48 protein-coding genes, 2 tRNA genes, 1 other RNA gene, 1 pseudogene and 1 riboswitch (1 of these 53 only partly in view) are annotated in these 56,683 nt (G+C 71.9%); of the genes and pseudogenes, 24 read left to right on the forward strand and 28 right to left on the reverse strand.

Translation table 11 applies throughout. The features are described 5' to 3' along the window. Positions 1-155 precede the first annotated feature (155 nt). Both grpE and dnaK read right to left on the reverse strand, forming a co-directional pair. The gene (gene grpE, locus ACFVS9_RS03035) at positions 156-806 is read right to left on the reverse strand and encodes a nucleotide exchange factor GrpE (protein WP_383116948.1); all 651 of its coding nucleotides are present in this window, start codon (positions 804-806) and stop codon (positions 156-158) included. Then, positions 803-2,656, reverse strand: a complete 1,854-nt coding sequence (gene dnaK, locus ACFVS9_RS03040) for a molecular chaperone DnaK (protein ID WP_277333103.1) — start codon at positions 2,654-2,656, stop codon at positions 803-805. Before dnaK ends, grpE begins: the two co-directional genes overlap by 4 nt. Before the next feature lie 296 nt (positions 2,657-2,952). On the opposite strand from dnaK, the gene ACFVS9_RS03045 reads away from it, so the two are divergent. The 4 genes from ACFVS9_RS03045 to ACFVS9_RS03060 all read left to right on the forward strand — a co-directional run bounded on the left by ACFVS9_RS03045 (position 2,953) and on the right by ACFVS9_RS03060 (position 8,725). Further along, a complete protein-coding gene (locus ACFVS9_RS03045; RefSeq protein ID WP_389929691.1) occupies positions 2,953-3,744 on the forward strand; it encodes a sugar transferase in 792 nt (263 codons plus the stop codon). A gap of 91 nt (positions 3,745-3,835) precedes the next feature. Next, positions 3,836-6,118, forward strand: a complete 2,283-nt coding sequence (locus ACFVS9_RS03050) for a heterodisulfide reductase-related iron-sulfur binding cluster (RefSeq protein ID WP_389929693.1) — start codon at positions 3,836-3,838, stop codon at positions 6,116-6,118. A gap of 255 nt (positions 6,119-6,373) precedes the next feature. Continuing rightward, on the forward strand, positions 6,374-7,894 hold the full coding sequence (locus ACFVS9_RS03055; RefSeq protein WP_389929694.1) for an MFS transporter: 1,521 nt from the start codon (positions 6,374-6,376) through the stop codon (positions 7,892-7,894). A gap of 57 nt (positions 7,895-7,951) precedes the next feature. Then, positions 7,952-8,725 (forward strand): TetR/AcrR family transcriptional regulator, encoded by a 774-nt coding sequence (locus ACFVS9_RS03060; protein ID WP_389929696.1) that lies wholly within the window; start codon positions 7,952-7,954, stop codon positions 8,723-8,725. A 40-nt stretch (positions 8,726-8,765) separates the two neighbouring features. Here the strand turns inward: ACFVS9_RS03060 and ACFVS9_RS03065 are convergent, their stop codons facing one another. The 5 genes from ACFVS9_RS03065 to ACFVS9_RS03085 form a co-directional block, all read right to left on the reverse strand. After that, positions 8,766-9,704, reverse strand: coding sequence for an NAD(P)-dependent oxidoreductase (locus ACFVS9_RS03065; protein ID WP_389929698.1), 939 nt, complete (start codon positions 9,702-9,704; stop codon positions 8,766-8,768). A gap of 8 nt (positions 9,705-9,712) precedes the next feature. Further along, entirely contained in the window at positions 9,713-10,183 is a 471-nt protein-coding gene (locus ACFVS9_RS03070; RefSeq protein ID WP_383115452.1) for a PPOX class F420-dependent oxidoreductase, read from the reverse strand. 130 nt (positions 10,184-10,313) lie between these two features. Beyond that, the gene (locus ACFVS9_RS03075; protein WP_383115451.1) at positions 10,314-11,129 is read right to left on the reverse strand and encodes a YceI family protein; all 816 of its coding nucleotides are present in this window, start codon (positions 11,127-11,129) and stop codon (positions 10,314-10,316) included. Between the two features lie 185 nt (positions 11,130-11,314). After that, complete coding sequence (locus ACFVS9_RS03080; RefSeq protein WP_383115450.1) at positions 11,315-13,807, reverse strand: MFS transporter; 2,493 nt, start codon at positions 13,805-13,807, stop codon at positions 11,315-11,317. 23 nt (positions 13,808-13,830) lie between these two features. Further along, positions 13,831-14,343: a MarR family winged helix-turn-helix transcriptional regulator gene (locus ACFVS9_RS03085; protein WP_383115449.1), complete on the reverse strand. Its 513-nt coding sequence runs from the start codon at positions 14,341-14,343 to the stop codon at positions 13,831-13,833. Between the two features lie 327 nt (positions 14,344-14,670). On the opposite strand from ACFVS9_RS03085, the gene ACFVS9_RS03090 reads away from it, so the two are divergent. Beyond that, the gene (locus ACFVS9_RS03090) at positions 14,671-14,886 is read left to right on the forward strand and encodes a hypothetical protein (protein WP_033296881.1); all 216 of its coding nucleotides are present in this window, start codon (positions 14,671-14,673) and stop codon (positions 14,884-14,886) included. A 257-nt stretch (positions 14,887-15,143) separates the two neighbouring features. Here ACFVS9_RS03090 and ACFVS9_RS03095 read toward each other — a convergent pair whose 3' ends face one another. The 10 genes from ACFVS9_RS03095 to ACFVS9_RS03140 form a co-directional block, all read right to left on the reverse strand. Continuing rightward, positions 15,144-16,010 carry an RNA polymerase sigma factor SigF gene (locus tag ACFVS9_RS03095; protein ID WP_383115448.1) on the reverse strand — a complete coding sequence of 289 codons (867 nt, stop codon included), beginning with the start codon at positions 16,008-16,010 and terminating at the stop codon, positions 15,144-15,146. A 234-nt stretch (positions 16,011-16,244) separates the two neighbouring features. Then, positions 16,245-17,102, reverse strand: coding sequence for an RNA polymerase sigma factor SigF (locus tag ACFVS9_RS03100; RefSeq protein ID WP_383115447.1), 858 nt, complete (start codon positions 17,100-17,102; stop codon positions 16,245-16,247). Between the two features lie 186 nt (positions 17,103-17,288). Continuing rightward, positions 17,289-17,582 carry a Dabb family protein gene (locus tag ACFVS9_RS03105; RefSeq protein ID WP_383115446.1) on the reverse strand — a complete coding sequence of 98 codons (294 nt, stop codon included), beginning with the start codon at positions 17,580-17,582 and terminating at the stop codon, positions 17,289-17,291. Between the two features lie 11 nt (positions 17,583-17,593). Further along, a complete protein-coding gene (locus tag ACFVS9_RS03110) occupies positions 17,594-17,758 on the reverse strand; it encodes a hypothetical protein (protein WP_014155101.1) in 165 nt (54 codons plus the stop codon). A gap of 383 nt (positions 17,759-18,141) precedes the next feature. Beyond that, the gene (locus ACFVS9_RS03115) at positions 18,142-19,776 is read right to left on the reverse strand and encodes an MDR family MFS transporter (RefSeq protein ID WP_389929800.1); all 1,635 of its coding nucleotides are present in this window, start codon (positions 19,774-19,776) and stop codon (positions 18,142-18,144) included. Positions 19,777-19,884: 108 nt separating this feature from the next. Beyond that, positions 19,885-20,532 carry a TetR/AcrR family transcriptional regulator gene (locus tag ACFVS9_RS03120; protein WP_383115445.1) on the reverse strand — a complete coding sequence of 216 codons (648 nt, stop codon included), beginning with the start codon at positions 20,530-20,532 and terminating at the stop codon, positions 19,885-19,887. A 125-nt stretch (positions 20,533-20,657) separates the two neighbouring features. Next, positions 20,658-20,742 (reverse strand) — tRNA-Ser (locus ACFVS9_RS03125). A 79-nt stretch (positions 20,743-20,821) separates the two neighbouring features. Further along, on the reverse strand, positions 20,822-21,250 hold the full coding sequence (tadA, locus tag ACFVS9_RS03130) for a tRNA adenosine(34) deaminase TadA (protein WP_383115444.1): 429 nt from the start codon (positions 21,248-21,250) through the stop codon (positions 20,822-20,824). Positions 21,251-21,331: 81 nt separating this feature from the next. Next, positions 21,332-21,895 carry a hypothetical protein gene (locus tag ACFVS9_RS03135; protein WP_383115443.1) on the reverse strand — a complete coding sequence of 188 codons (564 nt, stop codon included), beginning with the start codon at positions 21,893-21,895 and terminating at the stop codon, positions 21,332-21,334. A gap of 273 nt (positions 21,896-22,168) precedes the next feature. Beyond that, positions 22,169-22,405 carry a hypothetical protein gene (locus ACFVS9_RS03140; protein ID WP_383115442.1) on the reverse strand — a complete coding sequence of 79 codons (237 nt, stop codon included), beginning with the start codon at positions 22,403-22,405 and terminating at the stop codon, positions 22,169-22,171. Positions 22,406-22,520: 115 nt separating this feature from the next. Here ACFVS9_RS03140 and upp point away from each other — a divergent pair, with 115 nt between their 5' ends. Then, complete coding sequence (upp, locus tag ACFVS9_RS03145; RefSeq protein WP_014155095.1) at positions 22,521-23,156, forward strand: uracil phosphoribosyltransferase; 636 nt, start codon at positions 22,521-22,523, stop codon at positions 23,154-23,156. Between the two features lie 52 nt (positions 23,157-23,208). Here upp and ACFVS9_RS03150 read toward each other — a convergent pair whose 3' ends face one another. The 4 genes from ACFVS9_RS03150 to ACFVS9_RS03165 form a co-directional block, all read right to left on the reverse strand. After that, positions 23,209-23,805, reverse strand: a complete 597-nt coding sequence (locus ACFVS9_RS03150; protein ID WP_383115458.1) for a LytR C-terminal domain-containing protein — start codon at positions 23,803-23,805, stop codon at positions 23,209-23,211. Positions 23,806-23,946: 141 nt separating this feature from the next. Next, entirely contained in the window at positions 23,947-24,243 is a 297-nt protein-coding gene (locus ACFVS9_RS03155) for a type II toxin-antitoxin system VapB family antitoxin (RefSeq protein WP_003955420.1), read from the reverse strand. Between the two features lie 233 nt (positions 24,244-24,476). Then, positions 24,477-26,018 carry a M28 family metallopeptidase gene (locus ACFVS9_RS03160; protein ID WP_389929701.1) on the reverse strand — a complete coding sequence of 514 codons (1,542 nt, stop codon included), beginning with the start codon at positions 26,016-26,018 and terminating at the stop codon, positions 24,477-24,479. A 136-nt stretch (positions 26,019-26,154) separates the two neighbouring features. After that, positions 26,155-26,763, reverse strand: a complete 609-nt coding sequence (locus tag ACFVS9_RS03165) for an HhH-GPD-type base excision DNA repair protein (RefSeq protein ID WP_383115440.1) — start codon at positions 26,761-26,763, stop codon at positions 26,155-26,157. A 322-nt stretch (positions 26,764-27,085) separates the two neighbouring features. Here ACFVS9_RS03165 and cbiE point away from each other — a divergent pair, with 322 nt between their 5' ends. Next, positions 27,086-28,357 carry a precorrin-6y C5,15-methyltransferase (decarboxylating) subunit CbiE gene (cbiE, locus tag ACFVS9_RS03170; RefSeq protein ID WP_389929703.1) on the forward strand — a complete coding sequence of 424 codons (1,272 nt, stop codon included), beginning with the start codon at positions 27,086-27,088 and terminating at the stop codon, positions 28,355-28,357. After that, positions 28,354-29,103: a precorrin-4 C(11)-methyltransferase gene (gene cobM, locus ACFVS9_RS03175; RefSeq protein ID WP_383115438.1), complete on the forward strand. Its 750-nt coding sequence runs from the start codon at positions 28,354-28,356 to the stop codon at positions 29,101-29,103. The genes cbiE and cobM overlap by 4 nt, the downstream gene beginning before the upstream one ends. Before the next feature lie 143 nt (positions 29,104-29,246). Here the strand turns inward: cobM and ACFVS9_RS03180 are convergent, their stop codons facing one another. Further along, the gene (locus tag ACFVS9_RS03180; RefSeq protein ID WP_383115437.1) at positions 29,247-30,365 is read right to left on the reverse strand and encodes a cobalt-precorrin-5B (C(1))-methyltransferase; all 1,119 of its coding nucleotides are present in this window, start codon (positions 30,363-30,365) and stop codon (positions 29,247-29,249) included. Between the two features lie 21 nt (positions 30,366-30,386). Between ACFVS9_RS03180 and ACFVS9_RS03185 the strand changes: the two genes are divergently transcribed. Together ACFVS9_RS03185 and ACFVS9_RS03190 are read left to right on the forward strand one after the other, a co-directional pair. Further along, a complete protein-coding gene (locus ACFVS9_RS03185) occupies positions 30,387-31,127 on the forward strand; it encodes a cobalt-precorrin-6A reductase (protein ID WP_389929802.1) in 741 nt (246 codons plus the stop codon). Positions 31,128-31,280: 153 nt separating this feature from the next. Continuing rightward, entirely contained in the window at positions 31,281-31,562 is a 282-nt protein-coding gene (locus tag ACFVS9_RS03190) for a hypothetical protein (RefSeq protein WP_389929706.1), read from the forward strand. Positions 31,563-31,900: 338 nt separating this feature from the next. On the opposite strand, the gene cobJ is transcribed toward ACFVS9_RS03190, so the two are convergent. From cobJ to ACFVS9_RS03205, 3 genes are all read right to left on the reverse strand, one after another. Continuing rightward, on the reverse strand, positions 31,901-33,442 hold the full coding sequence (gene cobJ / locus ACFVS9_RS03195) for a precorrin-3B C(17)-methyltransferase (protein ID WP_389929707.1): 1,542 nt from the start codon (positions 33,440-33,442) through the stop codon (positions 31,901-31,903). Then, positions 33,439-34,065 (reverse strand): precorrin-8X methylmutase, encoded by a 627-nt coding sequence (locus tag ACFVS9_RS03200; protein ID WP_383115434.1) that lies wholly within the window; start codon positions 34,063-34,065, stop codon positions 33,439-33,441. The genes cobJ and ACFVS9_RS03200 overlap by 4 nt, the downstream gene beginning before the upstream one ends. 121 nt (positions 34,066-34,186) lie before the next feature. After that, positions 34,187-35,488, reverse strand: coding sequence for a cobalamin biosynthesis protein CobG (locus ACFVS9_RS03205; protein ID WP_389929709.1), 1,302 nt, complete (start codon positions 35,486-35,488; stop codon positions 34,187-34,189). Positions 35,489-36,126: 638 nt separating this feature from the next. After that, positions 36,127-36,203: riboswitch (cobalamin riboswitch) on the forward strand. Positions 36,204-36,286: 83 nt separating this feature from the next. Between ACFVS9_RS03205 and cobN the strand changes: the two genes are divergently transcribed. Together cobN and ACFVS9_RS03215 are read left to right on the forward strand one after the other, a co-directional pair. Then, a complete protein-coding gene (gene cobN / locus ACFVS9_RS03210; RefSeq protein ID WP_389929711.1) occupies positions 36,287-39,886 on the forward strand; it encodes a cobaltochelatase subunit CobN in 3,600 nt (1,199 codons plus the stop codon). A gap of 85 nt (positions 39,887-39,971) precedes the next feature. Next, positions 39,972-40,715, forward strand: coding sequence for an IclR family transcriptional regulator (locus ACFVS9_RS03215; protein WP_389929713.1), 744 nt, complete (start codon positions 39,972-39,974; stop codon positions 40,713-40,715). Positions 40,716-41,091: 376 nt separating this feature from the next. On the opposite strand, the gene ACFVS9_RS03220 is transcribed toward ACFVS9_RS03215, so the two are convergent. Then, positions 41,092-41,664: a TetR/AcrR family transcriptional regulator gene (locus ACFVS9_RS03220; protein WP_383115430.1), complete on the reverse strand. Its 573-nt coding sequence runs from the start codon at positions 41,662-41,664 to the stop codon at positions 41,092-41,094. 86 nt (positions 41,665-41,750) lie between these two features. On the opposite strand from ACFVS9_RS03220, the gene ACFVS9_RS03225 reads away from it, so the two are divergent. From ACFVS9_RS03225 to ACFVS9_RS03255, 7 genes are all read left to right on the forward strand, one after another. Beyond that, positions 41,751-42,680: an SDR family oxidoreductase gene (locus ACFVS9_RS03225; RefSeq protein WP_389929715.1), complete on the forward strand. Its 930-nt coding sequence runs from the start codon at positions 41,751-41,753 to the stop codon at positions 42,678-42,680. A gap of 1,041 nt (positions 42,681-43,721) precedes the next feature. Next, entirely contained in the window at positions 43,722-44,336 is a 615-nt protein-coding gene (locus tag ACFVS9_RS03230) for a glyoxalase (protein WP_389929717.1), read from the forward strand. Between the two features lie 153 nt (positions 44,337-44,489). Next, positions 44,490-44,870: a helix-turn-helix transcriptional regulator gene (locus ACFVS9_RS03235; RefSeq protein WP_383115456.1), complete on the forward strand. Its 381-nt coding sequence runs from the start codon at positions 44,490-44,492 to the stop codon at positions 44,868-44,870. Positions 44,871-44,875: 5 nt separating this feature from the next. After that, positions 44,876-45,286 carry a VOC family protein gene (locus ACFVS9_RS03240; RefSeq protein WP_383115427.1) on the forward strand — a complete coding sequence of 137 codons (411 nt, stop codon included), beginning with the start codon at positions 44,876-44,878 and terminating at the stop codon, positions 45,284-45,286. Between the two features lie 547 nt (positions 45,287-45,833). Further along, complete coding sequence (locus ACFVS9_RS03245; RefSeq protein ID WP_389929719.1) at positions 45,834-46,427, forward strand: maleylpyruvate isomerase N-terminal domain-containing protein; 594 nt, start codon at positions 45,834-45,836, stop codon at positions 46,425-46,427. Between the two features lie 984 nt (positions 46,428-47,411). Continuing rightward, complete coding sequence (uppS, locus tag ACFVS9_RS03250; protein WP_389929721.1) at positions 47,412-48,125, forward strand: polyprenyl diphosphate synthase; 714 nt, start codon at positions 47,412-47,414, stop codon at positions 48,123-48,125. Continuing rightward, positions 48,047-49,645: an oxygenase MpaB family protein gene (locus tag ACFVS9_RS03255; protein ID WP_389929723.1), complete on the forward strand. Its 1,599-nt coding sequence runs from the start codon at positions 48,047-48,049 to the stop codon at positions 49,643-49,645. The genes uppS and ACFVS9_RS03255 overlap by 79 nt, the downstream gene beginning before the upstream one ends. Positions 49,646-49,737: 92 nt before the next feature. Here the strand turns inward: ACFVS9_RS03255 and ACFVS9_RS03260 are convergent, their stop codons facing one another. Next, entirely contained in the window at positions 49,738-50,649 is a 912-nt protein-coding gene (locus ACFVS9_RS03260; RefSeq protein ID WP_389929725.1) for a phosphorothioated DNA-binding restriction endonuclease, read from the reverse strand. 1,140 nt (positions 50,650-51,789) lie between these two features. Here ACFVS9_RS03260 and ACFVS9_RS03265 point away from each other — a divergent pair. Together ACFVS9_RS03265 and ACFVS9_RS03270 are read left to right on the forward strand one after the other, a co-directional pair. Further along, on the forward strand, positions 51,790-52,164 hold the full coding sequence (locus tag ACFVS9_RS03265) for a toll/interleukin-1 receptor domain-containing protein (protein WP_389929727.1): 375 nt from the start codon (positions 51,790-51,792) through the stop codon (positions 52,162-52,164). 1,132 nt (positions 52,165-53,296) lie between these two features. After that, positions 53,297-53,775: pseudogene (locus ACFVS9_RS03270) on the forward strand (site-specific integrase); the annotation flags it as partial. A gap of 67 nt (positions 53,776-53,842) precedes the next feature. Here the strand turns inward: ACFVS9_RS03270 and ACFVS9_RS03275 are convergent. Next, a tRNA-Ser gene (locus ACFVS9_RS03275) sits at positions 53,843-53,930 on the reverse strand. A 132-nt stretch (positions 53,931-54,062) separates the two neighbouring features. Between ACFVS9_RS03275 and ffs the strand changes: the two genes are divergently transcribed. The 3 genes from ffs to purD all read left to right on the forward strand — a co-directional run. Continuing rightward, positions 54,063-54,159: signal recognition particle sRNA small type (gene ffs, locus ACFVS9_RS03280), an RNA gene on the forward strand. Positions 54,160-54,239: 80 nt separating this feature from the next. Beyond that, positions 54,240-56,486, forward strand: a complete 2,247-nt coding sequence (locus ACFVS9_RS03285) for a DNA polymerase III subunit gamma and tau (RefSeq protein ID WP_389929729.1) — start codon at positions 54,240-54,242, stop codon at positions 56,484-56,486. Positions 56,487-56,589: 103 nt separating this feature from the next. Beyond that, positions 56,590-56,683, forward strand: the 5' portion of a protein-coding gene (gene purD / locus ACFVS9_RS03290; RefSeq protein WP_389929730.1) for a phosphoribosylamine--glycine ligase. The gene runs 1,160 nt beyond the window's last position; 94 of the gene's 1,254 nt are visible here — the first part of the coding sequence; its start codon is at positions 56,590-56,592; the stop codon falls past the right edge of the window.

The raw sequence follows: 56,683 nt of genomic DNA on the forward strand, positions 1-56,683 counted from the left end.
GTGGTGGTCGGCCTCCTCTCTTTTTTTTCGCTCCCTTCACCTTTTTTCTTCTTGTTCTACTGCCCCCACCCCCTGGCCCCCGGGGGGGGGGGGGGGGGCGCGCGGTGGCCGCCCCCACGCCCCGTCGGTGTTCACCGCAGTGGTCGGACGGGATGTCAGACCTCTTCGGTGCCACCGCTCTCCTCGTCGTCTGCCTTCTCTTCCTTCGCCGCCGCGGGCGTGGCCCCCGGCTGCGGTTCGGCCACGGCCACCCGCGCGGGGCGGATGGTGCGCTCCCCGATGCGGTACCCGGGCTGCAGGATCGCCACGCAGGTCGTCTCGGTGACGTCCGGCGCGTACGAGTGCATCAGGGCCTCGTGGATCGTCGGGTCGAAGGGCTCGCCCTCCTTGCCGAACTGCTGGAGGCCCAGCTTCGCGACGACCGTCTCCAGGGATTCGGCCACCGACTTGAAGCCGCCGACGAGCTCGCCGTGCTCCCGGGCCCGGCCGACGTCGTCGAGCACCGGCAGGAGCTCGGTCAGGAGACCCGCGGCCGCGACCTCCTTGACCATCACCCGGTCGCGCTCGACGCGGCGGCGGTAGTTCTGGTACTCGGCCTGGAGCCGCTGGAGGTCGCCCGTGCGCTCGTTGAGCGCGGTGCGGACCTGGTCCAGCTGGGCCGTCAGGGCCGCTGTCTGCTGTACGTCCCCGGCCGGGGCCGCCGCCTCCTCCTCGGAGGGGGTGGCGGCCTTCGGCTCGACGTCGTCGGAGTTGGCGCCGGAAGGGACGTCAGGCTTCTCGTCGAAGCCCGGAGTCTCCTCGGTCACGCCGCACCGCCCTTGGTGTCCTTCTCGTCGTCCACGATCTCGGCGTCGACGACGTCGTCGTCGGCCTTGGCCTGACCGTCGCCCGGCGCCTCGGCACCCGGCGTCGCACCCTCGGACTGGGCGTTGGCGTACATCGCCTGGCCCAGCTTCTGGGAGACGGCCGCGACCTTCTCGGTGGCGGTGCGGATCTCGGCGGTGTCCTCGCCCTTGAGCTTCTCCTTCAGCTCGGTGAGCGCGGTCTCCACCTCCGTCTTCACGTCGCCGGGGACCTTGTCCTCGTTGTCCTTGAGGAACTTCTCCGTCTGGTAGACGAGCTGCTCGCCCTGGTTGCGCGACTCGGCGGCCTCGCGACGACGGTGGTCCTCGTCGGCGTACTGCTCGGCCTCCTCGCGCATCCGGTTGACCTCGTCCTTCGGCAGCGAGGAGCCGCCGGTGACGGTCATCTTCTGCTCCTTGCCGGTGCCGAGGTCCTTGGCGGCGACGTGCATGATGCCGTTGGCGTCGATGTCGAACGCGACCTCGATCTGCGGCACGCCACGCGGGGCCGGCGGCAGACCGGTGAGCTCGAACATCCCGAGCTTCTTGTTGTACGCCGCGATCTCGCGCTCGCCCTGGTAGACCTGGATCTGCACGGACGGCTGGTTGTCCTCGGCCGTCGTGAAGATCTCGGAGCGCTTGGTCGGGATCGTGGTGTTGCGCTCGATGAGCTTCGTCATGATCCCTCCCTTGGTCTCGATGCCGAGGGACAGCGGGGTCACGTCGAGGAGCAGGACGTCCTTGACCTCGCCCTTGAGGACACCGGCCTGGAGCGAGGCGCCGATGGCGACGACCTCGTCCGGGTTCACACCCTTGTTGGCGTCCTGACCGCCCGTGAGCTCCTTGACGAGCTCGGCGACGGCCGGCATGCGGGTGGAGCCACCGACGAGAACGACGTGGTCGATCTCGGAGAGCTGGATGCCCGCGTCCTTGATGACGTTGTGGAACGGGTTCTTGCAGCGGTCCAGGAGGTCCGCGGTCAGCTGCTGGAACTGCGAGCGCGTGAGCTTCTCGTCCAGGTGCAGCGGGCCCTCGGCGGACGCCGTGATGTAGGGCAGGTTGATCGTGGTCTCGGTCGAGGACGAGAGCTCGATCTTGGCCTTCTCCGCGGCCTCGCGGAGACGCTGGAGAGCCATCTTGTCCTTGGACAGGTCCACGCCGTGCCCGTTGGCGAACTGCTTCACCAGGTAGTCGACGACCCGCTGGTCCCAGTCGTCACCACCGAGGTGGTTGTCACCGTTGGTGGCCTTCACCTCGACGACGCCGTCGCCGATCTCCAGGAGGGACACGTCGAAGGTGCCGCCACCGAGGTCGAAGACGAGGATCGTCTGGTCGTCCTTGTCGAGGCCGTACGCCAGCGCGGCGGCGGTCGGCTCGTTGACGATGCGCAGGACGTTCAGGCCCGCGATCTCACCGGCCTCCTTGGTCGCCTGGCGCTCCGAGTCGTTGAAGTACGCCGGGACGGTGATCACCGCGTCGGCGACCTTCTCGCCCAGGTAGGACTCGGCGTCGCGCTTCAGCTTCTGCAGGATGAAGGCGCTCATCTGCTGCGGGTTGAAGTTCTTGCCGTCGATCTCGATCTTCCAGTCAGTGCCCATGTGGCGCTTGACCGAACGGATCGTCCTGTCGACGTTGGTGACCGCCTGGCGCTTCGCGACCTCGCCGACGAGCACCTCGCCGTTCTTGGCGAAGGCGACGACGGACGGCGTGGTCCTGGCGCCTTCGGCGTTGGTGATGACGGTGGGCTCGCCGCCTTCGAGAACGCTGACGACGGAGTTAGTCGTGCCCAGGTCGATGCCGACCGCACGTGCCATTTCAATTCCTCCAACTGACTACTTGAGTGGATCTGACTCAAGGATGCATGACACCCACCCCGGAGTCAAAGGACCTGAGCCACTTACGCTCAACTTATGTGCTCACACCTGCTCTGAGCAGGCGTTCTCCGTAATTGCGGAGTGAAAGAGACCCGCCGGGGCGGCCGGGATCCCGCGACACCTGCCCTGCGCTGCGCGTCACACGCGCCCCTCCCACCATCGCACCGTGGGATCGTTCTGTCACAAAATGCATCGAGACGGTCAAACCGTCACGTCACCGACTCCGGGCAGGTGCAATGCGGAACGCGAAGCAGACTGCGGCACGAGGGAAACGGCGCCCCGCCGCACCGACGATGGGCGGGGCGTCCGGCGTCGTCGCCCCCCGCACCCGCGTCCCCGCGCCCGCGGCCGCGGCGGCCCGCCGGCTCACGGAGACCACGGCGGGCCGGCGCCTCGCACGGACGGTGGCCGTCTGGCGCCTCATGGGGGCCATGGCCCTCCGCCGCCTCGCGGGCGCCCTGGCGGCGATGACGGTCAAGCGGACCCTGGACCTGCTGCTCGGTTCAACCCTCCTTCTCCTGGTGGGCCCGGCGCTCGTGGTCGCCGCCCTCACCCTCGCCCTCCGGCCGCCCCGCGGCCCGGCGGGCGTACTGAGGCGTGAGGACCGGGTCGGCCTGGGCGGCCACCTCTTCGAGCTCCGCTCGCTGGGCACGAGGCGCTACCGCCTCGACCTGCTCTCCCGGCTGCCCCACGTCGTGCGCGGAGACCTCTCCCTGGTCGGCCCCGCCCCCCTCACCCCGGACGAGGCCGCGCGGCTCGGACCCGCGGACGGGCGCTGGCGGCAGGCCCTCAGGCCGGGCCTGACGGGCCTGGCCCAGGTGCGCGCCCGCTCGGGAATGCCCTGGGACGAACCCGCCCTCCTCGACGCGCACTACGCAGAGCATCATGGGACGCGGCTCGACCTGGTGATCCTGGCGCAATCCGTACGCATCCCCCTGCGGGCGGCGGTGCGTGGACGGCGACGCCCGGGAAAGGCTCACCTGAGCGACACAGATCACCGACTGCCCGGCTTCAGCGTGGCGGAATAAGTGGATAGTGTCAGCACAGACTGATTAAGTTACTGCTTAGTAATCGCTTGTACGCGCTGGATCCCACCCTCGCAGGCCCGAGGAGCCCCACATGCAACTCGCCGCGATCATCGTGTCGCTGGTGCTGACTGTCGTCGGCGTTGCGCTCATCGCCCGAGCCGTCGCGCAGATCTACCGGTTCGTCCGCCTTGGACAGCCGGTTCCGGCAGGCAGCCGCACCGACAACCCCAAGCAGCGCACGATCACCCTGGTCAAGGAGTTCCTCGGCCACACCCGGATGAACCGGTGGGGGATCGTCGGCTTCGCCCACTGGTTCGTCGCCATCGGCTTCCTGACCCTGCCGCCGACGCTGCTCCAGGCGTACGGACAGCTCTTCCGGGCCGACTGGGTCCTGCCGGTGATCGGCGGCTGGCTGCCGTTCGAGATGTACATCGAGTTCATCGGCATCATGACCGTGCTCGGCATCGTCACGCTGATGGCCATCCGGCTGCTGAACCTGCCCTCCCGCGCCGGCCGCAAGTCACGCTTCGCCGGCTCCAAGGCCTGGCAGGCGTACTTCGTCGAGTACGTCATCCTCGTCATCGGCCTGGCGATCCTGGCCCTGCGCGGCCTCGAGGGCGCGATCCACCACGTCCAGGGCTACGAGGCCGCGTACTTCGTGTCGTACCCCCTGGTGCTCGCCTTCAAGGGCCTCGCGGTCGGCACGCTCCAGAACCTCGTCTACCTCACCGCGATGATCAAGATCGGCACCTCGCTGATCTGGATGATCACGGTCTCCCTCAACACCAACATGGGTGTCGCCTGGCACCGCTTCCTCGGCTTCCCGAACATCTGGTTCAAGCGGAACGCCGACGGCGAGGTCGCGCTCGGCGCCCTCCAGCCGATGACCAGCGGCGGCAAGGAGATCGACTGGGAGGACCCGGGCGAGGACGACACCTTCGGCGTCTCCCAGGTCGAGCAGTTCTCCTGGAAGGGCATCCTCGACTTCTCCACGTGCACCGAGTGCGGACGCTGCCAGTCGCAGTGCCCGGCGTGGAACACGGGCAAGCCGCTCTCGCCCAAGCTCCTGGTCATGTCCCTGCGCGACCACGCGCACGCCAAGGCCCCGTACCTGCTGGCCGGCGGCGGCAAGGACATGGAGGGCGAGGAGAAGGCCACCGCGGAGCAGCTCGCGGACGTCCCCGCGGCCGCCCTCGCGGAGGCCGCGCGCCCGCTCATCGGGACGCTCGAGGAGAACGGCGTCATCGACCCGGACGTGCTGTGGTCCTGCACCACCTGCGGTGCGTGCGTGGAGCAGTGCCCGGTCGACATCGAGCACATCGACCACATCGTCGACATGCGCCGCTACCAGGTGATGATCGAGTCCGCGTTCCCATCCGAGGCGGGCACGATGCTCAAGAACCTGGAGAAGAAGGGCAACCCCTGGGGGCTCGCCAAGAAGCAGCGCGTCGAGTGGACCAAGGAGGTCGACTTCGAGGTCCCGATCGTCGGCAAGGACGTCGAGGACCTCAGCGAGGTCGACTACCTCTACTGGGTCGGCTGCGCCGGCGCCCTGGAGGACCGCGCCAAGAAGACGACGAAGGCCTTCGCGGAGCTCCTCCACATCGCGGGCGTCAAGTTCGCGATCATGGGCGGCGACGAGAAGTGCACGGGTGACTCCGCCCGCCGCCTCGGCAACGAGCCGCTGTTCCAGCAGCTCGGCCAGGAGAACGTCGCGATGCTGAACATGGCGTTCGGCGAGCCCGCCCCGGGCGACGAGGAGGAGGGCGGCCCGGCCAGGAAGGCGAAGTCGGCGAAGAAGATCGTCGCCACCTGCCCGCACTGCTTCAACACCATCGCGAACGAGTACCCGCAGCTCGGCGGCGAGTACGAGGTCATCCACCACACGCAGCTGCTCCAGCACCTGGTGGACGAGGGCAAGCTGATCCCGGTGACGCCGGTCGAGGGCCTGATCACGTACCACGACCCCTGCTACCTGGGCCGCCACAACAAGATCTACACGCCCCCGCGCGAGATCATCGCCAAGGTCCCGGGTCTGCGGAACGAGGAGATGCACCGCCACAAGGAACGCGGCTTCTGCTGCGGCGCCGGCGGGGCCCGGATGTGGATGGAGGAGCGGATCGGCAAGCGCATCAACAACGAGCGCGTCGACGAGGCCCTCTCGCTCAACCCGGACATCGTCTCCACGGCGTGCCCGTTCTGCCTCGTCATGCTGACGGACTCGGTCAACGGCAAGAAGAACGACGGCCAGGCCAAGGAGTCGGTGCAGGTCGTGGACGTGTCGCAGCTGCTCCTGGAGTCGGTGAAGACACCCGCGGACCCCACGGGCGACGAGGAGCGGGCCGGCCGGCCGGAGCCGGAACCCGTCCAGTAGCCACGTCCGCCGGCTGTCCGCCTCAGCCGTCGGACCCGGCGCCCGCCGTCAGCTGCCTCCCGTCAGCTGTCTCCCGTCACGGAAGCGGGCGGGGGGGCGGGGGGGGGCGGGCGGGGGGCCGCGTCGGCCTCCCGGGCCCCCCCCCCCCCTGCCGCACTCCCGGCGTGCGCCTGCTGTACGACGTACAAGGGATGCCTTACGGTGTACGGGACATGTCCTGTACACCGTACGAGCGCACCGGAACCAGGAGTCCGCATGACGGCGACCGCCGCCGAGCAGAACGATCTCGCCCCCGGAGGCGCCCACGCGCGGCGCTGGCTGATCCTCGGGGTCATCTGCCTCGCCCAGCTCACCGTGCTGCTCGACAACACCGTCCTGAACGTCGCGATCCCCTCACTCACCACGGAACTGCGCGCCTCCACCGCCGATGTGCAGTGGATGATCAACGCGTACTCCCTCGTCCAGTCCGGACTTCTGCTCACCGCGGGCAGCGCGTCCGACCGCTACGGCCGGAAGAGGATGCTGGTCGCGGGCCTCGCCGTGTTCGGCGCCGGCTCGCTGGTCGCGGGGCTCTCGCAGACCTCGGGGCAACTGATCGCCGCCCGCGCCGGTATGGGCGTCGGAGGCGCGCTGCTGATCACGACCACCCTCGCGGTCGTGGTGCAGATCTTCGACGACACCGAGCGCGTGAAGGCCATCGGTATCTGGTCCACCGTCAGCTCCCTGGGTTTCGCGGCCGGTCCGCTGCTCGGCGGGGCGATGCTCGACCACTTCTGGTGGGGTGCGATCTTCCTGGTCAACATCCCCGTGGCGGTCGTCGGACTGATCGCGGTCGTCCGGCTCGTCCCCGAGTCGAAGAACGCCGGCGGTGACCGCCCCGACCTGGCCGGCGCGCTGCTCTCCACGCTCGGTATGACCGCCGTCGTCTACGCGATCATCTCCGGCCCCGAGCACGGCTGGGGCTCCGGCCAGGTCCTGCTGACCGCGTTCGCCGGGGCCGCCGTCCTCACCGGGTTCGTCCTGTGGGAGCTCCATGTCCCCCACCCCATGCTGGACATGCGCTTCTTCCGCGACCAGCGGTTCACCGGCGCGGTGGCCGGCGCCGTCCTCGTCGCCTTCGGGATGACGGGTTCGCTCTTCCTGCTCACCCAGCACCTCCAGTTCGTCCTCGGATACGGGCCGCTGGAGGCGGGGCTGCGCACGGCTCCGCTCGCGCTCACCGTCGTCGCGCTCAACCTCACCGGCCTCGGCGCGCGCCTGATCCCGCGGATGGGGACGCCCGCGACCATCGCGGTCGGGATGTGCCTGCTGTCGGCGGGGCTCGGCGCCATCGCGCTGCTGGGCGGACGCGGATACGGCGGGATGCTGCTCGGACTGGTCGTCATGGGTGCCGGGATCGCCCTCGCCATGCCCGCGATGGCCAACGCGATCATGAGTGCCATCCCGCCCGAGAAGGCAGGGGTGGGAGCCGGGGTGAACGGCACGCTCGCCGAGTTCGGCAACGGGCTCGGGGTCGCGGTGCTGGGCGCCGTGCTCAACTCCCGCTTCACCGCGCTCGTGCCGGCCGCCGTCGGGGCGGCATCGCTGCCCGCCGCACTGGCGGCGGCGGACGGGGCGGTGGAGCGCGCTCACCTCAGGGACGCCTTCGCGGCGGGCCTGGAGACCAGCCAACTGGTGGGCGCGGTCGCGGTCCTGGCCGGCGGGCTGCTGGCCGCGTTCCTGCTGAGGAGGGCGGAGCGCGCGCGAGCGGACCGCGCCCCCGGGGTACGGGCATAGCATCGGACAGGGGTGCCGGTACGCAGGAGTGCCACCGCAAGCGAAGGAGCGTGTGCCATGGGGTCCGCGGCAGACCGGGTGAAGAACCCTTCCAGAGGCAGTGTGTGGCTGGACCGGCGCACCCCTTCACGCTCCCGGAAGGCCGAGCAGCCGGCCGGTCTCGACCGGGACAGGATCACGGCGGCGAGCGTCCGGCTCCTGGACGCGGACGGCCTCGCGAAGTTCTCCATGCGGCGCCTCGCCGCCGAGCTCGACGTCACGGCCATGTCCCTCTACTGGTACGTCGACACCAAGGACGACCTGCTGGAACTCGCCCTGGACACGGTCTTCGGCGAGATTCCGGCGGCCCCGGACGACGCCGGCTGGCGTGACCGGCTGCGCGCACTGGCCACCAGCTACCGGAGGATGCTGGTCCGTCATCCCTGGGTGTCCACGCTGATCGGCGGCTTCCTCAACATCGGCCCGCACTCGATGCTCTTCTCGTACGCCGTCCAGGACGCCGTCCGGGCCACCGGGCTGCCGCTGGCGAACCGGACGGGAGCGACGTCGGCCGTCTTCCAGTTCGTCTACGGGTTCGGCACGATCGAGGGCCACTTCGTGCAGCGCACCGCCGAGGCCGGACTCACCCAGGACGAGTACTTCCGGCAGGCGATGGGCACGATCCGCGCGGACCCCGAGCTCAGCAGGATGATGCGGCCCTCGGAGAGCCTGATGGAGGCGCGCGGCGGGGACACGGTGGAGGAGATGCGCGAGCGGGACTTCGTGTTCGCGCTGGACCTCCTGATCGCCGGCATCGAAGCGATGCGCGAACGCGCGGAGCGCCACGCGTAGCAGGCGCCTCCCGGCCCGGCGCCCAGCCCGTGCCCAGGGCTCAGTACCCGCGCCCGACGTCGACCGCCAGCGCGGGCGTACGCCCTTCGGAGACCGCTTCCCAGCACGCCGCGAAGTCGGTGACGACGTCCTCGTCGGCCGTGATGCCGGCCGAGTGCGAGGTGATCACCGTGCGCGGCAGCCGCCAGGCGCGGTCGGCGGGTCCTGCGGGTTCGTCGGGCAGGACGTCGAGCACGGCCCCGCGCACCGCCCCGTCGCGCAGGGCGGTCTCCAGCGCCGTCATGTCCACGGTTGCGCCGCGGCCCACGTTGACGAAGGTGGCGCCCCGCATCGCGGCGAACCTGGGGCCGTCGTAGAAACGCTCCGTCGCGTCCGTCAGGGGCAGGGTGGACACCACCCACCGGGCGCGCCCCAGCTCCGCGGTCTCCTCACGTGAACCGGCCAGGACCACCCGGTCGAAGCCCGCCGGTGCGGCACGGGCGGTGCGGGCCACGCCCACCGTGCGCAGGGAGCAGGCGCTCAGCAGACCGGCGACCGCGGAACCGATGCGTCCGGTGCCGTGGACGACGGCGGTCCGTCCCGCGGCGAGCTCGGACGGAAGCCGCTGCCACTGTGTTCTGGAGTGCTGTGCGGTGTGCTCCGGGACGGACTGGCACTCGGCGAGCACCCAGGCCAGCGTGTACTGGGCGATCCGCTCGCCCATCCGCCCCACGGTCCGTGTCAGCAGGGCCTCTCGGGGCCAGGCACCGGCGGCGAGCAGCGCGTCCGTACCGGCGTTGACGCTGTGGAACCACAGCAGCCGGGGCGTCCGCAGCGGCTCCGGCAGGGAGTCGCCCACGTACACGAAGGGGCCGTCGGCCCCGGCCGGTCCGGCCGGTCGCCCGGTGATCCGTTCCAGCTCACGGACCACGGCGGGGCCCACAGACGGGGAGACGACGAGGCGGGCCCGCGTGAGCGGGCCCGGGCGGGGCGGCGTCATCGGTGCGGTCAGCTGCCGCCGGCCAGGTGGGCGGGGAAGCCCCCGGTGGCGACGGGGCTCCAGCGCTCCGGGGTGATCCGGATGAGGGACTTGCCCTGCTTGAGCATCGCCGCCCGGTACTCGTCCCAGTCCGGGTGCTCACCGGAGATGGTGCGGAAGTACTCGACGAGGGGCTCGACGGAATCCGGTGCGTCGATCACCTCGGCCGAGCCGTCGACCTGGACCCAGGGGCCGTTCCAGTCGTCCGACAGGACGATCACGCTCACCCGCTCGTCCCGCTTGGCGTTACGGGTCTTGGCCCGTTCGGGGTAGGTGGAGACGACGATCCGCCCGGCGTCGTCGACGCCGCAGGTGAGCGGGGAGCCCTGGGGGCGGCCGTCGGACCGGGTGGTCAGCAGGATCGCCCGGTGCCTGGGCCGGACGAAGTCCAGCAGTTCGCCGAGTTCCACGGTGGTGTTGGTCGCGATGTTGGGTGCCATACGGCCAACCCTAGGGTCTCTCCCCGGCACCGGGCCGGTTCGGGGACGGCCCCCGGCCCGCGCGGGCCCGGTGCGCCTCCGTCCCCGGCCCCCTCCCGGGGCGGAGGCGCTCCGCCGGTGCCGGACGTGCCTACGAGGGCAGGGCGTCGCCCTGGACCGCCTGGATGTCGAGCTCCACGCGCAGGGTCGTGCCGATGGCGGAGATGCCCGCCTGGAGCACCTGGTTGTAGTTCATGGCGAAGTCGTCGCGCCGCAGCTCGGCCGTGGCGTGGAAGGCCGCGCGCACCCCGCCCCACGGGTCGGGGCCGGTGCCCAGGTAGCTGAGGTCGAGGTCGATGTCCCGCGCGACGCCGCGCATGGTGAGCACACCGTGCACCGTCCAGCGGTCGGGCCCGGCGGGGGTCAGCGCCCGTGAGCGGTAGCTGAGCTCCGGGTGGGTGTCCACGTCCAGGAAGTCCGCCGAGCGCAGGTGCTTGTCCCGCATGGCGTTGCCCGTGTCGATGCTGGAGGCGGAGATGAGCGCCTCGACGCGGGAGTTCCGGACGTCCTCGGCGATCTCGATACGGCCGCCGAACTCCGTGAACCGGCCGTGCACGCTGGAGATGCCCAGGTGCTGTGCGACGGCGGCCACCGAGGAGTGCACGGGGTCGAGCGACCAGGTGCCCGGAGGCGGCAGCTCCACGCCGCCCTGCCTGGCCAGTACGACGGTCCCGGCCTCGACCCGGCCGCTGGCCGTGACGAGCGCGGTGGACGCGGCGGGGGCGTAGCCCACGGCCGTGACGATCACCGTGTACGCACCGGCCTGGAGGAGATCGTCGGTGCGCACGGCCCCGTCCTCGTCGGCTGCGGCACGGAGCACCTGGGTGCCCGTCATGTCGGTCACCGTCACGACCGCGTGCTGGACGGCCCAGCCGTCCCGCGTCCGTACCTGTGCGCGAAGTCCCATCCGTGTTCTCTCCTTGCTCGAATCACTGGTGCTCCAGCGACTCAATGAGTCGGGCCCCGGGGCGGGATCGGCAGGCCGTCCCCTGCCTGCCGTTCCCGCCACGGGGCCCATTTCCGCCGGCGGACACAGCCTCTCCGCTCGAAGCGCTGTCCCGCCAGGGGTCTTTGTGAATCTTCCGGCCGGTCCTACTCGCCCGGGTGGGCGAGCTCGATGTCGTGACCGTCGACCCCGCCGCCGCTCACGGTCAGCGAGCCGGCCACCGGCGGGTAGCCGGTCGCGATCACGGAGTACTCACCGGCGTCCAGGTCGGCGAAGGCGTACGCGCCGTCCTCCCCGGTCGTCGACGTGGCGACCACGTTGCCGGCCGCGTCGATCAGCGTGACCCGGGCGTCGTTCAGCGGTGCCCGGCCGGAGCCGGCCCTGATGACGCCCTGGAGCAGCGCGCCGGACTGCAGGGCCACGTCGATCCGGGTGACGCCCTGGCCCGCGACCTCCACCGGCAGGGCCAGCGGGCGGAAGCCCGCGGCCGTGACGGCGACGGTGACCGAGCCGGGGATCAGCTCACCGAAGGTGAACTCACCGGTGTCGCCGGAGACGCCCGTGGCCAGTACGTCGCCGCGCACGTCGGTCACGACGACCATGGCGCCCTGGACAGGGGTGCTGCCCTCGGAGGTGCGGACGGTCCCGGAGAGACCGCTCGTACCGGCGAGCAGGATGTCGAAGGCCAGCGGTTCGTCGCCGACGACCACCGTGGACGCCTGCGGCTGGAAGCCGTCGGCGGAGGCGATCAGGACGTACGAGCCGGAGCCCGGGGCGTCCAGGACGTAGCCGCCGTCGGCCTGGGCGACGGAGCGCCCCAGCTGCCGGCCGCCCAGCGAGATCAGCGTGACGGCGGCGCGGGCGACGGGTGCGCCCTCGGCGCCCCGCACCACACCGCGTACGGGAGTGCCCTGGACGGTCTGTTCCCCGGTGGCGGTGGTCCCGTCGGGGGTGCCGACCGAGGTGACCCCGGCCGTGCCCTCGGCGACCAGCGCGGTGGCGGTGGTGGCCTCGACGGACTCCGTCGCGGCGGCCACCTCGGCCGGCGCGGTGTCGTTCCCGGCCCTCGTCTTCAGGGCGACCTCCTTGATGAAGAGGGTCAGGACGAAGGCGACCAGCGCGGCGGGCGCGGCGTACAGGAAGACGTCGGCGACACCGTGGCCGTAGGCGACCTCCATGACGGTGCGGAACGGCGCGGGGAGCTTGTCCAGGTCGGGGATGCCCCCGCCGCCCGTTCCGCCGTGGCCGAACGCCGCGCCCTCGGGGCCGAGGTCGGCGAGGCCTTCCTTGACGTAGTGGGTGACGCGGTTGCCCAGGACGGCGCCCAGCGCCGAGACGCCGATCGCACCACCGAGGGAACGGAAGAACGTCACGACGGAGCTGGCCGCACCCAGGTCGGCCGGGGCCACCTGGTTCTGCGTGGCGAGCACCAGGTTCTGCATCATCATGCCGACGCCGAGGCCCATCACGAACATGAAGATCGCGATGTGCCAGTACTCGGTGTCGTACCGGATGGTGCCCAGCAGTCCGAGGCCCGCGGTGACCAGGAAGCCACCGGTGACCAGCCAGGCCTTCCAGCGGCCCGTCTTGGTGATCACCTGGCCCGACACGGTCGAGGACAGGAAGAGGCCGGCGATCATCGGGATGGTCATGACGCCGGACATCGTCGGCGACTTGTCCCGCGCCAGCTGGAAGTACTGGCTGAAGAAGACGGTGCCCGCGAACATCGCGATACCGACGAACAGCGAGGCCGCGGAGGCCAGGGTGATGGTGCGGTTGCGGAAGAGGCGCAGCGGGATGATCGGCTCGCTGGCCTTCGACTCGATCAGCAGGAACAGCCCTATGAGCGCGACGGTGCCGCCGAGCATGGTCCAGGTCTGCCAGGAGATCCAGTCGTACTTGTCACCCGCGAAGGTCACCCAGAGCAGCAGCAGCGAGACCGCGGCGCTGATGAAGAAGGCGCCGGACCAGTCGACCTTGACCTGGCGCTTGACCACGGGGAGCTTCAGGGTCTTCTGGAGCACGATCAGGGCGATGACCGCGAACGGCACACCCACGTAGAAGCACCAGCGCCAGCCCATCCAGCTGGTGTCGGTGATGACACCGCCGAGCAGCGGGCCGCCGACGGTGGCGACGGCGAAGACCGCGCCGAGGTAGCCGCTGTAGCGGCCGCGCTCGCGCGGGGAGATCATCGCGGCCATGACGATCTGGGCGAGGGCGGAGAGACCGCCGACGCCGATGCCCTGCACCACGCGGCAGGTGATGAGCATGCCGCTGCTGGTCGACAGGCCGGCGACTATGGAGCCGCCGACGTAGATGAGCAGGGCGATCTGGACCAGCAGCTTCTTGCTGAACAGGTCCGCGAGCTTGCCCCACAGCGGGGTGGTGGCGGTCATGGCCAGCAGCGAGGCCGTCACGACCCAGGTGTAGGCGCTCTGACCGCCGCCGAGGTCGGAAATGATCTCCGGCAGGGCGTTGGAGACGACCGTCGACGAAAGGATCGCGACGAACATGCCGAGCAGCAGCCCGGTCAGCGCTTCCATGATCTGCCGGTGTGTCATCGGCGTGCCTGCGGGGGCTTCGACAGCCCCGTGCTTGGCGTGGCCGCCCCGCACACCGGATGGTGTGGTCGTAGCCATTTAAATCCTTGTCTTTGCTTCTGTTACACGGGTGTACGGGTGTGCGAATCGTCGGAGTGCCCGGCGCGGCAGTCGCCGCTGTGCTTCCCGGGGGCGCACCCTCCGGAGCCGCGGCAGGAGAAGCTGTCGCGCAGCCGGGACAACAACGAGTTGAGCTGTCCGACTTCTTCGTCGGACCAGTCGATGAGGTTGTGGGCGAACATTTCGGTGGTCCGCCGGGTCAGCTCGTCGAGCAGCTGCTCACCCGCGGGGGTCAGCCGCAGGATGCGGGACCGCTTGTCCGCCGGGTCCGGGAACCGCTCGACCCAGCCGTTCTCCACCGCGTGCGTCACATGACGGCTGGTCACCGACATGTTCACGGCCAGGAGTTCGGCAAGCCGGGTGATCCGCATCTCGCCGTACTTGGCCAGCAGCGTCAGCACGCCGGCCGAGCCGCCGGGGCACTCGGCGGGCAGGATGCGGACGAGCCCCCGCTTGACGGCTCCGACGGCGCTGAGCTGCCGGGCCAGTTCTTCGTACTGGCTCCGTGCTGCCACCGACCCTCCAGGCGTCTCGCGAGGTCATCTTGTTGCTTAGGGCAACGATAGAAGCAGTTGGTTGCCGCAGGCAAACGAAATGGGGCTTGCAGAAGTAAAGGAACGCAAAAGCCTGCGTAGGGGCCCGGTCAAGCGTGCAGCGCAGGGCGGGTGGGCCGCCCTGGGTGTGTTCCTCGTCACGGGGCCCGGGGCCGGGAACGGGCCGGTGGAGGCGGTGCCCGCCGCCCCGGCGGAGCGGTGGGGCGCACCCGTGCGGGCGGGAGCGGCATCGCCCGCCGCAGGCCCGGGGGTTGGGCGGAACGCCGGGGTTCGCTAGGGTCCTGGACCATGGCACACAACCCCCACGCCCCGCAGCCGGGCCCCGAGGGCACTCACGACCCGGCGGGCAGCACGCAGATGTTCCGCGCGTTTGTCGACGAGGGCGAGCCGCAGCGCAGGCAGCAGCCCGCCGCGACCTCGTCCGGACCCAAGACCGGGGTGATCGTGGCCGTCGTCGCGGTCATCGTGGTCCTGGGCGCGGTCGCCTGGCTCGCGCTCGGCTGACCGTCCCGCGTCACCGGCCGGCCCCGCCGCCCCCTTCCCGGGGGCCTGGGGCCCGCCAGGCGTCCACGTGCGCGTGTACGCCGCCCCGCCCACCGCTCCCGTACCGCCCGCCGGTGCGGGAGCGTCCGCGTGCTCCCCGGAGGCCGCCCGGGCGCCCCTGCCGCGCGGCGAGAGGGCCGGACACGGCGAGGCCGCCGGGGCGTGCGATCGTGCCGCCCCGGCGGCCGGCGAGCCGTGGCCGTCCGGACCCCTCGGGGTCAGTCGGCGATGAGCCCCTCCCTGAGCTGGGTGAGCGTCCGGGTCAGCAGCCGGGAGACGTGCATCTGCGAGATGCCGACCTCCTCGCCGATCTGCGACTGCGTCATGTTGGCGAAGAAGCGCAGCATGATGATCTGCCGCTCGCGCGGGGCGAGCTTGGCCAGCAGCGGCTTCAGCGACTCGCGGTACTCGACGCCTTCCAGCGCCGCGTCCTCGTACCCCAGGCGGTCCGCCAGCGATCCCTCGCCGCCGTCGTCCTCGGGGGAGGGCGAGTCCAGCGAGGAGGCCGTGTAGGCGTTGCCCACGGCCAGGCCGTCGACCACGTCCTCCTCGGAGACCCCGAGCGCCTTGGCCAGCTCCGGAACGGTCGGCGAGCGGTCCAGCTTCTGGGCGAGCTCGTCGCTGGTCTTGGTGAGGGCGAGCCGCAGCTCCTGGAGCCGGCGCGGCACCCGCACCGACCACGAGGTGTCGCGGAAGAAGCGTTTGATCTCCCCCACGACCGTCGGCATGGCGAACGTGGGGAACTCCACGCCCCGTTCGCAGTCGAAGCGGTCGATCGCCTTGATCAGGCCGATCGTCCCGACCTGGACGATGTCCTCCATCGGCTCGTTGCGGCTGCGGAAACGTGCCGCCGCGTACCGCACCAGCGGGAGGTTGAGCTCGATGAGCGTGTCCCGCACGTAGGCCCGCTCGGGGCTGTCCGTGACGCCGGGGCCCGGGGCGGGACCCAGAGCGGCGAGCCGCAGGAACAGGGAGCGGGACAGCGTGCGGGTATCGATGGCTTCCGGCGAGCTGGTGAGCACGGGAGGTGCCGGCACGCTCTTCGTGAGCGTGAGCACCTTCGAGCTGCCCTGTTCTGCGGACATGCCACCCCCTTGAGGTCGCGGACGGTCGCGGTGGCCACGACCATCGGAGGAACGCAGCCTCCACCTGAATACCGGAGGTGGGGCTGCGGCAAACGCGGTTCCAGCAGAATGTCACATGTCGGCAACACGCTGTAGTGACAAGTCGACAAGTCAGCGCCGGAACCGCGCAGGAAACAGGGGGTGTACGCCTTTTGGGCTCCCGGATTCGCTCTTTTCGGGGTCTACCCGTTCTGATTACGCTTCGATCCTGTTTGCTGACCGCAGTCGGGCGAAGCTTCGGGCCAGAAGCCTTGACACATGCATCTGGGAGACGCCCAGTTCGGCACTGATCTGGGACTGCGTCAGGTTGTTGTAGTAGCGCAGCAGCAGGATCCGCTGCTCGCGCTCCGGCAGCTGGACGAGCAGATGCCGTACCAGGTCGCGGTGTTCGACCCCGGCGAGCGCGGGGTCCTCGTAGCCGAGCCGGTCCAGGAGTCCTGGCAGCCCGTCACCTTCCTGGGCCGCCTCCAGCGAGGTCGCGTGGTACGAGCGCCCGGCCTCGATGCAGGCCAGCACCTCCTCCTCGGAGATCTTCAGGCGCTCGGCGATCTCGGCGGTGGTGGGTGAGCGCCCGTGAGCGGTCGTCAGGTCCTCCGTCGCCCCGGTGACCTGCACCCAGAGCTCGTGCAGCCGCCGCGGCACGTGCACGGTCCGTACGTTGTCCCGGAAGTAGCGCTTGATCTCCCCGACCACGGTGGGCATGGCGAACGTGGGGAACTGGACGCCCCGCTCCGGGTCGAAGCGGTCGATGGCGTTGATCAGGCCGATGGTGCCGACCTGGACCACGTCCTCCATCGGCTCGTTGCGGCTGCGGAAGCGGGCCGCCGCGTACCGTACGAGCGGCAGGTTCGCCTCGATCAGCGCGGTGCGCACCCTGTGGTGCTCGGAGGTGCCCGGTTCGAGGTCCTTGAGCCGCCCGAACAGCACCTGGGTCAGGGCCCTGGTGTCCGCGCCCCGGGTCCTGGCGGGCGCCGCGGGGTCGGGGGTCTCGGTCTGGATGTCGTCCGTCTGGACGTTCTGGGGCGGGACTTGAGGCGCTGTACTGGCCGGCACGGTGTCGCCACCCCTTTGCGGTCAACTACGGTCAACTCATCCGTCAAAAGCGGTCATAGCATCACAAGACATGTCCACTGTGTGCAAGCACCGCATAGTGTCGTGTTGGGGGTGTTTTGGTTTAAACATGCAAAAAAGGCCCCTCTCCTGTAGGGGAGGGGCCGACGGGCCGGAGGCCCGGAGGGATCAGAAGGGGTAGTCGGCGATCACCCAAGTGGCGAACGCGCGCCACTGGCCGGCCGCGGCCTGGTGCTCGGGGTGCTCGACGTACCGCTTGAGCGCGTCCTGGTCGGCGACCGCCGAGTTGATGGCGAAGTCGTACGCGATCGGCCGGTCGGTGATGTTCCAGGCGCACTCCCAGAACTCCAGCTCGGGGATCTTCCCGCCCAGCTCCCGGAAGGCCTCCGCGCCCGCGACGACCCGCGGATCGTCCCGCTCGACACCGTCGTTCAGCTTGAACAGGACCAGGTGGCGGATCATGGGCGGTTCTCCTACTTCACGAGCTCGGACATGAAGTCCCCGACGCCCTGAGCGGCGCTCGAGACACCCTCGAACCCTATTTGGACGAGGTCGGCGCTCCGCTCGGGAGAGGTGATGATCGTGTACAGCACGAAGACCACAATCATGTAGAGCGCGATCTTCCTCGCTTGCACCACAGCCCCGCCCCTCCCCTTCGATCACCTGTGCAGTCGGGTGATTCTAGCCGCACGTACGCCCGTGTCCGCTGGCCGTTTCCGATCACTGATGCGGCTTTTAGGGTCGAAGGACCCGTCGATTCGGGCCCTTTGTCGGTGGGCGCGGCTTACGCCAGGGGGCAGGATGGTGGGTGGACCCGCCGTACCGGCAGGAATGCGCGGGCCGAGGAACGGGACCTCCACGAGGTCCCCACCGCGTGACTTCCCCCTGACCGCGGAGAGGACCTCCGGTCCCCGTTCTCACCGGGGGAAGCGGCTTGTCCCCCCGATGCCGCTTCCCCCGACCTCACGTCCGAAGGGCCCGGCGCTTCCCCGCGCCGGGCCCTTCGTGCCGTTCCGGGAGGTCAGTCCTTCCGCAGGCCGGTGGCGCCTGTGGTGCCGGTGGTGCCGGGGGCGCTGTCCTCAGGGGCGGTGGCCGCGCCGCTGCGGGACGCCGGGACGGTGACGGCGTCCGCCACCGCGGCGTCCTCCGCCGCCAGCCGCTCCATGCCGCTCGTCGTCTTGAGGGGCTTCTCCTTGATGAAGAGCACCGCGATGAGCCCGAGGAAGGCGAACGGGGTGGCGATGAGGAAGAGATCGCCGGTCGCGACACCGTACGCCTGCTCGACGATGGTCTTCATCGGCTCGGGCAGCTTGGTCATGTCGGGCACGGCGCTGCCGTGTCCGCCGCCGGACACCGGAATCCCGTTCTCCGTGAGGCCCTTGGAGATCTCGCTGGCCACCCGGTTGGCGAGGATCGCTCCGAGCACGCTGGTGCCGATGGTGCCGCCGAGGCTGCGGAAGAAGGACAGCACCGAGGTCGCGGCACCGAGTTCGTGCGCGGGGACGTCGTTCTGCGCGGCGAGCACGAGGTTCTGCATCAGCATGCCGACGCCGATGCCCATGAACGCCATGTAGACGCTGAGCAGCCCGAAGTGCGTGTCGGCGTCGATGGTGGAGAGCAGGCCGAGGCCCGCCGTCATGACGACGGCACCCGAGATGAGGTAGATCTTCCACTTGCCGGTCGCCGAGATGATCTGCCCGGCGACGGTCGAGGAGACCAGCAGGCCACCGATCAGCGGGAGGCTCATGAGCCCCGCGACGGTCGGGGTCTTGCCCAGCGAGATCTGGAAGTACTGGGACAGGAACACGGTTCCGGCGAACATCGCGATACCGACGAAGAAGCTCGCCAGGGTCGTGAGCGACACCGTGCGGTTGCGGAAGATGTCCAGCGGGATGATCGGCTCCGCGGCCCCGGACTCGACGAAGACCGCCGCTCCCAGGAGCACCACACCGGTGATCACCAGGGCGGCCGTCTGCCAGGAGGCCCAGTCGAAGCTGTTGCCCGCGAGGGACGTCCAGATCAGCAGCGCGCAGACGCCGGAGACGATCAGGAAGGCGCCCAGCCAGTCGATCCTGACCTCGCGGCGCACGGTCGGCAGCTTCAGGGTGCGCTGGAGCAGCACGATCCCGGCCAGAGCGAACGGGACACCGATGAAGAAGCACCAGCGCCAGCCGAGCCACGAGGTGTCCACGAGGACACCGCCGATCAGCGGACCGGCGACCGTGCCGACGGCGAAGACCGCGCCGAAGATGCCCGCGTACTTGCCGAGCCGGCGGGGCGGGATGATCGCGGCCATCACGATCTGGGCCAGCGCCGTCAGACCACCGGCGCCGACGCCCTGGATGATGCGGCTGACGATCAGGGTCACGACGTCCTGCGAGAAGCCGGCCACCAGGGAGCCGACCACGAACAGGCTGAGCGAGAGCTGGAGCAGCAGCTTCTGGTTGAACAGGTCGGCGAGCTTGCCCCACAGCGGCACGGTGGCCGTCATGGCGAGCAGCTCGGACGTCACGACCCAGGTGTACGAGGACTGGCTCGCACCCAGGTCGGCGATGATCCGCGGCAGGGCGTTGGCGACGACCGTGCCCGCGAGGATGGCGACGAACATGCCGGCCATCAGGCCGGACATGGCCTGGAGTATCTGCTTGTTCGACATGGAGGTGGGCGTCTGTTCGGACGCCTCGGTTGCGGTCACGGTGTCCTTCTTCGGTACTGGAGCAGAACAGGGATCGGTGCGCGGAACGGCCACCGGCGGCGCGCGGGTTTAGGCAGGCGGCCGGGGGAGGCCTTGCGCCAGCTGGGCGAAGACGTCCTGGAAGACCTCTGCGAGTACGGTCTCGCCGGGGTGCTCGCACCAGTGCTCGACGGCGACCCGCAGGGCGGTCTGGGCGACGGCGGCGAGAAGCCGCGGGAAGACGCCGGCCCCGGGCGGCCCGTGGGCGTCCGGGCGGGTGGCGTCGAGCCGGTCGGTGATGGCGTCGGCGAGGGCCCGCTCCTCCGCCACATGCGCCTTCAGGCCGCGGTGGATGAGGTGCGGGGACCGCTGGAGCACCTTGGACTGGAGGGTCCACAGCTCCTTGCGGCTCTCGAATCCGTCGAGTTCGGCGACGAGGGCGTCACGTACGGCGTCGAGCGGCGGCCGGTCGGCGGGGGCACCGCGCACGGACTCCCTGATCCGCTCGCCGACTTCGTCGTCGACCATGACGAACGCGTCGTCGTGGCTGGGGAAGTAGTTGAAGAACGTCCTGGGTGAGACGCCGGCTGCCTCGCTGATGCTCTCGACGGTGACGTTCTCGACACCGTGCTCGGCGGCGAGCCGGACGGCGGCCTCGGCGATGGCCCTGCGGGTGGCCTGCTTCTTGCGCTCCCGCAGCCCGGGTCCGGAGGTCGTCGTCTTCGCCACATCGTGCATAGTAGGCAAAGATGCACACCCTGCAAAATTATTTGATGAATGGGGCGCGGGGCGCGGGGCGCGGAAACCGGCCCGGAACGCAGAGAAGGGGCAGACCGTCTCCGGTCTGCCCCTTCATCCATCTGCGGTAGCGGAGGGATTTGAACCCTCGGTGAGTTTCCCCACACTCGCTTTCGAGGCGAGCTCCTTCGGCCGCTCGGACACGCTACCGAGAGAGAGCTTAGACCATGCCGGGCCCTGGTCCGAAATCCGTTTCCCTGCGACGGGCCGCAGCGCTCGCTCGGAGGCCTCAGCGTTCGCGGAAGAACCTGGTCAGCAGGTCCGCGCAGAGGTCCTCCAGGACGCCGTGGATCACCTCGGGGCGGTGGTTGAGCCTGCGGTCGCGCACGACGTCCCAGAGCGAACCGGCGGCGCCGGCCTTCTCGTCGCGCGCCCCGTAGACCACCCGGCCGATCCGGGACTGCACGAGTGCGCCCGCGCACATCGTGCACGGCTCCAGGGTGACGACCAAGGTGCAGCCGGTCAGCCGCCAGGAGCCGAGGGCGGCGGCGGCGCGGCGCAGCGCGAGCACCTCGGCGTGGGCGGTCGGGTCGCCGGTCGCCTCACGTTCATTGTGCCCGGCGGCGATCAGGGAGCCGTCCGGGCCGAGGACGACGGCGCCGACCGGCACATCGCCGGCCGACGCCGCCTGCGCGGCCTCGTCCAGGGCTTGGCGCATGGATGCCTGCCACGGGTCCCGCACGGGATCGGAGGGAGGCGGTGAGGAGGGTCCGGGTGAGGGCTGGTTCACCCGCGGACCCTAACGGACGGCCTCCAGGACCTCGGCCGCGCCGAGCGCGTCCGCGATCTCCACCAGTGCGTCGGTGCGCAGGGTCAGCAGATCCTTCTCGGACAGTCCGAGGTCGGCGAGGACCCCGAGATCGCCGAGCGGCCCCGCCGGTACGGCGTCGGGGTCGTGATCCGGATCGGGTTCGGTGACAGCGGTGCCGGCGCTGTCCTGGGCTCCGTCGGGCTCGCCGTCCTCCGTACCGTCGAGGTCCACGAGCTCCTCGAGTGCGGCGATCTCGTCCTCGGCCCCCGGTTCGCGGCCGAGCATCTCATCGGTGAGCAGGATCTCCCCGTACGAGGAGCGGGCGGCTGCGGACGCGTCCGAGACGTAGATACGGGGGTCCTCCTCACCGTCCACCCGGACGACGCCGAACCAGGCGTCCTCCTGCTCGATGTAGACCAGGACCGTGTCCTCGTCCACCGAGGCCTCACGGGCCAGATCGGTCAGGTCGGACAGGGTCTCCACATCGTCGAGCTCCGTGTCGCTCGCTTCCCACCCGTCTTCGGTGCGCGCGAGCAGTGCGGCGAAGTACACCGTGACTCTCCCACTGGTCTCAGGGCATCGCGTCCGGATCATGCTGGGCTGCTCGCGTGATCCGAACGGAAGTCCCTAGCGAATCGGTCCGACGGGAGGGCAGCCGGTCGTCCGGCTGCTCTGCGCCCCGCCCAATCGGCATCGTGGCAGAAACGAGCGCGATGCGAGACCTCTTCGGCCGTTGCGTCGGCATCAGTTACCCGAGTGCGTGTCCGCCGATGGTGCTCCCGCGCACTCCCGCGCCGGGGGCCCGGCCACCCCGGAAGGGGGCTCTCACCAGCGGAACGTACGCATCCGCATCTGTTGGCGCATACGGGCCGCGCGGGCGCGTCGCGGCTGCACGCGGTCGCGCAGCTGCTTCGCCTCGTGGAGCTCACGGAGGAACTGCGCCCTGCGCCTCCGGCGCGCCGCTTCACTCTCCTGCGCGTCCGGCGCGTTCTCCTGAGCGTCGGGCAGGTCGCGCGCGTCGCGTCCGGCCTGCCGCTGATTCCGCTGCTCCCCGTCGGGCAATCGACACACCACCCCAAGCCTGGGTCCGTATGGACCCACCTTCCCTCCGAACAGGTGCTTGATGCCAGTGCGGACTGGCGGGAAGCCTGTCCGGGGCCCGGTTACTGTTGACGGCATGCGGATCCACGTCGTCGACCACCCGTTGGTGGCGCACAAACTCACCACCCTGCGCGACAAGCGCACCGACTCCCCGACCTTCCGGCGGCTCGCCGACGAGCTGGTCACCCTCCTCGCGTACGAGGCCACCCGGGATGTGCGGACCGAGCAGGTCGACATCGAGACCCCGGTGACGCCCACGACCGGTGTGAAGCTGTCGCACCCGCGCCCCCTGGTCGTCCCGATCCTGCGGGCCGGGCTCGGCATGCTGGACGGCATGGTGCGGCTGCTCCCGACCGCCGAGGTCGGCTTCCTGGGCATGATCCGCAACGAGGAGACGCTCCAGGCGGAGACGTACGCCACACGGATGCCCGAGGACCTCTCCGGCCGTCAGGTCTACGTCCTGGACCCGATGCTGGCCACCGGCGGCACGCTCGTCGCGGCCATCCGTGAGCTGATCAAGCGCGGCGCCGACGACGTCACCGCGGTCGTGCTGCTCGCGGCGCCCGAGGGCGTCGAGGTCATGGAGCGCGAGCTGGCCGGCACGCCGGTCACCGTGGTCACGGCCTCGGTGGACGAGCGGCTCAACGAGAACGGTTACATCGTGCCGGGGCTCGGCGACGCCGGTGACCGGATGTACGGCACCGCCGACTGATTCCCGGCGGGCCCCGGACCGGCCGGGTGGTTCCGGGCCGGTCCGAGGGGCGTCAGCAGGTGGGGGGTGCCGGGGCCGGTTCCGTCAGGGCGGTGAGCGCCGTCGCGGCCGCGGCCGGGGTGCTGAACGCCTGGAACTTCGTACCGATGATCAGATCGACGTCCGCCGTGCTGCGGGCGTCGGTCTTCTGCGTGGCCCCGGGCAGCTGGGTGGAGAGCACGGGGAACGAGCCGTTCATGGCCGTCGGGCCGCCGAGCAGCATTCCGGTGCCGGGCACCTTCTTGTCGTACGCGGCCGGGGCGTTGTCCACCTTGCCGATGACGAAGCCGCGCTTCTTCAGCTCGTCCGCGGCGGCCTTCGCGAGGCCGCTGCGGGGCGTCGCGTTGTAGATGTTGACCTTGATGGCCGCCGGCTTCGGGAGCACCTTGGCGGCCACGGAGGCGCTCGGCGAGGGGCAGGCCTTCGGCCGGTCCGCCGCGCTGGCCTGTTTGTCGCCGCCGGTGAAGACGTCGACGATCTGGAGCGTGCCCCAACCGGCCAGGCCGAGGGCCACCACGGCGGAGGCCGCCGAGAGGACCAGCTTGCGGCGGTGACGGGGGCGGCGCATGCGGGGGTACGTGTTACCCGTGATGCGGTATTTTCCGCCCATGCCAGGAGGGGTCAGCATGCTCATGGCCGCAGCGTAGTGCGACCTGGTGATGATGCCTACTAAACGATCAGCCTATGGCACCCGTACGAGCATAAAAACACCCGAAAGGCCTGAAATGCTCCAGGGGTGGGAGTGGCGGATTCAGCCCAGTTCGAGCACGCGTGCGTGCAGCACCTGGCGTTGTTGCAGGGCGGCTCGTACGGCGCGGTGCAGCCCGTCCTCGAGGTAGAGGTCGCCCTGCCACTTCACGACGTGGGCGAACAGGTCGCCGTAGAACGTGGAGTCCTCGGCGAGCAGGGTCTCGAGGTCCAGCTGGCCCTTGGTGGTCACCAGCTGGTCGAGGCGGACCGGACGCGGCGCGACATCCGCCCACTGTCGGGTGCTTTCCCGGCCGTGGTCGGGATATGGCCGCCCATTTCCGATGCGCTTGAAGATCACACGGAAAGCCTACCGGGCGAGCGGCTCCCGGCGCAGCCACGGGAGAGGACTCCGATGCCGTACAAAACAGTATGAACTCTGGTAAAGCGCTGAGTGGTCCGTCATGTCGGTGCGGCACGTCCGCGCCGGTGCGGGGGGTTGCCGTCCGGCGGCCCCGTGGTGGCGGCCGGGTGGCGCCCCGGGGGTCGCGCACCGGCATGGCGCGGCTCACCGCACCGGCGGGGCGCCCGGCGCTACTCCGTGACGCCGTGCGCGTGGCCCGCGCGCGGTAGGCCGTGGCCGCGGGACTCGCCGGTCGCGGACGGCGCGGGGCGGGCCAGTGGGCCCAGATCGTGCGCGTAGGTGCCCACCGCGTGGGCGATCACGTCGATGTTGGTGTCGAAGTGCCCCATGCCGATGTTGCCGAGGTCGTCGCAGGCCGCGTGGTAGCAGGGGTCGTACGCGACGCCCGCCGTGCCGCCGTACGTCTCGGCCTGGGCGGCGGTCTTGATGCCCTCGGCGCCCGTGTCCGTGCCGCCGGACGGGATGCCGGCCTCGACGAACGGGCCGTAGTCGGAGCGTCCGGTGAAGTCGGTACCGGTGTGCGGCCTGCCCGTGCTGTCGAGGAACGCGTTGATGTCGTGCTCCAGTTGGGCGGACCCCTCGGGGCCGGGCCCCGCGCCCGTACCGTCGGAGTCGTCGCCGTCGAGGACGAACTGCGCGCCGTTCGGCGAGGCGATCATGTCGAAGTTCAGGTAGAGCGCGATCCTCCCGCGCTGCGCCTCGGAGAGCTTCGCGACGTACGCCTCCGAGCCCAGCAGGCCGTTCTCCTCCGCCGACCACCAGGCGAACCGGACCTTGTTGGCGGGTGTCCGTCCGGACTCCGCGAGCCGCAGGGCGACTTCGAGGAGCCCGGCGGAGCCCGACCCGTTGTCGTTGACGCCGGGGCCGTCGGTGACCGAGTCGAGGTGCGCGCCGAGCATCACCGTGTGCGCGGCGCTCCCGCCCGGGGTCTCGGCGACGACGTTGTGGGTGGTGCGCTCCTCGCGGGACTGACGGATCTCGAGGGAGACCTTCACCTCGCCCTTCGCCAGGTCCGCGACCAGCTTCTGTCCCTCGGCCCGGGTGAGACCGCCGGTGGGGATCCTGCCGGCGTCGGCGCCCCCGAGGGTGCCGGCGAGGGCCCCTTCGGTGTTGTTGTAGATCACCGCGCCGGTGGCGCCGGCCGCCGCGGCCGCTGCCTGCTTCTCGGCGAAGGAGCAGCCGCCCCGCTCGATCAGGGCGATCGTCCCGGTGTAGGAGGCCGGGGCGTAGTCGGCCGCCTCGCAGCCGGTCGTGCCGTCGGCGGGCACGGCGGCGAGGGGCGCCGTGATGCCTCCCTCCTCGGTGGAGGGGCTGTACGTCATCGCCCGGACCGCGATGTCGCGGGGCGCGGGGGAGACCACGGAGAGCTTCTCGGCGAGGGTCTCGGTGCGGATGAAGTCGAACGCCTGGTAGCCGACCCGGTAGCCGGCTCTGCCGAGCAGCCCGTGGACGTAGGCGGCGGAGGCGTCGTGCCCGGGTGTGCCCGCCGCGCGGTGGCCGTCCGCCGAGTCGGCCAGGGCCTGGAAGCGCTCCAGGTGCCGGTACGCGCTCCTGGCGGAGGAGTTCTCGACCAGGTGCCGCGCGAGTGCGGCGGCCTCCCCGGCCGGGCCGTGCGGCGTCTGCCGGTGGTCGGGGGAGGCGGCGAGGAGGAGCGGCGCGGCCAGGGCGGCGGCGGCCACGGCGGTCACGGCTCTGCGGCGGCTTGCGTACACGGGGGTCCTTCCGGTGCGGGCGGTCGGGGGAGGCCGGTGGGCCTGCCGGTGTCTCCGGGGCGGCGCCTTCGGTCCGGCGCGCGGTCCGGTCCGGCTCAGGGCGTGTCCGGGGCCGGTGCCCGCCCGGCGCGGGCGTTCATGCGGTCCGGCCCGCCCTCGCCGCCGCCTTCGCCCGCTGTTTGAACGCCCGGACCTCGGCGAGCGAGTCGGGGCCGGTGATGTCGGCCACCGAACGGTGCGAACCCTCCTCGCCGTAGGCTCCGGCGGCCTCCCGCCAGCCGGCCGGACGCACGTCGAACCGCTTGCCCAGCAGGGCCAGGAAGATCTGGGCCTTCTGCTTGCCGAACCCGGGCAGCGCGTTGAGGCGTTCCAGCAGTTCGGCCCCGGTGCCGGCGTCCGCCCAGACCGCGTCCGCCCGCCCGTCGTACTCGGCGGTCAGGTGCCGGCAGAGCTGCTGCACCCGCTTGGCCATCGAGCCCGGGTACCGGTGCAGGGCGGGCTTCTCGGTGAACAGCGCGATGAAGGCGTCCGGGTCGTACGCGGCGATCTCCCGGGCGTCGAGGTCGTCCGACCCCATGCGCCGCGCCAGCGTGAACGGGCCGGTGAACGCCCACTCCATCGGGACCTGCTGGTCCAGCAGCATGCCGACGAGGGCGGCGAGCGGGCTGCGGCCCAGCAGTTCGTCCGCGGCGGGGTCCTGGGCGATCCGTACGGTCCTGGCCTCGCCGTTGTCGCTCTTGGTCATGCTTTCGATGATCGCGAGGGGGAGCGGGGTCGGCGACTCGGTGAGGCGCCGGTGCGGTGCCGTGCGGCGCGGTGGGAGGCGGTGGCGTGCGGGCCGCACGCACCGGCGGACGGCCGGCTCCGGGTGGGCCGGGCGTGTGGTCCCCTCCCGCCGACGGCGTCTTCGCGCCCCCCGGCCCTTCCCCGGCCCGATACCTCCCGGCTTCTCCGGCCGGCGGGCGGCGCCACCGGGGAGGATTCCTGATGTCACTCCGCCGCACGGGCCCTGACGCGCCCCCCGTAGAGTTCGGCTGCGTCGTCCCACCAACCCCGAGGTACCGGCCGTGACCCCCGCACCACCCCCGCCCCCCGTCCCGGCGCCCGCGCCCGCCGTGAGTGTCGTGGGGATCGGAGCCGACGGCTGGGCGGGACTGCCGGAGAGCGCCCGCGCGGTGCTCGTGGACGCCGAGGTCCTCATCGGCGGTGAGCGCCAGCTGCGGCTGCTCCCGCCGGAGTGCGCCGGTTCACGCGTGCCCTGGCCCTCGCCCCTGCGCCCCGCCGTGCGCGGTCTGCTCGCGGCGCACGCGGGCAGCAGGACGGCCGTCCTGGCCAGCGGGGACCCCATGTTCTACGGCATCGGCCGGGCCCTGACCGAGGAGCTGGGCGCCGGGGCCCTCCGGGTGCTGCCCCACCCCTCCTCGGTGTCGTACGCCTGCGCCCGGCTCGGCTGGCCGGTCGAGGACACCGGGACCGTCACCCTCGTCGGCCGCCCGACGGCCCGGCTGGCGGGCGCGCTGCACGACGGGCGACGGCTGCTGGTGCTCTCGGCGGACGCCTCCACGCCCGCCGACGTGGCGGCCCTGCTGCGGGACCACGGCTTCGGGCCCAGCCGGATGCGCGTGCTCGAACAGCTCGGCGGCACGGCCGAGGACTGCCTCGACGGCGTCGCCGACACCTGGGAGCACCCGCCGGGGGACCCGCTCAACGTGATCGCGGTGGACTGCCGGAGCACCCCGGAGGCCCTGCGCCTCGGCGCCGTACCGGGACTGCCCGACGAGGCGTACGAGCACGACGGCCAGCTCACCAAACGCCACGTCCGGGCCGCCACGCTCGGCGTACTCGCGCCCGCCCCCGGGGAGCTCCTGTGGGACGTCGGCGGCGGCTCCGGATCGATCGCGGCCGAGTGGATGCGGACGCATCCGTCCTGCCGCGCCGTCACCGTGGAACGCGATCCGGCGCGCGCCCGGCGTATCGCCCGGAACGCCGACCGGCTCGGTGTCCCCGGGCTGCGCGTGGTCACCGGCCGCGCGCCGGAGGCCCTGGCCGGGCTGCCCGTGCCCGATGCCGTGTTCATCGGCGGCGGGCTGACCGCACCGGGGCTGCTCGACGCCTGCTGGGAGGCGCTGCCCCCCGGCGGCCGGCTGGTCGCCAACACGGTGACGCTGGAGTCGGAGGCGCTGCTCGCCGCGTGGTACCGGCGGCTCGGCGGTGAGCTGGTCCGGCTGGCCGTGGCGCACGCCGTGCCCGTCGGGGGGTTCACCGGCTGGCGCCAGGCCATGCCCGTCACCCAGTGGTCCGTACAGAAATCCCCGCACGCTCCAGGAGACGACAGATGACCGTGTACTTCATCGGCGCGGGCCCCGGCGCCGCCGACCTGATCACGGTGCGTGGCGCCCGTGTCCTCGCCGCCAGCCCGGTCTGCCTGTACGCGGGCAGCCTGGTGCCGCGCGAACTCCTCGCCGCGTGCCCGCCGGACGCCCGGCTCGTGGACACGGCCCAGCTGGACATCGACCAGATCACCGCCGAGCTGGTCCGGGCCCATGGAGAGGGCCACGACGTCGCCCGGCTGCACTCCGGCGACCCGTCGGTCTTCAGCGCGGTGAACGAGCAGATGCGGCGGCTCGACGAGGCGGGCGTGCCCTACGAGGTGGTCCCCGGAGTGCCCGCGTTCGCCGCGGCCGCGGCGGCGCTCAAGCGGGAACTGACGGTGCCCACGGTCGGCCAGACCGTGATCCTCACCCGGATCGCCCAGCGGGCCACGGCGATGCCCGAGGGCGAGGACCTGGCGACGCTGGGCCGCAGCGGGGCGCTGATCGTGCTGCACCTCGCGGCACGGTACGTGGACCGGGTGGTCGACGAACTGCTGCCGCACTACGGGGCCGACTGCCCGGCCGCCGTGGTCGCCATGGCCTCCCGCCCGGACGAGATCATCCTGCGCGGCACGCTGGACTCCATCGCGGAGCAGGTGAAGGCGGCCGGGGTGATCCGGACAGCGGTGATCATGGTCGGCCGGACGCTGGGCGCGGAGCAGTTCCGCGACAGCCACCTGTACTCCCCGGCGCGGGACCGCCACACCTGCTGACGGTCGTACGGGTCGGACAGGCGGGCCGGACAGGCGGGCCGGCGGGCAGCCGTGGCTGCCGACGGTGGGCGGGTCCCCGGCGACGGGCGGCCAGGTCGGCGGGGCGGTCCTGGCGGGCGGGGCCGTTGCTCTCCCGCCCTCGCTCACCGCGTCTCGCTGCGCCCCACGACGGCCCCGGCCCGGTCGATGCAGATGACGTCCACCGCCACCGGTGCGCCTCGTAGCACGGACAGTGCCTGGTCCCGGGCCGCCACCGCCACCAGGTCGCCGAGCGGTACGCCGGCCGCCGTGCACAGTTGCAGCGCCGCGAGGCCCGTGTTGGCGACCTCGATCTCCGCAGCCAGCGCCTCGCTCGCACCGCCCTGCCGGGCCAGCCGCGCCAGGAACGGCTTGTCCACCTGGGAGCGGCCGGAGTGCAGGTCGAGATGGCCCGCGGCCAGCTTGGACAGCTTGGCGAACCCGCCGCAGACGGTCAGCCGCTCGACCGGATGCCGGCGTACGTACTTCAGGACCGCCCCCGCGAAGTCCCCCATGTCCAGCAGGGCGATCTCCGGCAGCCCGTACTCGGCCACCACCGTCTTCTCGGAGGTCGAGCCCGTGCACCCCGCGACGTGCGTGTGCCCGGCCGCGAGCGCCACGTCCACCCCTCGGCGGATCGAGTCGATCCAGGCTGAGCAGGAGTACGGCACCACGATGCCGGTCGTGCCCAGGATGGAGATCCCGCCCAGGATGCCCAGGCGGATGTTCCACGTGAAACGTGCGATCTCCTCGCCGTCATCCACCGAGACCGTGATCTCGACATCGCCGGTGCCGCCGTGCTCCGCCGCCACCCGCGCCACGTGGTCCCGCATCATCTGACGGGGGACGGGGTTGATCGCCGGCTCCCCGACATCCAGCGGCAGCCCGGGAAGCGTGACCGTCCCCACCCCGGGACCGGCCCGGAACACCACTCCGGACCCGGTCGGCAGCAGCCGTACGGTGGACCGCACCAGCGCGCCATGGGTGACGTCCGGGTCGTCGCCCGCGTCCTTGACCACGCCCGCCGTGGCCCGCCCGTCGGCGAGCTCCTCCACCGCGAGCGCGAAGGCGGGGGTCTGGCCCCGGGGCAGGGTGATGGTCACCGGATCGGGGAACTCGCCGGTCAGCAGGGCTGTGTACGCGGCGGTGGTCGCCGCCGTCGCGCAGGCACCGGTCGTCCATCCCGGCCGCAGACCGGTGTGCTTGAGTTGGGCGGTGCGCCCGCCCTGCGCCTCACTGCTCATGGATGGACCGATCCGATGTCCTTGCACGTACTCGTCCTCGGCGGCACGACGGAGGCCCGCCGCCTGGCGGAGTCCCTGGAGTCCGATGACGGGGTCCGGGTGACCAGCTCACTCGCCGGCCGTGTCGCCCGGCCGAAACTGCCGCCCGGCGATGTGCGGGTCGGAGGCTTCGGCGGAGCCGAGGGCATGGCCGAGTGGCTCCGCGCACACCATGTGGATGCGGTCATCGACGCCACCCATCCCTTCGCCGGAACGATCAGTTTCCACGCGGCCTCGGCTGCCGCCGCTGTCCATGTTCCCCTGCTGGCCCTCCGACGGCCCGGCTGGGTGCCCGTGGCGGGTGACCGGTGGCACGTCACCGACTCCCTCGGCGGCGCGGCGGAGCTGCTGCCGGGGCTGGGGTCGCGCGTGTTCCTCACCACGGGGCGCATGGGGCTGGCGGCGTTCGCCCCGCTGGACGCGCTGTGGTTCCTGATGCGTTCCGTGGACGCGCCCGACGCCCCGCATCCGGCGCGGATGGAGGTCCTGCTGGACCGGGGACCGTTCTCCCTGGAGGGCGAGCGGGAGCTGATCCGGCGGCATCGTGTCGATGTCCTCGTCACGAAGGACAGCGGGGGTGCGGCGACCGCTCCGAAACTCACCGCCGCGCGCGAGGCCGGTATCCCGGTGGTCGTGGTCCGCCGTCCGCCGGCCCCCGACGGCGTACCGGTGGCGGGGACGCCGGAGGAGGCGGCGGCCTGGTTGCGGGGGCGGGGTGCCTGACCCTTCCGGCGGGCTTCGGCTCGCGGGATCGGGCTGTGTCGGCCGCGGAGCCGTGGCCTGCGGAAACCCGCGCCGCGTACCGAGGTCAGCGGCCGTCGCGCGTTCTCGGCAGACGCACCCGCCGGCGCTCGATACGGGCGTGCCGCGGACGCAGTGGCCTTCCGTGCGAACGCCGCGTCCGCCCACTGCTCCGCCACGCCGCTCAGCGCGCCGCACAGGGTGATCGGGCACCGGAACTTCCGTGGGGCGTCCTCGCACCTGACGATGGGCGCCCGTGCGAGCGCGGAGCGGGACTTCGAGGGTGGACGGTCAGGTCAGGAGACCGTCGTGGAGGCGACCCTCGAAGCGACGGTGCCGGTCTCCAGGCTGGGCAGAGCCCCCGGATGCGCCACGCTCGACGTGCTGATGAACGGCAAGGCGCTCATCGAGCGCTGAGGGCTTCACGGTGCCGGGCGGTGGCGACCTGCCACAGGACGACATGCTCGCCGGGCGCGACCGCCGGGCTTGGGGGCCCGGGCGTCTGAGGCACGCGTCCGCCCGGCCTGGGCTCTCTCGTCATGACCCGCAGACCCGGGTGCGTGCGGCATGCGCCCGTCGGGCCCGGCTCTTTCGTCACGACCCGTAGGCCCAGGCGCCTCAGGCATGCGCCCGTAGGCCCGGGTGCGTGCGGCATGCGCCCGTCGGGCCCGACCGCAAGGCCCCCGCCCGCCAGGCCTCGAACGGCTCGGGCGGCTGTCCGAGCCGTTCTCCGGGCCCGGCGGGCCGGGGCGGTGTCAGTCCTCCGGGTAGCGGCGTGGCGTCCAGACGATCTGCCGGCCGTCGCCCCGGCGTACCCAGCGGGTCTGGGACGAGCCGACGATGAGGATCGTCCGCATGTCCACCTCGGCCGGGTCCAGATCGGCCAGCCGTACCGTCCGTACGCTCTCCGCCGGGCCTCCGACGTCACGGCCGAGCACCACGGGCGTGTCCGGGGAGCGGTGCTCCAGGAGCAGGTCGCGCGCCTTGCCGACCTGCCAGGTGCGCGTGCGGGAACCAGGGTTGTACAGCGCCATCACCAGGTCCGCCTCGGCCGCCGCGCGCAGCCGCGCGGCGATGACCTCCCACGGCTTCAGCCGGTCGGAGAGCGAGAGGGTGGCGTAGTCGTGTCCCAGTGGCGCACCGGCCCTGGCGGCTGCCGCGTTGGCCGCGGTCACCCCGGGCAGGACGCGTACGGGGATGTCCGCGTACGCCTCCTGCGAGGCCACTTCCAGTACGGCCGTCGCCATGGCGAACACCCCGGGGTCGCCCCCGGAGACCACGGCCACCCGGTGTCCGCGGCGGGCCAGGTCGAGGGCGAATTCGGCGCGCTCCGACTCGACCTTGTTGTCGGAGCCGTGGCGCCGCTGCCCCGGCCGTACCGGCACCCTGTCCAGGTACGTCGTGTAGCCGACCACGTCGTCCGCGGCGGCCAGCGCGCCGCGTGTCTCGGGTGTCAGCCACAGCGGTCCGGCGGGGCCGGTGCCCACCACGACGACCTCGCCGGAACCCGGCGCGCGCTCGGGCCGGGGCGCGTCGATCCGGCTGGGCAGCACGGCGACCGCGAAGTACGGCACGGAGTCCGCGTCGGTGTCCGCGAGATGGCCGGTCCGTTCCCCGGCCATGGTGGCGCGTTCGACGTACCGTGCCTCGGACAGCCGCCCGGATGCCTCGAACGCCCGCCGCACGGTGGGGAACGTCCGGCCCAGCTTCATCACCACGGCGGAGTCGGTGGCCGCCAGACGTGCGGTCAGCTCCTCCTCCGGCAGGGTGCCGGGCAGGATCGTCAGCACCTCCTCGGCCTCCACGAGCGGGGTGCCGAGACGGGCGGCGGCGGCGCTGACCGACGTGACACCGGGGATGACCTCGGTGTCGTAACGGTCCGCCAGCCGCTTGTGCATGTGCTGGTACGAACCGTAGAAGAGCGGGTCCCCCTCGGCGAGCACGGCGACCGTGCGCCCGGCGTCGAGATGCACCGCGAGGCGGGCCGCGGCCTCGGCGTAGAACTCGTCCAGCGCACCCCGGTAGCCGCCGGGGTGGTCGGTGGTCTCCGTCGTGACGGGGTAGACCAGCGCCTCCTCGATGTGGTCGGCGCGGATGTACTGCGCCGCGATCGAGCGGGCGATGGAACGGCCGTGCCGGGCGGAGTGGTACGCGACGACATCGGCCTCGCCGATGATCTGCACGGCCCGCACGGTCATCAGAGCGGGGTCGCCCGGGCCGAGCCCGACCCCGTACAGGCGTCCGGTGCTCCCGGGCTCCTCGGTCTTTCCGTCGTGCTGCTGCTCGGGCACGCTCACTCCTCCTCGCTGGCGATCGCGTTGAGGGCGGCGGCGGCGATGGCACTGCCACCACGCCTGCCCCGCACGACGAGGTGCTCCAGCCCGGACGGGTGGGCGGCCAGGGCCTCCTTGGACTCGGCGGCCCCGATGAAACCGACGGGCACGCCGATGACGGCGGCGGGGCGCGGGGCGCCCGCCTCGATCATCTCCAGCAGCCGGAAGAGCGCGGTGGGCGCGTTGCCGACGGCGACGACCGCGCCCTCCATCCGGTCCCGCCACAGCTCCAGCGCGGCGGCGCTGCGCGTGGTGCCGAGCTCCGCGGCCAGCCCGGGGACCGCGGGGTCGGACAGGGTGCAGATCACGTCGTTGTCCGCCGGCAGCCGCTTGCGGGTGACACCGCTGGCGACCATGGCCACGTCGCACAGGATCGGCGCGCCGGAGCGCAGGGCCGCGCGGGCATCGGCCACCACGTTCGGTGAGAAGGCGAGATCGCGTACGAGGTCGACCATGCCGCAGGCGTGGATCATGCGGACGGCGACCTGGCTCACGTCGGCGGGCAGCCCTGCCAGATCCGCCTCCGCGCGGATGGTGGCGAAGGACTGGCGGTAGATCGCCGGTCCGTCCTTCTCGTACTGATGCACAGTGCTGTCGCTTTCTTCATCGAACAGGTCGAACGGGTTGAACAGGTTGAACAGGTCGGACGGGCCGAAAGACTGAACGGGTCGAGCCGGTCGGCCAGGTGGAGCGGGTGACGCGTGGTGCTCAGGTGCGCGCGCCCCGGGCGCTCGCCACGGTGGCGGCGAGCGCCACCGGGTCGTTCCGTACGGTCGCCGCAGCGGTGGCCGTGTCCCCCCGCACGTGGGAGACGCGGTGTCCGTCGGGGGTGGCGACCACGTCGATCCACTCCCCGTGCGGATGGCCGCAGCGGCGTTCGCACCCGGACCAGTACACAGGGAGCCGTCCGGGCGGTCCGACGGCGGCCCCTGCCTCGGCCCGCACGTCGGCGAGCGACTTCGCGCAGCCGGGCTGCCCGATACAGGCTCCCACCCCGGCCCACGGGGAGCCGGGGCCGGTGATCAGACCGGCCCCGGAGAGCTCGTCCAGCAGGCTGTCCGCCCGGTCGGACCCGATGCCGGTGACGACGGCTCCCCGCCACGGGGTGAGGCGCAGCTCCCCCGCGCCCGACAGCAGCCGCCACTGGTCCAGGTCCAGCCGGCCCAGCGGTACGCCGACGGACAGCGCGGCTCCGTGGCGGCCGCCCGGGAGGGGGCCGGGGCCGGGGGCAACGGCTTCGAGGGCACGGGGGCGGTGGCCCGGGGTGACGGCGACGCCCGCCCTCGACAGCCGTCGGACGACGGCGGCCGGCAGCGCGGCCGCGGTCTCGTCCGGCAGGTCCCTGACCCGCCAGGCGCCGGTGTCACGGGCCGATTCGAGGAAGGCCTCGGCGGCGATCAGCGCGGCGCGGGGCCCGTCGGAGGCGGAAACGCGGAGGACGGCGTCGCTGTCCCCGACGCGCAGCAGACCACTGCCGTCGGCATGGCTCAGGAGGGTGAGGTCGGCACCGAGGGCATCCACATCACCCCGGCCGTCGTCGAGAGCGAACAGGAACCGCCCGGAGAGCGCCGTCGCGTTGTCACTTCCGCACAGAAGCCGATCCAGCGTGGTCAGCCAGGGTCTGATGTCGGCGGTGCCGAGGCCGTCGAGGCCGGAGAGGGGGGACGCGACCACGTTGCGCACCCGTTCGTGGCGTCCGGAGGTCAGCAGCCCCGCGGCGTCCAGCAGCGCGGCCAGCTCGGCACCGCAGTCCGGCGGGAGCCCGCGCAGCTGTACGTTCCCGCGTGAGGTGAGATGCAGCTCACGGTCACCGAGGCGCCCGGCGGCCCGTCCCAGCGCCTCGGCCTGGTGGGGTGTCAGCACCCCGCCGGGTATGCGGATCCGCGCCAGCGCACCGTCGTCCGCCCGGTGCAGACGCAGTGCACCGGGGCAGGCGTCACCGCTGCTCCGGGCGTGCGCGCCGTCCGGAGAGGGCGGCGGAAGGGGGGAGGCGGACATGGCGGCGAGCATACCGACCGTGACCGTGGCGCACCCCTACGGTCACTGTGACCTACGGGACACCCGCTGCCGCTCCGCACCGGCCCTGCCGTCCGGGTCGGGGTCGGCCGCGCCGGTCGAGCGCCGCCGTCCCGACCGGTCCGTGCCGTCGCGGTCAGGTTTCAGGGCGCCGCCCTTTCACGGGGCCGGTTCCGCTCTGTCGTCCCTGTCGTCGCGGCCGAGTTCTGCCGACCTGGTCAGGAGGCGCGGGTGCCCGTCGGGGGCCGCGCCGCCTTGTGCAGCGCTGGCATCCCTGTGCAGCGCTTCCGTGCCGGTGCGGCCCCGAACGTAAGGGTGCGGCAGCCGTCGCCCCGGCGGTTCCTTCTGAACCGGCCCAGCGCCTGGTCCAGCCCCACAGTCCCTGGGCCCGGTCCTGCTGCCCGGCCCCCACAGCCCCACAGCCGCCCGGGCCCGGTCCTGCTGCCCCGCCCTCGCAGCCCGCAGCCCGCCGTCCTGCCCCGTCCCGAGCCGCCCCCGCAGCCCGCCGTCCTGCCCCGGTCCGCCCCCGCCGTCCCGTCAGGGCGGGGGCCGTCTGGTCAGGACCCCCCTCCCCCCGCCTACTATGCCTAGCGGCGGTCCGTTCGGTCCGCCATCGCCATACGGCGACATGGGAGGAAGCCCGGTGAGATTCCGGCGCGGTCCCGCCACTGTGAGCCCGGCCCCACCCGGCCGGGCGAGTCAGGAACTCCCTTCCCTCAGGCTCTCGGTCCCGCCCGAGCAGCCGTCCGACACTGCCCGGGGCGTGGACACCCCGAGGAGGGCTGACGCCGCATGATCCTGCTCCTGTCGACGTCCGACACCGACCTGCTGAGCGCACGTGCCGCGCAGGGCCCGGTCAGCTACCGCTACGCCAACCCCTCCCGGCTCTCCGTCGAGGACCTGCCGCGGCTCCTGGACGGCACGGACCTCGTGGTCGTACGCCTCCTCGGCGGTGTCCGCGCCTGGCAGGAGGGGCTGGACCAGGTGCTGGCCACCGGCCGCCCGGTCGTCGTCCTCACCGGTGAACAGGCCCCCGACGCCCAGCTGATGGCCGCCTCGACGGTGCCGATCGGTATCGCCGCCGAGGCGCACGCCTACCTCGCGCACGGCGGCCCCGCCAACCTGGAGCAGCTGGCCCGCTTCCTCTCCGACACGGTGCTGCTCACCGGCCACGGCTTCGAGCCGCCCGCCCCGGCCCCGGCGTGGGGCCCGCTGGAGCGGACCGCGCGGGACGTCACCGGCCCGACCGTCGCGGTGCTCTACTACCGCGCCCACCACATGAGCGGGAACACGGCGTTCATCGACGCGCTCTGCACGGCCGTGGAGGACGCGGGCGCCCGCCCCCTCCCGCTGTACGTCGCCTCCCTGCGCACGCCCGAGCCCGAACTCATCGACGAACTCCGCGCCGCGGACGCCATCGTGACGACGGTCCTCGCCGCGGGCGGCACCAAGCCGGCGACCGCGTCGGCGGGCGGCGACGACGAGTCCTGGGACGCGGGCGCCCTCACCGGCCTCGACGTACCGGTCCTCCAGGCGCTCTGCCTCACCAGCCCCCGGGCCGCCTGGGAGGAGAACGACGAGGGTGTCTCCCCGCTGGACGCGGCCACCCAGATCGCGGTGCCGGAGTTCGACGGCCGTCTGATCACGGTGCCGTTCTCCTTCAAGGAGATCGACGAGGACGGCCTGCCCGCGTACGTCGCCGACACCGAGCGCGCGGCCCGGGTCGCCGGGATCGCGGTGCGGCACGCCCGGCTCCGCCACATCCCGGCCGCCGAGAAGCGGATCGCCCTCGTCCTGTCGGCGTACCCGACCAAGCACTCCCGCATCGGCAACGCGGTCGGCCTCGACACCCCCGCCAGCGCCGTCGCGCTGCTGCGCAGGCTCCGCGAGGAGGGCTACGACTTCGGCCCCGAGGAGGAGATCCCGGGCCTGGTCTCCGGCGACGGCGACGAGCTGATCTACGCGCTCATCGAGGCCGGCGGCCACGACCAGGAGTGGCTCACCGAGGAGCAGCTGGCCCGCAATCCGGTCCGGATCCCCGCGGCCGACTACCGCCGCTGGTTCGCCACCCTGCCCGCCGAACTCCGCGAGGCGGTCGAGGAGCACTGGGGCCCGGCGCCCGGCGAGATGTTCCTCGACCGGTCCCGCAACCCCGAGGGCGACATCGTGCTCGCCGCCCTGCGCCGCGGCAACCTGCTGATCCTCATCCAGCCGCCGCGCGGCTTCGGCGAGAACCCGATCGCGATCTACCACGACCCCGATCTCCCGCCCTCGCACCACTACCTGGCCGCGTACCGCTGGATCGCCGCCTCCGCCGACGACAACGGCTTCGGCGCCGACGCGATGATCCACCTGGGCAAGCACGGCAACCTGGAGTGGCTGCCCGGCAAGAACGCCGGCCTCTCGGCCGCCTGCGGCCCCGACGCGGCGCTGGGCGATCTGCCGCTGGTCTACCCGTTCCTGGTCAACGACCCCGGCGAGGGCACCCAGGCCAAGCGCCGCGTGCACGCCACCCTCGTGGACCACCTCGTCCCGCCGATGGCCCGCGCCGACAGCTACGGCGACATCGCCCGCCTCGAACAACTGCTGGACGAGCACGCCCAGATCGCCGCCATGGACCCGGCCAAGCTGCCGGCCGTACGCGCCCAGATCTGGACCCTCATCCAGGCCGCGAAGCTCGACCACGACCTGGGACTCGAGGACCGGCCCGAGGACGAGGGCTTCGACGAGTTCATCATGCATCTCGACGGCTGGCTCTGTGAGATCAAGGACGTCCAGATCCGCGACGGCCTGCACGTCCTGGGCGGCGCCCCGGCAGGCAAGGACCGCGTGAACCTGGTCCTCGCCGTGCTGCGCGCCCGCCAGATCTGGGGCGGCACGTCCTCGCTGCCGGGCCTGCGCGAGGCGCTCGGCCTGGACGAGTCGGCGGCCACCCGCACCGCGGCCGACGAGACCGAGGAACGCGCCCGCGCCCTCGTGCAGGCCATGGACGACGCCGACTGGGACCCGGCGGCCGTCGCCGGTGTCGCCGAGGGGCTCCCGCAGGCCGTCGCCGACATCCTCGGCTTCGCCGCCCGCGAGGTCGTGCCCCGCCTCGCCGCCACGACCGACGAGCTCGACCACGCGGTGCACGCGCTGAACGGCGGCTTCGTCCCCGCGGGTCCCTCCGGCTCCCCGCTCCGCGGTCTGGTCAACGTCCTTCCGACCGGCCGCAACTTCTACTCCGTCGACCCCAAGGCGGTCCCCTCCCGGCTCGCCTGGGAGACCGGCCAGGCACTCGCCGACTCGCTCCTGGAGCGCTACCGCGCCGACAACGGCGAGTGGCCCACCTCCGTCGGCCTCTCCCTGTGGGGCACCAGCGCGATGCGCACCTCGGGCGACGACATCGCCGAGGCGTTCGCCCTGCTCGGTGTCCGCCCCGTCTGGGACGACGCCTCGCGCCGTGTCACGGGCCTGGAGGCCATCCCGTACGAGGAGCTGGGCCGTCCCCGCATCGACGTGACGCTGCGCATCTCCGGCTTCTTCCGCGACGCGTTCCCGCACACCGTCGGCCTGCTGGACGACGCCGTACGCCTCGCCGCCTCCCTGGACGAGCCGGCCGAGCGGAACTTCGTACGCGCCCACACCCAGGCCGACCTGGCCGAACACGGTGACGAGCGGCGCGCCACCACCCGTATCTTCGGCTCCCGGCCCGGTACGTACGGAGCGGGGCTGCTCCAGCTCATCGACTCCCGCGACTGGCGTACGGACGCCGACCTCGCCGAGGTGTACACGGTGTGGGGCGGTTACGCGTACGGCCGTGAGCTGGACGGGCGCCCGGCGCGGGACGAGATGGAGACCGCGTACAAGCGGATCGCGGTGGCGGCGAAGAACACCGACACCCGCGAGCACGACATCGCGGACTCGGACGACTACTTCCAGTACCACGGCGGCATGGTCGCGACCGTACGCGCGCTGAAGGGCACCGCCCCCGAGGCGTACATCGGCGACTCGACGCGCCCCGAGACCGTCCGCACCCGCACGCTGGTCGAGGAGACGTCCCGGGTCTTCCGCGCCCGGGTGGTCAACCCGAAGTGGATCGAGGCGATGCGCCGCCACGGCTACAAGGGCGCCTTCGAGCTGGCCGCGACGGTCGACTACCTCTTCGGGTACGACGCGACGACCGGCGTGGTCGCGGACTGGATGTACGACAAGCTCACCGAGACGTACGTCCTGGACCCCACCAACCGCGAGTTCCTCCAGCAGGCCAACCCCTGGGCCCTGCACGGCATCGCGGAGCGCCTCCTGGAGGCGGAGTCCCGGGGCATGTGGGCGAAGCCCGACCCTGCGGTGCTCGAAGCGCTGCGCCAGGTGTTCCTCGAGACCGAGGGTGACCTGGAGGGCGAGGACTGAGCCGCGCACCGGCCGGGGGAGGCCCCCGGCCGGTGCCGTCCGGCCCTGTCTTGCCGCCTCTCCGGAGCGGGTTCACGCTGGGGGAATGGGTGACCGAGCGGGCCACGGGCCCACCCCTCCCTTGAAGCATGCGTTCCGTTTGATGGAAGCCGCTGCGGCCCACGAGGGCGGCGCGACCCTGGAGCGGCTGGCGCGGACAGCGGGGCTGCCCTTCGACGAGGCCCGCCGGCTGCTGCGGCCCCTCACGCGGGACGGCTCCCTCCACAGGCTGGAGGACGGCGGTCTCGTCCTCGGCGGCGAGCCGGACGGCGGCCACGCCGCGTGGGACCTGGTCAACCGTGTACGCCCCGCCCTCGCCGCGCTGCGGGACGAGCTGTCGGCCGCCGCCTACCTCACCTTCTACGAGGACGGCGAGATCAGGATCGCCGAGATCGTCGACGGCCCGCAGACGCCCAAGGTCGATCTCCGGGTGGGGTTCGAGGACGCCGGGCACGCCACGGCCCTCGGCAAGTGCGTCCTGCGCGAGCTCGACGACGACGCGCGGGCCGACTACCTCTCCCGGCACACCCTCGCCGACCTCACTCCGCGCACGATCACGCACCGGGAGGAGCTGATCCGGCAGCTCGAATCGCCGGCCCCGGTGGTCATGGACCGGGAGGAGTACGACCTCGGGACGGTGTGCATCGCGGTGCCCGTGTACGACGGCGCCACGCTCGGCTCGCTCGGCATCTCGTTCCGGGCGGACCGGATGTACCGCGCAAGCCGGGTCCGCGAGAGCCTGCTGGCATCGGCGGACCGGCTGACCAGGGGCCTCCTGTTCGGCCGGTGAGGGCGGCGGCGGGAAGCGGCTGTCCCGGCCGCCCGTCGTCCGGCGCACGAGGACGGGCGGGAGGGGGCGCCCAGGGGAGGGCGCCCAGGAGGGGCCCGGGGGCACGCCTGCGAGGGCTTTCCGCCCGGGGGCCCGCCTGGGGACGTCGCGCGCTGTCCGCCGGTGCGCCTGGTGCTCCGGTGGGCCTGCTGCTCCGGTGCGCCTGGTGCGGGTGGCGGCCCGGTTCTCGGGTGGGGCGGGTGCGGGTGGCGGCCCGGTTCTCGGGTGGGGCGGGTGCGGGTGGCGGCCCGGTTCTCGGGTGGGGCCGGTGCCGGTGGCGGCCGATCACCTCGGCGCTGCTCGCGGACCGGCCTCGTCCCTGCTGACGGCTGTCCGTCTACGGGTGCGCGGCGCCCGCGGTCACGTTCTTGAGTTCGGCCAGCAGTTCGCGCATCACCACCGACATCCCGCGTTCCTCGGACGTCGCGATCCAGCGTTCGAAGCCGACCTTGAAGACGGCGATCCCCGTCTCCGCGGTCAGGCTGGCGGTCGGTTCCGGTACGCCGCGCCGGCGCAGGGTGTCGGCGAGCGCGGCCGACAGCGAGGCCAGCTTGATCAGCTCACGCTCCTGGAGCTCGGCGTTCGCCACGATCACCGCCTGCCGTCGGCGCGCATACGTACGGCGGTCCTCGAACATCCCGGAGGCCGCGTCGAGCGCCACCGCCAGCACGTCGATCGGGGCCAGGGACTCCGGAGCGCCCGCGACCGCCTCGACCAGCAGATCCTGTAGTTCGGAACCACCGAAGAGCACCTCGCGCTTGTCGGCGTAGTGCCGGAAGTACGTCCGCTCCGTGAGCCCGGCCCGCTTGGCGATCTCCGCCACGGTGGTCTGCTCGAAGCCGTGCTCGCTGTAGAGCTCCAACGCCGCCTCCGCGAGGCGCCCGCGCGCGTTCGGCTCCCATCTACCCATACGGCCGATCCTACGTGATGGCAGTCGCTGACATCAGGTGTTACGGTTGATGTCAGTCAATGACATCGATAGTTCCGGAGTTTCCCATGCGTATCTTCGTGACCGGCGCGTCCGGCTGGATCGGCTCCGCCGTCGTGCCCGAACTCATCGAAGCGGGTCACCAGGTGGCCGGACTCGCCCGCTCCGAGGCGTCCGCCGCCGCGCTCACCGCGGCCGGGGCCGAGGCGGTCCGGGGCACCGTCGACGACCTCGACGTCCTGAGGAGCGAGGCCGCAGCGTCGGACGGCGTGATCCACCTCGCCTTCAAGCACGACATCGCCTTCTCGGGCGATTTCCGGGGCGCCGCGGAGGCCGACCGCAGGGCGGTCGACGCCTTCGGCGACGCGCTGGAAGGAACCGGCCGTCCCTTCGTGATCGCCTCGGGCGTCGCCGGTCTCGTCACCGGCCGGGTGGCCACCGAGCAGGACAGGCCGACGGTCGACGGCTCGCCGACCTCGGTGCGGGCGGCCACCTCCGAAGCGGTGCTCCGACTCGCCTCGCGTGGCGTCCGCTCCTCGGTGGTGCGGCTCGCCCCCACCTGCCACGGCGACGGGGACAACGGCTTCATGGCGAGTCTGGTCGCCATGGCCCGCGCCCACGGCACCTCCGGCTACATCGGTGACGGTGCCAACCGCTGGCCCGCGGTGCACCGCCTCGACGCCGCGCGGTTGTTCCGGCTGGCCGTCGAGAAGGCTCCGGCCGGATCGGTGCTGCACGGGATCGCGGAGGAGGGCGTCGCGGTCCGCGACATCGCCGAAGTGATCGGCCGCCACCTCGACGTACCGGTGGCCTCCGTGGCTCCGGAGGACGCGGCGGAGCACTTCTCCTGGCTGGGCGGCTTCCTCAGCCTCGACGCCCCCGCGTCGCACGCCCTCACCACCGAACTGCTGGGGTGGACGCCGACCCGGCCCGGTCTCCTGGAGGACCTGGAGAAGGGCCACTACTTCGCCGCGCCCGACTCCTCCGCCCACGCCTGACGGGCGGCGTCCGGGCCGGGCCCCGTCCTGACGGGCGGGGCCCCCGCAGCGGACGGGGGGCCTGGCGACCCCGAGCCCGAGGGTTCGGCGACGACAGTGACACGGCATCGACGGTGCCGGGCGGGCCCGGGCTCCGCCCAGGGCGGGCGGGCTGGTGGGGCGCCGAGGTCGTGCCCCGCCTCGCCGCCACGACCGACGAGGTGGGGCGCCGAGGTGCGCGGCCCTCGCGTCGCCGGAGCCCCGAAGGGGCCGGGAGTACGCGTACAGCCGTACGGCCCCGTGCCTCCACGCCCTGCATCGGCTTGTCCGTACTCCAGCGGCGCCGGACCACGCCCACTGCTGACGGCCGGAGGAGTCACCCGCACAGCTGGACCGGCTGTGCCTGACTCCGGACAGTCGCACGAGTTCCGCGTGCCGTAGGAGGGCTGAACCCGTCATGTGTGCCGCCGCAGGGGTGTGCCGATCACGTCGGCCACCGGACGGCGGGACGGGTCAGGCGTGCCGCCGCAGGGCTGACCGGTCGTGTCCGACGCAGGACGGTCGTACTGGTCGTGTCCAACGGCTGACAGTCGCACCGGGCGGTTGTACCGGGTGTGCGTGGCGCCGGACGGTTGTACCGGGTGTGCGTGGCGCCTGACGGTCGTACTGGGTGTGCGTGGCGCCGGACGGTCGTACTGGGTGTGCGTGGCGCCGCACAGGCGAACCCGTTACGCGTAGCCCAGGACAGCAGGGCTCATGACGCACGCCGCCGGAGGGGCGTACCGGCTGCGTCTGCCGGCAAGCGACCGGCTCGGCCTCGTCCGTCACGGACGGCGGGGCAGGGCCACGTCGGCCGCCGGGGGGCGTGCGTGACGGCCCACGACTGCCACCGGGCGGCGGGACGGCCCACGATCGCCACCGGCCTGTGGGACCGGCCACGTCGGCCGCCGGGCGGCGGTATCGGCGACGCGACCCGTGCAGCCAGGTCACCCGTGCCGCCGCACCTCCGGACCGGTCAGGAATCAAGAAGCGCCCGGCGCGCTGCCGCCATAGCTTCGTTCCATGGCTTCCATCACATCCGTCACCCTCGAGGTGGCCGACCCCGCCGCCGCCGAACACTTCTACGCCGCCGCCTTCGGGCTCGGCCCCGAGCTCCGTGTGCGGGGCTCCGAGGAGCCGACGACCGGCTTCCGCGGCTTCACGTTGTCGCTCACGGTCTCCCAGCCGTCCACCGTCAACGCGCTCGTCGACTCCGCGCTCGAAGCCGGTGCGTCGAGCGTGAAGCCGGTCACGAAGTCCTTCTGGGGCTACGGCGGCGTCGTACAGGCTCCCGACGGGACGCTCTGGAAGATCGCGAGTTCGGCGAAGAAGGACAAGGGTCCGGCCACCCGGGAGATCGACCGCGTCGTGCTCCTCCTGGGGGCCGAGGACGTGCTCGCGAGCAAGCGGTTCTACGTCGACCACGGGCTCAAGGTGGGAAAGAGCTTCGGCCGGAAGTACGTCGAGTTCGACCTGCCGTCGAGCCCCGTCACCCTTGCGCTTTACGGCCGTTCCGCCCTGGCCAAGGACGCAGGGGTCCCGCCCGAGGGCACCGGTTCGCACCGGATCGTGCTCGGGAGCGACAGCGGCCCCTTCACCGACCCGGACGGGTTCGAGTGGGAGAAGGCGTCCCACTGAGGGGTACGCGGCGGCCCCTGCGCGTCGACCCCACGAAGCCGAACGCGCTGGGCATCGCCGAAGCCCCGTGGCACGATCGCTCACGTGACCAGCACACCCGCCGAGGCCCGGCACCTGCGTGACCTGGCACGGCTGCGCCGTGTCCGTGACCGGATGGACCGGGAGTACGCGCAGCCGCTGGACGTGGAGGCACTGGCCAGGGGCGTGAACATGTCGGCCGGACACCTCAGCCGCCAGTTCCGGCTCGCCTACGGCGAGTCGCCGTACGGCTATCTGATGACACGGCGGATCGAACGGGCGATGGCGCTGCTGCGGCGCGGCGACCTCAGCGTCACCGATGTCTGCTTCGAGGTCGGCTGCTCGTCGCTCGGCACCTTCAGCACGCGCTTCACGGAACTGGTCGGGATGCCACCCAGCGCGTACCGGCGCCAGGCCGTGAACGGGGCGCCCGGACTCCCGGCGTGCGTGGCGAAACAGGTGACCAGGCCGGTCAGGAATCGAGAAGCCCCTGCCGTCGAACCGCCGCTAGCGTGACGTCCATGGACATCACCATTCACACGAGCGTCCTCCCGCACGACGACCCGGACGCCGCACTGGCCTTCTACCGCGACACCCTCGGTTTCGAGGTCCGCAAGGACGTCGGATCCGGCGCGATGCGCTGGATCACCGTCGGCCCCGCCGGCCAGCCCGACACCTCGATCCTGCTGGCACCGCCGGCCGTCGACCCGGGCATCACCGAGGACGAGCGCCGCACGGTCGTCGAGATGATGGCCAAGGGCACCTACGGGTGGATCCTCCTGGCCACCAAGGACCTCGACGCCACCTTCGAGCGGCTCCAGGCCGGTGACGCCGAGGTCGTCCAGGAGCCGACCGAGCAGCCGTACGGTGTACGCGACTGCGCCTTCCGCGACCCCGCCGGGAACCTGATCCGCCTGCAAGAACTGCGCTGAGTCCCGGCCGCATCCGGGGCGGTGGCCTCTGGCAGTGCCCAGGGGCGGCGATCAGCTGGGGCGATCAGCTGAGGCGACCAGCGGCGGTGCCCCGCGGCGGTGCCCCGCGGCGGTGAGCGGGCGCCGCTCGCCGGAGCCCCGTGCTGCGGAGCCCCAGTGCTGCGGCGGGCCCCGCAACTGTTGCTCGGAGGGAGACCGGCGCCCCGGCTCCCTCCCGAGCGTTCTGCGGCACCCTCCAACGGCCCCGCTGCGGAGCCCCCGTGCTGCGGAGCCCCCGCCAACCGTCGCTCGGGAGGGAGACCGGCACCCCGGCTCCCTCCCGAGCGCTCTGCGGCACCCTCCAACGGCCGATCGATGCCACAGCGGACGACATCCCGGAGAACCCTGGGCCGTGACGCGGGGCAGATGGGTGTCCGGGGCGGTGGGGGAGCGATGCCATGTCCGGTGACCGGGCGGGAGGCCGTGACCGGCGGCCGCCGACCAGCAGGGGCCGTCACCCAGCAGGTGTCAAATGGGGCATTTCGTTCATATTCGCTACGATCGCCGCATGACAGGCATGCACACGTGGCCCCTTCTGGTGGCATCGCACGACCTCCTGCGTGAGGCGGTCGCCTCGATCCCCGCCGACGGCCGACGGCTGCCCACCCCCGCCTCGGAGTGGAACGTCGTCCAGGTCGCCCAGCACTCGGCCGGCGACCAACTCGCCTACGCCTCGGCCCTGACCGGCGGCCCCGGTCCCACCGAGGATCCGTTCGCCCCCTCCGCCGGCTGGGACGGCGACCTGGCCGTTCTGCTCGACATCGCCCTGAAGACGTCGGCGGACGCGTTCGCGACGCTCGACCCGGCAAGGAAGGCGGTGCCGGTGCCGCTGCCTCCCTTCGAGGTCGGCGCGGCCACGGCGGCAGGCGCGGCCGCACTGGACGCGGCGATCCACGCCTGGGACATCGCGGCCGCGACGGGCCAACGCTCCCCGCTCACGGATGAACTGGCCCGTCAACTCGCCCTGGCGGCCCGCGAACTGGCCGAGCCACTGCGCGGCTTCGCCTTCGCCCCCGCCATCGAACCGGCACCGGGAGCCGGCGACGCGGCGGCCCTGCTGAACTACCTCGGCCGCGACGCGGACTGGCGCCCCACCACCTGACCGGGCGGCCCCGTCCACCTGGTTCGGGCCGCCTTCCCGGCGCTGGTTCCCGGACCGGGCCGCTACCCGACCCCCGGATTCCGCCCCCGGTGGTCCGGCCCTCCTTGTCCTCTGGCACCTTCCCCGTCGCCTGGTCCCTGCCCGGGCCCGTTGTCCCAGAGGGCTGCCGCCGAACCGAAGGGCGCCCGCGAGCAGCGGAGCGGTTCGGCGGCAGCCCCGTCTCACGCGGAAGGGCCCGGGAGCCCCGGACCCCTCCCGAAGGCGCCCGGGGGATCGGGAGGTACCCGCCCAACGCCGTCTCCGAAGTGCCCGGAGCCACGGGCGCCCAGGGAGCCCCGGGAGCCCCCGGGCACCGCGCCCCACGCCCTCCGACTGACGTGCTACGGGTGAATAAGCGGGCATCGCGGTGCGCCGGGAGCCAGGCACCGGCACTCTGCTGAAGGTGCGGAGCTGCGGGGGAGGCGCCGGTCGGCGGCCTGCTTCCTCCGCGACGGGGCCACGGTCCCGGCGACGTCCATGGACGCGGGTCGAGGGGGCGCTTCAATGACATCCGGTGCGGCACGTCCATGCGATCAGGCACCTGCGACGGACAAGCCACCCGGCAGCGTCGGCGCACACCCCAGGCCGCGCGAGCAGCCCAGCCCTTCCGGACAGCCTGAGCAACCCGACCAGTCCGGGCAGCCGGAGGGTCCCGACCAGTCCGGACAGCCTGAGGATCTCGACCAGTCCGGGCAGCCGGAGGGTCCCGACCAGCCCGGGCTCCCAGAACGATCCGGGCGGCGCAGGAACCCCGAGCACCCCGAGCAACCCGACCAGTCCGGGCAGCGCAGAGAGCCCGAGCACCCCGATCATCCCGGGCAGCCCGCGTACTCCGAGCAGCCCGCGCGGTCCGACCGGCTCGGCCGGCCCACCCCCGGCCCTGCCCGCTCACCGGCGGTCCCCGTACAACCACGCCGTCCGCCCGGTGAGGATCGGCGCCGCCCCGTGCCTCGCCACGTCGCCTGCGTGATGGACGGGAACGGCCGGTGGGCGCAACAGCGCTCTCTGCCGCGTACGTCGGGGCACTCGGCGGCCGAGGCAACGGTGATCGACGTCATCGAAGCGGCGCGCTCGGCCGGCGTCGAATGGCTCAGCCTGTACGCCTTCTCCACCGAGAACTGGCGGCGCCCGGGCGAGGAGATCGACTTCCTCATGCGCCTCGTGCGCCGGGTGGTGCGCAAACACGCGCCGCTGCTGCACGCCCGAGGCATCCGCTGCCGACTCCTGGGAGCCGAGGACCCGCGGATCCCCGCCCCCCTCGCCCAGGACTTCGCCGACCTCATGACACTCACCGAGGCGAACCGGGGGATGACGCTGACGGTGGCGTTCGACCACGGCGGGCGCCAGGACATCGTGTCCGCGGCGCGCTCCCTCATCCGCGCGGGGGTGTCCGCCGACGCCGTCGACCAAGCGCGCTTCGCCGCGCACCTGCCCGTCCCGGACATGCCCGACGTGGACCTCGTCATCCGTACCTCCGGCGAGCAGCGCATCTCCAACTTCATGCTCTGGCAGGTGGCCTACGCCGAGTGGGTCTTCCCACCGGTGCTCTGGCCCGATTTCCGCGCCCCGCACTTCCTGGAATGCCTGCACGACTACCGGAGCCGCGACCGCCGCTTCGGCGGCCTGACACAGCAAGCGAACGGAGAGTCCCACCAGTGAAGGACACGGACGGCACCAGCCACTCCCCACGGACCGGACCCGGCACCCCGGGCCCGTACGAAGCCCCCGGCCGGGCGTCCACGCAGGCACCGGCCGAGTCCCTGTTCGGCCCCGGGGCCCAGTTCGACCGCTTCTTCAACGACCCCCGCTGGGCGCTCGCCGTCGTCAGGGCCACGGTCCTGGAAGCCGCCCACCCGCAGATCGGCGCGGCCCTGGCCGACAACTCCGCCTTCGTCGTGCACCCCTGGCGAAGGCTGCGCAACACACTGGTCAGCCTCCAGCGCATGTTCGGGGCCGACGAGCAGACCAGGCAGCGGGAGGCAGCGCGGCTGAACCGCCTGCACACCCGGCTGAGGGGCACGGACGCGCGGAACCAGTCCTACGACGCGATGGACCCCGAGGTGCGCGCCTGGGTGGTCGCGACGCTCTTCGAGAGCTCCGTCACCATGTGCCGGCTGAGCGGCCAGCCCCTGGACCAGGTCACCATGGAGCAGCTCTACGCAGAGTTCCAGGCCTTCCTCGCCGCCCTGGGGGACCAGGCAGGCCATCTCCCGCCCACCTTGCCCGAGTTCTGGCAGTACTACGACCGCATGGTCACGGAGGAACTGCAGAACACGGAGGCGCTCCGCATCATCCTCTTCAAGCTCCTGGAACACCTGCCGGCACCGCCCCTGTTCGCAGGGCTGCCCACTGTCTGGGCGACCGGCCGCGCGCTCGCGGGCCCGGTCATCGGCACCATCACCGTGGCCTCCCTCCCCGAGGCCTTCCGCCGCCGGGCGGGGCTGCCGGATGTCCTCGGCGCCCAGGCCCTGATGCAGAGTGCTTACATGGCCGCCAGGCTGGCCGGCACCCTGCCGGACAACTGGATCCGTACGGAGAACTTCGTCGGTCTGCTCGACCTGTCCCCAGCCGGCGACGGCCCCGGCGCCGAGGCGCTCGGCACGCTGCGCGCCCGGATGAAGCGGGCCGGCGCCCTGATCCGTCTGATCACACCGGTCCCCGCCCAGCAGGACGGTACGCGCACGAGCGGGAACCCCGAGAACCTCCGCAGTGCCCGCGAGTTCTTCCACGAGGTGCTGGACCAGACCGGGGACGGCTATGTGGACTGGCCCGATCTCGCGGCCATGGCACGGGAACTCTGTTCGCGTCTGGACCTGGACGAGCCGAAGGAGACCCGGCTGTACGACGCGTTCGCCGCGTGGTGGAAGGAACTCCAGGGCGCCCTGGACAGCGACGGCGACGGCCGGGTGAGCGAGGAGGAGTACGCGGCGGCGGCACCGTCCCTGGCGGGACCGGCACTGATCCGGGTGGCCGAGGTCCTCTTCGACGCGGCCGACGCGGACGGTGACCAGTACATCGACGCCGAGGAGTACCGCGTCCTGTTCAGGAGGGGCTTCGAACGGTCCGTGGCGGATGCCGAAGGGCGCTACTCCCGCAGCGCGTTCGTACGGGACTTCCTCGCCTTCATGTCGGGCCGCCGGCGCTCGACCCCGTACGACCCGCTGCTCTCGGACGCGTAGGACCCGGGCCCGCGCGACCGGCCTTGCGCCCGTACAGGAGGAGCCGCGGTCCGCTGCTCCTCCACCGGCCGGCCTGACACGGACGGCCTGACTCAGGCGGCCGTCGCGGGGCGCGGGCTGCCGTGGAAGACCTGGCCGGTGTGCCAGGAACGGTGGGTCGCGGCGACGGGCCGGACACCCGGCTGGGGGCCGATGAGCGGGCGGCCCGCGAGCGCGACGACGTGCTCGCGGGCGGCGGCGCTGTGTCCGACGAAGCTCTGCGAGACCAGGATCCGGTGGTCCACGCCCGGATCACGGCCCTCGCCGAGACCGAGTACGCCCTTGTCGAACAGCTTGTGGTGCAGCGAGCAGAGGCACAGCCCGTTCTCGACGTCGTCCGGCCCGTCGAACGCCCACCACCGCACATGGGCGGCCTCCAGCCCGACCGGCACCGTGCCGATCCTGCCGTCGTAACCGCAGAAGGCGCACCTGTACTCGTACGCCGTCAGCACCAGCTCCCGCATGCGCCGGTCCCGCTGCCTGCGGCCGGCCGCGACCACTTCGGTCTCGGCCTCCTCCAGCTCCAGGCCGACGGCCTCGCACAGCTCGCCGTGGAGCGAGGGCGGGAAGTTCAGGTCGAGGAGTACGCGCGTCATACGGCCGAGCAGGGACGGATCGCGCCGCAGCGCCGCCCGCAGCTCCGGTGTCAGCCGCCCCGCGGCTCCGGTCGCACGCAGCGCCCTGACCCCGGTCCCGGGGCTGCCCGGCCCGCGCTCGGTGCGTACCTCCCACACGCCGTCACTGACCAGGTGGTGGAAGGGGTACGCGGGCGTCGTCGGGTTGGCCGGCCCGTACTCGGCGAGCAGCCGCCGCAGATCGTCCTCCACCGCGCTGTACCGCAGTTCGTCGTCGGCATCCCGCCGGAACCGGCTGAGCGCGTACAGGAACAGCAACGGCTTGTGCGGCGCACGCACCCCGCTCCTGGTCCACTGCCTCAACTCCGCGGTGCGCTCGACCCAGTCCATGACCGGCGATCGTAGCGGCGGCCCCGTCACGGCGGGGGCTTGGCTCCACGGCGACGGCGCAGGCGACGGTGAAGGACCGGCGGACGGGAGCCCACAGGACACGGCCCACGTGCGACGCACGGAGCCCGGCCTCGTGGCGTAGGTGCCCGTGCCAGCTCCGTCCCGCAGCGGGGTGACGCCGAGTCGGCCGTGGCGGGGCCGTTGCCCATCACCGGCTCAGGGCTGTTCACCGGCATCACGGCCGGCGGCGTGGTCGTCGGCCGAATCGGCGAGTACATCGGTGAGCGAGACCGGAATCGGCCGTGACGCGGACGTGCGGACGTTCATCTGCCGGCCTCCGGGCCGTACTACTGCCGGGCCGGGCCGGACCGCGGTGACCGAATGATCGACGACAGGCGAGTGGAAGCGGCGGAGACCATGACCGCGCAGCGATGAACGTGAACGGCTCGGGAGCCGAGTTCAGCTCAGCAACTGTTCGGAGCGTCCCACCCGGCCGCCCGCCCGACGTAGCGGAGTGCAAGACCCGTCCGAGATGCGGCCCCTTGTACAAACTGTGATCTACACATGCGGTTCGTCCTGGCGGCTCTGGCGTACCTCTTGAGGGTCGGGACCCAACCTCCTGATCCCGAGGTGGTTGCACCCACAAATCAGCTGGCCCTCCTGAGCCATCAGGGGGTGACGAGTCCGAACTCGACGCACCCCTCCACGACACGGATAGTGAGCCCATCCGGCCAACTCCGCTGTTCGCGAGCGATCACCCGTCCCCGCGTGGTGGGATTGCCGTTGGCCGCGCCGACGACAGCCAGTGGCGCACGAGTGGCTGGACGGCCTGCCTGGAGGTAAAAATGTGCGCCGTAGTCCCTGTTCCAGCCGGGCTTATGGGTGCCGCCTCCGTGACAAGGGACTCGGGCCGCCGCCATCTTTGGTTTGATACCTCGCGGTTGCTGCATTCTGGCTGGCGGATAGCTTCAGCTGCTTCTGCTGCGCCCCCTTCTGCGAATCACCCTGCGCGTCGCCGCCGAATTGGAATCACCAACCCCCTGAGCTTCATTCGCCGCACTCAACTCATCGACGGTGTATTGCTCATTCTCAGCCTGCTGTTCGGAGTGACGGCAGGGGATCGCACGGCTGGTCTGTTCAGTGGATAGGACCCTACAGTTGCGCTATTTTGTTAGCTATGCAAGGCGGGATAATTCGACCGAGAGGCTGCAGAGGATAGCATCGACCATCTCTGATGCTTCCCATATCTACATCGACGACCTGGAACACCACAGTCCTGACGCTGATCGCGTTAAGGCGGTCGTCGACGCGCTTATGCGCGCTGATGTCTTTCTCGCTGTGCAGTCCACGCACTACCTGAGGACCGAGTGGACTCGATGGGAGATGGAAACGGCCCTGCACGGAGGCGCTGAAGTCCGCGCTCTGCTGCTGGACTGGCGGTTTGCCCATCGGGGTACTCCGAACTGGCCGTGGCCCGGGGGCTGGGCAGGCGAGAGCGCTGTCGCCGCCAGTTGAGTCGTCAGCGGCGGTATCAAGTCCTTTCACGCTGGTAGCCCGAGGGGCTATGTCCCTCCCCCCTCCTTCCCTGCGCGCTTGCTTCGAGCGGGCTCAAGGCGTTGGAGCGGCCGCAGCCTCAGAGCAACTCGATGGAGCCGCACGTAAAGTGTGACCAAGCCCCTGACGCCGACAACGCCCGGCACCTATGGTTTCCCTGTGCCGGGAGGATATCGACATGGGATTGGCGCCGACTGCTTCATGCGTGTGCAGGAGTGACTGCGGCGATCCGAACGGCATCAGGTTCTTATCAAAGGGCTCGAACCGAAACTCCTACTGGAACAGTCTCGTACGCCCCCCCCGCGAACGGGGACGATGAATCTCATCATACGGAGTCGTTGAGGCTGCTCAAGGCCCTTTAGTCCTCACGTTGTCGTTCGGGCCGCAGTCGCGTCGATGTCGCACCCCGGCCGTCGGTGCGCGACTTACCTGACCGAACCGGGAAATGGGGAACTGGGGTCAACGGTCAAGTTCCCGAACGTCAAGAGCTCGATCATGCGGCCCGTTACTACAGTGCTGAACTGTGGGAGCCAACATTTCGACCTCGAACCAGTGCGTACCGTTCGGCCAGTGCCTCCCGTAGATCCTCAGCAAGATCGAAGGGAAAGGACTCCTAAACGCTGTCCAGGCAGCCGGCGTTCATCAGTGTGGTCGTCAGAGCCATGGCCAGCAGGCGCGGTGTGGTGCTGCGTGAGACACCATGAACCCAGGGCCAGCCGTTCACAGCACGGCCTTCCCGGACGGTGCGCACGTGCTCAAAACCCGTCGAAGGTAGTACCGCTGTCGCTGTCGTGCCTGATTCGTCGTCCAGGCGTCGAGGCGCAGCCCTTTCGCTCCGTCGCGGTATGCCCTGTCGCCGGGCCCGCCCGACGGGTGACTCAACTCCCGCTTGTGCCGCAGGCCCTCTCACCCAGCTCGCCGGAGAACTCCCGATGCCTGTCCGGGACAGCGAGGGCATCGATCTGCTGTCGAGGCTGACCAACCTCGCCACCGCCGAGGCCGGGAGCCCTGGGCTTGTCCGTCTGTGCCCCTTGCAGCCCGTTCCTCACTCGGCGGCAGGGCGCAGGCCGGGTCGACGTGGCCCACGAGTTGCTGCCCGGGCCGCAAGCAGGCACGGCGCGAGACGAAGAACATCAAGTCGCGTGCCGGCCGTCGTGCGGTGCCCCTGCCGGACCCTTGGTCGTGACGCTGCGAAAGCACAGGGAGGTACAAGCCTGGGAAGACCGCCGGCAACCTGTGGACCGAGTCGGATTACGCGTTCACGAAGCCGCTCGGTGGCTCGCTCAGCCCGAACACGGACTACCCCGGCCGGAAGAAGGCTGCTGTAGAACGCTGGTGTGCGTGATACGCGGCCGCCCGACACACCGCTGCCACCGTCCTCATGCTGCTCTGCATCCCGGACCGTGTGATCGACCAGATCATGGGCTGGGAGGCAGGCACGTCTTCACGGATGCGCGCCCGGTACCTGCACATGCCCGACGCCATGCTGAAGGAGGTGGCACAGAAGCTCGCGGACGCTATCTGGGGCCCGCGCCGAGCGCCCCTGTGGACAAAGACCAGAACAACGAGGGCCGAGGCAACGTCGAAGGCCCCCGCAGCAAGCTGCGGGGGCCTTCGACGTATTGCCCGGTGAGAGCAATGGCGGAGGATACGAGATTCGAACTCGTGAGGGGTTGCCCCCAACACGCTTTCCAAGCGTGCGCCCTAGGCCACTAGGCGAATCCTCCGCGGCAAACAATACAAGACGTTGGAGGGTGCTCGCGAACACGTTCCCCGGAGATCGTTCCGGACCGTCCTTCCGGAGGGGTCGGGCCGGGGAGCGGGTGGACGGAGGGGGGCTGGGATCGGCTAAGGTGGGCGTCAGCCCCTCACGTGGCGCTATCTGACTGAACTCCCCCAGGGCCGGAAGGCAGCAAGGGTAGGTTGGCTCTGGCGGGTGCGTGGGGGGCCCTTGCGTGTCCGGGGTGTGGTGTCCCGCCGGGCGTCGCGGTCCCGGGCGGGACCGGTTGTCGGTCCGCCCCGATAACCTCGTATGTGTGTCGTCCCTTGCGCTCTACCGCCGCTACCGCCCCGAGTCCTTCGCCGAGGTCATCGGTCAGGAGCATGTCACTGACCCGTTGCAGCAGGCCCTGCGGAACAACCGGGTCAATCACGCGTACCTGTTCAGCGGGCCGCGTGGCTGTGGAAAGACGACCAGCGCGCGCATCCTCGCCCGCTGTCTGAACTGCGAGCAGGGGCCCACGCCGACTCCCTGCGGGGAGTGCCAGTCCTGCCGGGACCTCGCGCGCAACGGGCCGGGTTCGATCGACGTCATCGAGATCGACGCCGCGTCGCACGGTGGCGTGGACGACGCCCGTGACCTGCGGGAAAAGGCGTTCTTCGGGCCTGCGTCGAGCCGGTACAAGATCTACATCATCGACGAGGCGCACATGGTCACCCCGGCCGGGTTCAACGCCCTGCTGAAGGTGGTGGAGGAGCCGCCGGAGCACCTCAAGTTCATCTTCGCGACCACCGAGCCCGAGAAGGTCATCGGCACGATCCGGTCGCGTACGCACCACTACCCCTTCCGGCTGGTTCCGCCCGGGACGCTGCGTGGTTACCTCGCCGAGGTCTGCGGCAAGGAGGACAGCACCGTCGAGGACGGTGTGCTGCCGCTGGTGGTGCGGGCCGGTGCGGGATCCGTGCGGGACTCGATGTCCGTCATGGACCAGCTGCTGGCCGGCGCGGGCGACGACGGTGTGACATACGCCATGGCCACCTCGCTCCTCGGTTATACGGACGGGTCCCTGCTGGACTCCGTCGTGGACGCCTTCGCGGCGGGCGACGGGGCGGCTGCCTTCGAGGTCGTGGACCGGGTGATCGAGGGCGGCAACGACCCCCGCCGCTTCGTCGCCGACCTGCTCGAACGGCTGCGGGACCTGGTGATCCTGGCCGCCGTGCCGGACGCCGGGGACAAGGGGCTCATCGACGCGCCCGCCGATGTGGTGGAGCGGATGCAGGCCCAGGCGTCCGTCTTCGGCGCCGCCGAGCTGAGCCGCGCCGCCGACCTGGTCAACGAGGGGCTCACCGAGATGCGCGGGGCGACCTCGCCCCGGCTCCAGGTGGAGCTGATCTGCGCCCGTGTCCTGCTGCCCGCCGCCTTCGACGACGAGCGGTCGCTCCAGGCGCGGCTCGACCGGCTGGAGCGCGGCGCCTCCTCCGCGGCGGCCGGGCCCGGCCCCGCCGTGGGGTACGTCCCGGGGCCGGAGGCCCACGGGGCCGGTGTCGCGATGCCCGCCGGAGGCGCGGGCGGCCCGGCCGCCGCCCGTGCGGCGGTCCGTGGCGAGGCCCCGGGCGGCGCCCCCGCCGATGAGCCCCGGGCCGCCCCTGTGGTGCCGGAGGCCGTGGCCGCTCCGGAGTTCCAGTCCCAGCCGTCCCACCAGCCCCAGCAGGCAGCCCCGCAGGAAGCGGCCCCGCCCCAGCAGCCCCAGGCTCCCACCGGCCAGCGCCCCGGCGCCTGGCCCGCGGCGGCCGGAGCCGGAAGCGGGCCCGGTGGTGCGGAACAGGCGCGCAGGCCCGGTGGCTGGCCGACGGCCTCCGCGCCCGGAGCCGGCGTACCGCAGGCGCCCGCTCCCGCCCCGGCCCAGGCAGCCCCGGCTCCCGCCCCCGCCCCGCCGGCGCCCGCGCCCGGCGGGCAGGGCATGGCGCAGGGTGCCGCCCAGGTGCGGAACATGTGGCCGGACATCCTGGAGGCCGTGAAGAACCGCCGCCGGTTCACCTGGATCCTGCTCAGCCAGAACGCCCAGGTCACCGGTTTCGACGGCAGCACCCTTCAGATCGGCTTCCTCAACTCCGGTGCCCGCGACACCTTTTCGAGCAGTGGCAGCGAAGAGGTGCTGAAGCAGGCGCTGGCCGAGCAGTTCAACGCCAAGTGGCGGGTCGAATCGGTCGTCGACCCGTCCGGCGGTGGCGGCCAGCCCCAGCAGGGCGGCGGTGGCGGCGGGGGCAGGCCTCCGGCCGCTCCGTACCAGCCCGCGCCGGCGGCCCCGTCGTACGAACCCCGGCAGGCCGCCCCCGTCCAGCAGACCCCGCCCCCCGCCCAGCAGCCGCCGACGCAGCAGTCGGGGCGGCCCGAGCAGCCCTCCTCGTACGATCACGCCGCCGAGCCGCCGCGGGCGGTCGCGCCCGAGGACGACACCGCCGAGGCGGACGACCCCGACCTGGTCGACTCCGCGCTCTCCGGGCACGACCTGATCGTCCGCGAGCTGGGCGCCACGGTCGTCGAGGAGTTCACCAACGAGTAGCGCGGTGCGGGCTTCCGGCCCCGGCCGCTCCACCCGCCCCTCCCGCTGTCCACGGACCGGCGCCCGTCGAGGTGCCGGGTCCCCGGCGGTTAGGCTGCATCCCGTGAAGGTCCTCGTCATCGGCGGCGGCGCCCGCGAACACGCCCTGTGCCGCTCTCTCTCCCTCGACCCCGACGTCACCGCTCTGTACTGCGCAC

Origin of the sequence: Streptomyces sp. NPDC058008 (assembly GCF_042886395.1) — a bacterium.
In the GTDB taxonomy this organism is placed as follows: domain Bacteria; phylum Actinomycetota; class Actinomycetes; order Streptomycetales; family Streptomycetaceae; genus Streptomyces.

Excerpts from the sequence above, each read along its gene's own strand:
- dnaK (WP_277333103.1), bottom strand. The coding sequence starts at position 2,656 with ATGGCACGTGCGGTCGGCATCGACCTGGGCACGACTAACTCCGTCGTC.
- ACFVS9_RS03045 (WP_389929691.1), top strand. The coding sequence starts at position 2,953 with ATGCGGAACGCGAAGCAGACTGCGGCACGAGGGAAACGGCGCCCCGCC.
- ACFVS9_RS03050 (WP_389929693.1), top strand. The coding sequence starts at position 3,836 with ATGCAACTCGCCGCGATCATCGTGTCGCTGGTGCTGACTGTCGTCGGC.
- ACFVS9_RS03055 (WP_389929694.1), top strand. The coding sequence starts at position 6,374 with ATGACGGCGACCGCCGCCGAGCAGAACGATCTCGCCCCCGGAGGCGCC.
- ACFVS9_RS03060 (WP_389929696.1), top strand. The coding sequence starts at position 7,952 with ATGGGGTCCGCGGCAGACCGGGTGAAGAACCCTTCCAGAGGCAGTGTG.
- ACFVS9_RS03065 (WP_389929698.1), bottom strand. The coding sequence starts at position 9,704 with ATGACGCCGCCCCGCCCGGGCCCGCTCACGCGGGCCCGCCTCGTCGTC.
- ACFVS9_RS03070 (WP_383115452.1), bottom strand. The coding sequence starts at position 10,183 with ATGGCACCCAACATCGCGACCAACACCACCGTGGAACTCGGCGAACTG.
- ACFVS9_RS03075 (WP_383115451.1), bottom strand. The coding sequence starts at position 11,129 with ATGGGACTTCGCGCACAGGTACGGACGCGGGACGGCTGGGCCGTCCAG.
- ACFVS9_RS03080 (WP_383115450.1), bottom strand. The coding sequence starts at position 13,807 with ATGGCTACGACCACACCATCCGGTGTGCGGGGCGGCCACGCCAAGCAC.
- ACFVS9_RS03090 (WP_033296881.1), top strand. The coding sequence starts at position 14,671 with ATGGCACACAACCCCCACGCCCCGCAGCCGGGCCCCGAGGGCACTCAC.
- ACFVS9_RS03095 (WP_383115448.1), bottom strand. The coding sequence starts at position 16,010 with ATGTCCGCAGAACAGGGCAGCTCGAAGGTGCTCACGCTCACGAAGAGC.
- ACFVS9_RS03105 (WP_383115446.1), bottom strand. The coding sequence starts at position 17,582 with ATGATCCGCCACCTGGTCCTGTTCAAGCTGAACGACGGTGTCGAGCGG.
- ACFVS9_RS03115 (WP_389929800.1), bottom strand. The coding sequence starts at position 19,776 with ATGTCGAACAAGCAGATACTCCAGGCCATGTCCGGCCTGATGGCCGGC.
- ACFVS9_RS03120 (WP_383115445.1), bottom strand. The coding sequence starts at position 20,532 with ATGCACGATGTGGCGAAGACGACGACCTCCGGACCCGGGCTGCGGGAG.
- tadA (WP_383115444.1), bottom strand. The coding sequence starts at position 21,250 with ATGCGCCAAGCCCTGGACGAGGCCGCGCAGGCGGCGTCGGCCGGCGAT.
- upp (WP_014155095.1), top strand. The coding sequence starts at position 22,521 with ATGCGGATCCACGTCGTCGACCACCCGTTGGTGGCGCACAAACTCACC.
- ACFVS9_RS03150 (WP_383115458.1), bottom strand. The coding sequence starts at position 23,805 with ATGGGCGGAAAATACCGCATCACGGGTAACACGTACCCCCGCATGCGC.
- ACFVS9_RS03165 (WP_383115440.1), bottom strand. The coding sequence starts at position 26,763 with ATGACCAAGAGCGACAACGGCGAGGCCAGGACCGTACGGATCGCCCAG.
- cobM (WP_383115438.1), top strand. The coding sequence starts at position 28,354 with ATGACCGTGTACTTCATCGGCGCGGGCCCCGGCGCCGCCGACCTGATC.
- ACFVS9_RS03180 (WP_383115437.1), bottom strand. The coding sequence starts at position 30,365 with ATGAGCAGTGAGGCGCAGGGCGGGCGCACCGCCCAACTCAAGCACACC.
- ACFVS9_RS03205 (WP_389929709.1), bottom strand. The coding sequence starts at position 35,488 with ATGCTCGCCGCCATGTCCGCCTCCCCCCTTCCGCCGCCCTCTCCGGAC.
- cobN (WP_389929711.1), top strand. The coding sequence starts at position 36,287 with ATGATCCTGCTCCTGTCGACGTCCGACACCGACCTGCTGAGCGCACGT.
- ACFVS9_RS03215 (WP_389929713.1), top strand. The coding sequence starts at position 39,972 with ATGGGTGACCGAGCGGGCCACGGGCCCACCCCTCCCTTGAAGCATGCG.
- ACFVS9_RS03220 (WP_383115430.1), bottom strand. The coding sequence starts at position 41,664 with ATGGGTAGATGGGAGCCGAACGCGCGCGGGCGCCTCGCGGAGGCGGCG.
- ACFVS9_RS03225 (WP_389929715.1), top strand. The coding sequence starts at position 41,751 with ATGCGTATCTTCGTGACCGGCGCGTCCGGCTGGATCGGCTCCGCCGTC.
- ACFVS9_RS03230 (WP_389929717.1), top strand. The coding sequence starts at position 43,722 with ATGGCTTCCATCACATCCGTCACCCTCGAGGTGGCCGACCCCGCCGCC.
- ACFVS9_RS03235 (WP_383115456.1), top strand. The coding sequence starts at position 44,490 with ATGGACCGGGAGTACGCGCAGCCGCTGGACGTGGAGGCACTGGCCAGG.
- ACFVS9_RS03240 (WP_383115427.1), top strand. The coding sequence starts at position 44,876 with ATGGACATCACCATTCACACGAGCGTCCTCCCGCACGACGACCCGGAC.
- ACFVS9_RS03245 (WP_389929719.1), top strand. The coding sequence starts at position 45,834 with ATGACAGGCATGCACACGTGGCCCCTTCTGGTGGCATCGCACGACCTC.
- ACFVS9_RS03255 (WP_389929723.1), top strand. The coding sequence starts at position 48,047 with ATGCCTGCACGACTACCGGAGCCGCGACCGCCGCTTCGGCGGCCTGAC.
- ACFVS9_RS03260 (WP_389929725.1), bottom strand. The coding sequence starts at position 50,649 with ATGGACTGGGTCGAGCGCACCGCGGAGTTGAGGCAGTGGACCAGGAGC.